Source organism: Larkinella sp. VNQ87 (assembly GCF_049445795.1).
GTDB lineage: Bacteria > Bacteroidota > Bacteroidia > Cytophagales > Spirosomataceae > Larkinella.
Window position 1 is genome coordinate 115,344 of sequence record NZ_JBMSDT010000011.1, and the last position, 57,671, is coordinate 173,014.

48 protein-coding genes and 1 tRNA gene (2 of these 49 cut by a window edge) are annotated in these 57,671 nt (G+C 52.8%); 33 read left to right on the forward strand and 16 right to left on the reverse strand.

From position 1 onward, the window contains the following. Together ACO2Q8_RS19755 and ACO2Q8_RS19760 are read right to left on the reverse strand one after the other, a co-directional pair. On the reverse strand, positions 1-1,254 hold the 5' portion of the coding sequence (locus ACO2Q8_RS19755) for a hypothetical protein (RefSeq protein ID WP_423346571.1). The gene continues 675 nt to the left of window position 1, outside the view; the window shows 1,254 of its 1,929 coding nt (coding positions 1-1,254); its start codon is at positions 1,252-1,254; the stop codon falls past the left edge of the window. 6 nt (positions 1,255-1,260) lie between these two features. Next, a complete protein-coding gene (locus ACO2Q8_RS19760) occupies positions 1,261-1,911 on the reverse strand; it encodes an oxidoreductase (RefSeq protein ID WP_423346572.1) in 651 nt (216 codons plus the stop codon). An 82-nt stretch (positions 1,912-1,993) separates the two neighbouring features. Here ACO2Q8_RS19760 and ACO2Q8_RS19765 point away from each other — a divergent pair, with 82 nt between their 5' ends. From ACO2Q8_RS19765 to rodA, 4 genes are all read left to right on the forward strand, one after another. Further along, on the forward strand, positions 1,994-4,462 hold the full coding sequence (locus ACO2Q8_RS19765; RefSeq protein WP_423346573.1) for a TonB-dependent receptor plug domain-containing protein: 2,469 nt from the start codon (positions 1,994-1,996) through the stop codon (positions 4,460-4,462). 110 nt (positions 4,463-4,572) lie between these two features. Beyond that, on the forward strand, positions 4,573-5,610 hold the full coding sequence (locus tag ACO2Q8_RS19770) for an SMP-30/gluconolactonase/LRE family protein (RefSeq protein ID WP_423346574.1): 1,038 nt from the start codon (positions 4,573-4,575) through the stop codon (positions 5,608-5,610). A 354-nt stretch (positions 5,611-5,964) separates the two neighbouring features. Beyond that, on the forward strand, positions 5,965-7,941 hold the full coding sequence (mrdA, locus tag ACO2Q8_RS19775) for a penicillin-binding protein 2 (protein WP_423346575.1): 1,977 nt from the start codon (positions 5,965-5,967) through the stop codon (positions 7,939-7,941). A 33-nt stretch (positions 7,942-7,974) separates the two neighbouring features. Beyond that, positions 7,975-9,255: a rod shape-determining protein RodA gene (gene rodA, locus ACO2Q8_RS19780; protein WP_423346576.1), complete on the forward strand. Its 1,281-nt coding sequence runs from the start codon at positions 7,975-7,977 to the stop codon at positions 9,253-9,255. 83 nt (positions 9,256-9,338) lie between these two features. On the opposite strand, the gene ACO2Q8_RS19785 is transcribed toward rodA, so the two are convergent. The 6 genes from ACO2Q8_RS19785 to ACO2Q8_RS19810 form a co-directional block, all read right to left on the reverse strand. Beyond that, positions 9,339-10,568 carry a sulfite oxidase gene (locus ACO2Q8_RS19785; protein WP_423346577.1) on the reverse strand — a complete coding sequence of 410 codons (1,230 nt, stop codon included), beginning with the start codon at positions 10,566-10,568 and terminating at the stop codon, positions 9,339-9,341. 107 nt (positions 10,569-10,675) lie between these two features. Continuing rightward, on the reverse strand, positions 10,676-11,959 hold the full coding sequence (locus tag ACO2Q8_RS19790) for an adenylosuccinate synthase (RefSeq protein ID WP_423346578.1): 1,284 nt from the start codon (positions 11,957-11,959) through the stop codon (positions 10,676-10,678). Between the two features lie 9 nt (positions 11,960-11,968). Continuing rightward, positions 11,969-12,367, reverse strand: a complete 399-nt coding sequence (locus tag ACO2Q8_RS19795; protein ID WP_423346579.1) for an HNH endonuclease — start codon at positions 12,365-12,367, stop codon at positions 11,969-11,971. Continuing rightward, positions 12,354-12,584, reverse strand: a complete 231-nt coding sequence (locus tag ACO2Q8_RS19800) for a hypothetical protein (RefSeq protein WP_423346580.1) — start codon at positions 12,582-12,584, stop codon at positions 12,354-12,356. Before ACO2Q8_RS19800 ends, ACO2Q8_RS19795 begins: the two co-directional genes overlap by 14 nt. Before the next feature lie 24 nt (positions 12,585-12,608). Further along, positions 12,609-13,127, reverse strand: a complete 519-nt coding sequence (locus ACO2Q8_RS19805; RefSeq protein WP_423346581.1) for a Fur family transcriptional regulator — start codon at positions 13,125-13,127, stop codon at positions 12,609-12,611. A gap of 117 nt (positions 13,128-13,244) precedes the next feature. Further along, positions 13,245-15,491: a RelA/SpoT family protein gene (locus tag ACO2Q8_RS19810; RefSeq protein WP_423346582.1), complete on the reverse strand. Its 2,247-nt coding sequence runs from the start codon at positions 15,489-15,491 to the stop codon at positions 13,245-13,247. Between the two features lie 241 nt (positions 15,492-15,732). On the opposite strand from ACO2Q8_RS19810, the gene ACO2Q8_RS19815 reads away from it, so the two are divergent. Together ACO2Q8_RS19815 and tig are read left to right on the forward strand one after the other, a co-directional pair. Next, positions 15,733-15,814, forward strand: a tRNA-Leu gene (locus ACO2Q8_RS19815). Positions 15,815-15,920: 106 nt separating this feature from the next. Beyond that, positions 15,921-17,288 carry a trigger factor gene (gene tig, locus ACO2Q8_RS19820; protein ID WP_423346583.1) on the forward strand — a complete coding sequence of 456 codons (1,368 nt, stop codon included), beginning with the start codon at positions 15,921-15,923 and terminating at the stop codon, positions 17,286-17,288. An 84-nt stretch (positions 17,289-17,372) separates the two neighbouring features. Here tig and ACO2Q8_RS19825 read toward each other — a convergent pair whose 3' ends face one another. Then, entirely contained in the window at positions 17,373-17,771 is a 399-nt protein-coding gene (locus ACO2Q8_RS19825) for a helix-turn-helix domain-containing protein (RefSeq protein ID WP_423346584.1), read from the reverse strand. 225 nt (positions 17,772-17,996) lie between these two features. On the opposite strand from ACO2Q8_RS19825, the gene ACO2Q8_RS19830 reads away from it, so the two are divergent. From ACO2Q8_RS19830 to argB, 10 genes are all read left to right on the forward strand, one after another. Beyond that, positions 17,997-18,671, forward strand: coding sequence for a ClpP family protease (locus ACO2Q8_RS19830; RefSeq protein ID WP_111629419.1), 675 nt, complete (start codon positions 17,997-17,999; stop codon positions 18,669-18,671). 110 nt (positions 18,672-18,781) lie between these two features. Continuing rightward, positions 18,782-19,246 carry a heme-binding domain-containing protein gene (locus tag ACO2Q8_RS19835; RefSeq protein ID WP_423346585.1) on the forward strand — a complete coding sequence of 155 codons (465 nt, stop codon included), beginning with the start codon at positions 18,782-18,784 and terminating at the stop codon, positions 19,244-19,246. Between the two features lie 265 nt (positions 19,247-19,511). Continuing rightward, the gene (clpX, locus tag ACO2Q8_RS19840) at positions 19,512-20,747 is read left to right on the forward strand and encodes an ATP-dependent Clp protease ATP-binding subunit ClpX (RefSeq protein WP_423346586.1); all 1,236 of its coding nucleotides are present in this window, start codon (positions 19,512-19,514) and stop codon (positions 20,745-20,747) included. Positions 20,748-20,880: 133 nt separating this feature from the next. Beyond that, positions 20,881-21,501, forward strand: a complete 621-nt coding sequence (locus ACO2Q8_RS19845; RefSeq protein ID WP_423346587.1) for a hypothetical protein — start codon at positions 20,881-20,883, stop codon at positions 21,499-21,501. 214 nt (positions 21,502-21,715) lie between these two features. Next, positions 21,716-22,360 (forward strand): hypothetical protein, encoded by a 645-nt coding sequence (locus tag ACO2Q8_RS19850; protein WP_423346588.1) that lies wholly within the window; start codon positions 21,716-21,718, stop codon positions 22,358-22,360. Between the two features lie 132 nt (positions 22,361-22,492). Next, complete coding sequence (locus tag ACO2Q8_RS19855) at positions 22,493-23,227, forward strand: alpha/beta fold hydrolase (protein ID WP_423346589.1); 735 nt, start codon at positions 22,493-22,495, stop codon at positions 23,225-23,227. A 173-nt stretch (positions 23,228-23,400) separates the two neighbouring features. Then, a complete protein-coding gene (locus tag ACO2Q8_RS19860; RefSeq protein ID WP_423346590.1) occupies positions 23,401-24,600 on the forward strand; it encodes a hypothetical protein in 1,200 nt (399 codons plus the stop codon). A 143-nt stretch (positions 24,601-24,743) separates the two neighbouring features. Further along, a complete protein-coding gene (locus tag ACO2Q8_RS19865; RefSeq protein ID WP_423346591.1) occupies positions 24,744-25,871 on the forward strand; it encodes an aspartate aminotransferase family protein in 1,128 nt (375 codons plus the stop codon). Between the two features lie 27 nt (positions 25,872-25,898). Beyond that, positions 25,899-26,846, forward strand: coding sequence for an N-acetylornithine carbamoyltransferase (locus ACO2Q8_RS19870; RefSeq protein ID WP_423346592.1), 948 nt, complete (start codon positions 25,899-25,901; stop codon positions 26,844-26,846). Continuing rightward, positions 26,843-27,631 carry an acetylglutamate kinase gene (gene argB, locus ACO2Q8_RS19875; RefSeq protein ID WP_423346593.1) on the forward strand — a complete coding sequence of 263 codons (789 nt, stop codon included), beginning with the start codon at positions 26,843-26,845 and terminating at the stop codon, positions 27,629-27,631. Before ACO2Q8_RS19870 ends, argB begins: the two co-directional genes overlap by 4 nt. A 40-nt stretch (positions 27,632-27,671) precedes the next feature. Here the strand turns inward: argB and ACO2Q8_RS19880 are convergent, their stop codons facing one another. From ACO2Q8_RS19880 to ACO2Q8_RS19895, 4 genes are all read right to left on the reverse strand, one after another. Then, complete coding sequence (locus ACO2Q8_RS19880) at positions 27,672-28,217, reverse strand: C40 family peptidase (protein WP_423346594.1); 546 nt, start codon at positions 28,215-28,217, stop codon at positions 27,672-27,674. Positions 28,218-28,446: 229 nt separating this feature from the next. Next, complete coding sequence (locus ACO2Q8_RS19885) at positions 28,447-29,388, reverse strand: esterase-like activity of phytase family protein (protein WP_423346595.1); 942 nt, start codon at positions 29,386-29,388, stop codon at positions 28,447-28,449. A 57-nt stretch (positions 29,389-29,445) separates the two neighbouring features. Then, a complete protein-coding gene (locus tag ACO2Q8_RS19890; RefSeq protein ID WP_423346596.1) occupies positions 29,446-30,237 on the reverse strand; it encodes a hypothetical protein in 792 nt (263 codons plus the stop codon). A 127-nt stretch (positions 30,238-30,364) separates the two neighbouring features. Further along, complete coding sequence (locus tag ACO2Q8_RS19895; protein WP_423346597.1) at positions 30,365-31,639, reverse strand: NAD(P)/FAD-dependent oxidoreductase; 1,275 nt, start codon at positions 31,637-31,639, stop codon at positions 30,365-30,367. 81 nt (positions 31,640-31,720) lie between these two features. Between ACO2Q8_RS19895 and ACO2Q8_RS19900 the strand changes: the two genes are divergently transcribed. The 10 genes from ACO2Q8_RS19900 to ACO2Q8_RS19945 all read left to right on the forward strand — a co-directional run bounded on the left by ACO2Q8_RS19900 (position 31,721) and on the right by ACO2Q8_RS19945 (position 42,607). Further along, positions 31,721-32,296: an anthranilate synthase component II gene (locus tag ACO2Q8_RS19900; protein ID WP_423346598.1), complete on the forward strand. Its 576-nt coding sequence runs from the start codon at positions 31,721-31,723 to the stop codon at positions 32,294-32,296. 52 nt (positions 32,297-32,348) lie between these two features. Next, positions 32,349-33,146 carry an alpha/beta fold hydrolase gene (locus tag ACO2Q8_RS19905; protein WP_423346599.1) on the forward strand — a complete coding sequence of 266 codons (798 nt, stop codon included), beginning with the start codon at positions 32,349-32,351 and terminating at the stop codon, positions 33,144-33,146. Between the two features lie 159 nt (positions 33,147-33,305). After that, entirely contained in the window at positions 33,306-33,974 is a 669-nt protein-coding gene (locus tag ACO2Q8_RS19910; RefSeq protein WP_423346600.1) for a CBS domain-containing protein, read from the forward strand. A 92-nt stretch (positions 33,975-34,066) separates the two neighbouring features. Next, on the forward strand, positions 34,067-34,951 hold the full coding sequence (locus ACO2Q8_RS19915) for an NAD kinase (RefSeq protein ID WP_423346601.1): 885 nt from the start codon (positions 34,067-34,069) through the stop codon (positions 34,949-34,951). 194 nt (positions 34,952-35,145) lie between these two features. Further along, complete coding sequence (locus ACO2Q8_RS19920) at positions 35,146-36,135, forward strand: DUF6089 family protein (RefSeq protein WP_423346602.1); 990 nt, start codon at positions 35,146-35,148, stop codon at positions 36,133-36,135. 14 nt (positions 36,136-36,149) lie between these two features. Next, positions 36,150-36,863 carry a DUF6089 family protein gene (locus ACO2Q8_RS19925; protein ID WP_423346603.1) on the forward strand — a complete coding sequence of 238 codons (714 nt, stop codon included), beginning with the start codon at positions 36,150-36,152 and terminating at the stop codon, positions 36,861-36,863. A gap of 61 nt (positions 36,864-36,924) precedes the next feature. Beyond that, positions 36,925-37,740, forward strand: a complete 816-nt coding sequence (locus tag ACO2Q8_RS19930) for a M23 family metallopeptidase (RefSeq protein WP_423346604.1) — start codon at positions 36,925-36,927, stop codon at positions 37,738-37,740. A 279-nt stretch (positions 37,741-38,019) separates the two neighbouring features. Continuing rightward, complete coding sequence (locus tag ACO2Q8_RS19935) at positions 38,020-38,391, forward strand: hypothetical protein (protein WP_423346605.1); 372 nt, start codon at positions 38,020-38,022, stop codon at positions 38,389-38,391. Between the two features lie 209 nt (positions 38,392-38,600). Further along, positions 38,601-41,732: a two-component regulator propeller domain-containing protein gene (locus tag ACO2Q8_RS19940; RefSeq protein ID WP_423346606.1), complete on the forward strand. Its 3,132-nt coding sequence runs from the start codon at positions 38,601-38,603 to the stop codon at positions 41,730-41,732. 68 nt (positions 41,733-41,800) lie between these two features. Beyond that, positions 41,801-42,607, forward strand: a complete 807-nt coding sequence (locus tag ACO2Q8_RS19945) for a LytR/AlgR family response regulator transcription factor (RefSeq protein WP_423346607.1) — start codon at positions 41,801-41,803, stop codon at positions 42,605-42,607. A 124-nt stretch (positions 42,608-42,731) separates the two neighbouring features. Here ACO2Q8_RS19945 and ACO2Q8_RS19950 read toward each other — a convergent pair whose 3' ends face one another. Further along, positions 42,732-43,352 carry a hypothetical protein gene (locus ACO2Q8_RS19950; RefSeq protein WP_423346608.1) on the reverse strand — a complete coding sequence of 207 codons (621 nt, stop codon included), beginning with the start codon at positions 43,350-43,352 and terminating at the stop codon, positions 42,732-42,734. Between the two features lie 89 nt (positions 43,353-43,441). Continuing rightward, positions 43,442-44,518: a fatty acid desaturase family protein gene (locus ACO2Q8_RS19955; protein ID WP_423346609.1), complete on the reverse strand. Its 1,077-nt coding sequence runs from the start codon at positions 44,516-44,518 to the stop codon at positions 43,442-43,444. Between the two features lie 220 nt (positions 44,519-44,738). Here ACO2Q8_RS19955 and gyrB point away from each other — a divergent pair, with 220 nt between their 5' ends. Together gyrB and ppk1 are read left to right on the forward strand one after the other, a co-directional pair. Next, positions 44,739-46,736, forward strand: coding sequence for a DNA topoisomerase (ATP-hydrolyzing) subunit B (gene gyrB, locus ACO2Q8_RS19960; protein ID WP_423346610.1), 1,998 nt, complete (start codon positions 44,739-44,741; stop codon positions 46,734-46,736). A 164-nt stretch (positions 46,737-46,900) separates the two neighbouring features. Next, positions 46,901-49,231 (forward strand): polyphosphate kinase 1, encoded by a 2,331-nt coding sequence (gene ppk1 / locus ACO2Q8_RS19965; protein ID WP_423346611.1) that lies wholly within the window; start codon positions 46,901-46,903, stop codon positions 49,229-49,231. Positions 49,232-49,361: 130 nt separating this feature from the next. Here the strand turns inward: ppk1 and ACO2Q8_RS19970 are convergent, their stop codons facing one another. Beyond that, positions 49,362-50,537, reverse strand: coding sequence for a hypothetical protein (locus ACO2Q8_RS19970; protein ID WP_423346612.1), 1,176 nt, complete (start codon positions 50,535-50,537; stop codon positions 49,362-49,364). A 282-nt stretch (positions 50,538-50,819) separates the two neighbouring features. Here ACO2Q8_RS19970 and ACO2Q8_RS19975 point away from each other — a divergent pair, with 282 nt between their 5' ends. From ACO2Q8_RS19975 to ACO2Q8_RS19995, 5 genes are all read left to right on the forward strand, one after another. Beyond that, the gene (locus tag ACO2Q8_RS19975) at positions 50,820-52,061 is read left to right on the forward strand and encodes a NupC/NupG family nucleoside CNT transporter (protein WP_423346613.1); all 1,242 of its coding nucleotides are present in this window, start codon (positions 50,820-50,822) and stop codon (positions 52,059-52,061) included. 460 nt (positions 52,062-52,521) lie between these two features. Next, positions 52,522-52,866 (forward strand): hypothetical protein, encoded by a 345-nt coding sequence (locus tag ACO2Q8_RS19980; RefSeq protein ID WP_423346614.1) that lies wholly within the window; start codon positions 52,522-52,524, stop codon positions 52,864-52,866. A gap of 159 nt (positions 52,867-53,025) precedes the next feature. Next, the gene (locus ACO2Q8_RS19985) at positions 53,026-54,180 is read left to right on the forward strand and encodes an efflux RND transporter periplasmic adaptor subunit (protein ID WP_423346615.1); all 1,155 of its coding nucleotides are present in this window, start codon (positions 53,026-53,028) and stop codon (positions 54,178-54,180) included. Between the two features lie 95 nt (positions 54,181-54,275). Then, positions 54,276-57,464, forward strand: a complete 3,189-nt coding sequence (locus ACO2Q8_RS19990) for an efflux RND transporter permease subunit (protein WP_423346616.1) — start codon at positions 54,276-54,278, stop codon at positions 57,462-57,464. Continuing rightward, positions 57,442-57,671, forward strand: the 5' portion of a protein-coding gene (locus tag ACO2Q8_RS19995) for a TolC family protein (protein ID WP_423346617.1). The gene runs 1,225 nt beyond the window's last position; the window shows 230 of its 1,455 coding nt (coding positions 1-230); the start codon lies at positions 57,442-57,444; the stop codon falls past the right edge of the window. The genes ACO2Q8_RS19990 and ACO2Q8_RS19995 overlap by 23 nt, the downstream gene beginning before the upstream one ends.

Here is a 57,671-nt window from a genome sequence, read left to right on the forward strand (position 1 = left end):
CTCGACCAGCGTCAGATTATCGACCGCGTGGGCCTGTGGACTGATGGCATACGCCAGAAAATCGATGGCATCGGTCGGGGGTGTTTCGCGGTTAACCGCCACAAAAAAAGCGTTGGTTCCGGCCCCGATCCGGGCGTTGGGAAACGCCTGACGGAGGGGCGAAACAACCTGATCGAGCAGTGTACCAGGCGTCGATTTGGCAAAGTTGCTGAGAATCAGCACCGAATCGATCAAAGCCGGATCAATGGGTTCCTTTAAAAACGTGTACAGTTCGTAGCTCGATAACTGATTAAACACCAGCGCCAATTCAATCGTTACACCCAACCGGCTGGCATCGTCGACGGTTTTTGCCAGCACGTCGGGCCATTCAGGCTGCTGAAAGTTGATCTCGACGCGCAAGTGGTGGAAGTCGGCGGCTTTCAGCAACTGTACCGTCGATTCCGTCAACGGATTGGTATTGGAGCCGATTCCGATGGCCGGTACAGGAATTGGGGTAGTTTCTGTTGAAATAGCAATTTCATTGGAATTCGTTCGGGGAGCTACCGGGCCGGAGCCGCCATCGACCAGCCGTAGCTCGACCGACTGCTGAATGCGGTCGCCCGGTTTTAGCGTCACCGGGAACGGTTTGGATAAGGGCGTGCAATACGTTTTGTACGAGGCATCAGTCCAGTTGCGCTGGTCTTCGGTTTCGAACACATCGCCCACAAACCACAACACCGCAGCCCCCCCGTTAACCGTCGGCCACTGCATTTCGCGGATATTGAAAAACGGCTGGTGGGGGCTGATGGCTTCCGGGAAGAGAGCTATGGTCTGGTTGCCATCGGGATGGGTGAGGGTACACGGTTTTCCGGCGCATTCGGGGATCGAATGCAGAATGCAAAAACCGGCGCGGTTTCGCCGGAACTCGGCCAGCGATTCGCCGTCGATGGAAAAGTGAATCGTACCGTCGGGGTCGCCGATGATTTCGCATTGCCAGCGTAAATGAATGGTTTCGTTCCGGCACTCGCAGCGGTAGCGAATCCGGAAGGAATCGTCCTGTTGTTCAATAACTTCATCTTCGAGCGTGCGGGTAGCCGTCGCCCAGTTGTGGTCGCGGACGGCGTGGTAGATCATCCGCAGCACTTCATGGTCGCCCAGCCGGATGTACCGCAGAAAACCACGGTCGTAAAGCATCGTCAGCGGGCCAGCCCGGAGCGTACGGGGTTCCGGCAACGGTTCGTTCAGGCCGTAGCGGATCAGGGAAGGTGAGTACATAGGAGGTTAGTAATTCTGCAACTGGTCGGATTCAAAGATATGCGTTCCGCTCAAATCGTCCTGCGCTTTATGACACATCGCGCTGGCCACACTCTCGGCGCGGACGCCCTTGTATTTAGCTGGAATGAGCGGATTGAACAGCTTCATCAATCCTTCACCAATGCGCTCGCCCAGGCGGTATTCCTTGCGGTCGCCGAGCAGCAGGGACGGCCGGAAAATCAAGAGGGCCGGAAAATGCAGGGCCGTCAGGTCGCGTTCGAGTTCGCCCTTGACGCGGTTGTAAAAAATCGACGAACCGGGATTGGCCCCCATTGATGAAACCAATAAAAATTGTCGGGCCTGGTTGACCAAAGCCTGTTTGGCAACGTCTAAGGGATAGTGGTAGTCGACTTTCCGAAAGGCCTCCCGCGAACCGGCTTTTTTCATGGTGGTGCCGAGGCAACAGAAAATGTCATCGGCCCGGATCAGCAAGCTGTTCGGATGGTCGAAATCGTACTGAATTTCCTGTAAGCGAGGATGTTGCCAACCCAGCGAATGCCGCACCAGTACTTTCACTTTTTCGTAAGCGGAGGAGTCCAGCAGGCGGTGCGTTAACGCGTTGCCAATGAGTCCGGTAGCGCCAACGACAAGCGCAGTTTTGGAAGCAGGTTGGGTCATTTTGCGGCTTTTTAGATGATAAATTTGCTAATTTATAGGCGACTATTTATTTAATTACCATACTTTTTTGAAAAACTACCCAATGCATCCACATCCTGGTTCCATTTCACGTTTTGGCTGGCTGCTGGCCCTGCCGGTTTTGCTGGCCTTCGGTTTTGCCGATCCCGACTTTCCGAAGTATCTGCTCGAACGGCTACAGGCGTATAATCTGGCGTATCCCCGGGAAAAAGTATACGTCCAAACCGACCGGCCCTATTACACCGCCGGGGAAACGATCTGGCTCAAAGGCTACCTTTTTGATGGTCCTTTGCACCGGGCCGACTCCGTCAGTAAAGTGCTTTACGTGGACCTGGTGCAACTCGATCAACAGAAAGTTGTGGTTCATCAGGTTTTGCGGGCCGAAAATGGCTACGCGGTCGGGAACATTGCCCTGGGCGATTCGCTGCCGAGCGGGACTTATCTGCTGCGGGCCTACACGGGCTGGATGCGGAATTTTTCGGAAGACTATTATTTCACCAAACCGCTGATGCTGCTGCGCACCGACACGCCCAACGTGCAACCGCTGCAAAACCAGCCGACCAGCACTCGGCCCGAGGTGCAGTTTTTTCCGGAGGGAGGTCAGTTAATTACCGGGCTGGAAGGCCGGATTGCCTTTAAGGCGGTCAGTCCGGCTGGGAAAGGTTTGGAAACCAGCGGTTTTGTCATGAGTTCGGTGGGCGATACGGTAGTCGGTTTTTCGGGAAAACACCTGGGCATGGGCTATTTTACGCTGAAACCGGAACCGGGTCAAACCTATACGGCTTTTGTAAAGCTGGTGGATGGAACCACGCATCAATACCCGCTGCCCCAGGCGCAACCGGAGGGCTACGTGCTGCTGGTCGATAACATTTCCAACCGCGACAATGTCCGGATTTACATCAAAAATAACAAACCGGCTTCCGTACAGGGGCGGTTTACCTTAATTGCTCAATCGCGGGGCAAAGAAATTCAGGTGGCCCAGGGCGATGTCAGCAAGAAAGCAGTGGTCTTGCAGATTCCCCGGGCGTTGTTCCCGGAAGGAATCTCCCAGATCACGTTGTTCGATGAAAAGAACCAGCCGGTCTGCGAGCGACTGGTTTTTGTGGAAAAAAACGACCGGCTGACTATTCAACTCAAACCGTCAAAACCGGCGTTTGGACCCCGTGAAAAAGTGCAGGTGGACGTGACGGTGACGGATGCCGCGGGCGCACCCGTTCGAACCAATCTATCGCTGGCGGCTACCGATGCGGGGCAGGTGCTTGAAAAGGAACCCTACGCGGCTGACCTGGTTTCGTACCTGCTGCTGAATTCAGACCTGAAAGGCTCCATCGAGCAGCCTGGTTATTATTTTGACCCGGCCAATAAGGAGCGACTGCCGCATCTGGACATCCTGATGATGACGCAGGGCTGGCGTCGGTTTGCCTGGAAAGATGTCTTGCAGGACACGTATACGCCGGTGAAGTATCCCGTTGAGCAAGGCCTGACGCTGGCGGGGCAGGTACTCCGCCCGAACCAGAAAACACCCGGCAAGGTGAATCTGACGTTTATGGTGATGCAACCCGACAGTTCGCAGGATATTTTTGTGGGCGAATCCGACGAAACCGGCCGATTTATGGTGCAGGGACTGGACGTGCTGGATTCCACGCGAATGATGATTCAGGCGGTGGCCGGCAAGAGCAACCGCAACGTCGAAATCAAGCTGGATGATTGGTTTAGCCCAACCGTGAAATTGACCCAGATTCCGTATAACCCCTTTGTTTTTCAGCGCGATGAACTGGCCGAATACTTGAAAAGGACCAAAGAATACCTGGATATTGAGCGCCAAATTCGCCAAAACCGGGAGATTTTACTGAAGGAAGTGACGGTTCGGAAAAAACGGGAAGCACCCTCGGATTCGCGTAAAATTTATGGGCAAGCCAGCAATACACTGAAAATTGACCAGACCATGACGGGCGGGGCCATGTCGGTGCTGGACTTGCTGCGGGGCCGGATTGCGGGTGTGTCGGTAACGGGCAGTGCCATGAATCCCACGGTGCAGATTCGCGGGGCTATGAACTTTTCGGGCGTCGTCGAACCGCTCTTTGTCCTGGACGGAATCCCGGTCGACAAGCAAAGCATTATTTCCATCCCAGTTTTTGATGTGGATTACATCGACGTATTGAAAGGCGCGAATGCAGCCATTTTTGGCAGCCGGGCAGGTGGGGGCGTAATTGCCATCTATACCAAACGGGGTTCGCCGAACTATGATTTTAGTCAGGAAAAATCGCCCGGAACCCTGGTGGTACAGGTACCGGGTTATCGGGTGGTTCGCGAATTTTATGCCCCGCGTTACGACGAGCCTAAGCCCGAGCACAACCGTCCGGATTACCGCCCGACGTTGCACTGGGCACCGATGATCCAGACCGGTGCCGATGGCAAAGCGCAAGTCAGCTTTTTTACGTCCGACGCCCGTGGTCCCATCCGGATTGTGGTCGAAGGAGCCGCGACTGATGGTCGGCCGGGCGTGGGGCGGGTAACGTTTGAGGTGAAGTAACCGTCTGTACCCACGGACTTTAGTCCGTGTGAGTTAGTGTGTCCAGAAGTTGGTATTAACTCACACGGACTAAAGTCCGTGGGTACGAAACTCCTAAACCTTTATATTCTATGAAAAAAACTGCTTTATTGGCTTTACTTACCACAAGTTGCTGCCTGGCGCTGGCCCAGACACCGTATCCGACCATCGGTTCCATCGAACGACTGGACCCCAGGCTGGATGCTTTACTTCCCAAAGACGCTAAACTGGAAGTGCTGGCGAGCGGTTTCGACTGGTCGGAGGGGCCGGTATGGGTCAAAGGCGCGGGGAACACGGAAGGCTACCTATTGTTTTCGGATGTCCCGCAAAACACCGTGTACAAATGGTCGGAGAAAGAAGGGTGCAAACCGTTTCTGAAACCGTCGGGCTACACGGGTGTTGCGCCGTATAGTGGCGAACCGGGTAGCAACGGGCTGGCCGTGGACGGAAAAGGCCGCCTGATTTCGGCGGAGCACGGTGACCGGCGGGTGTCGGCGCTCTCGCTGGTGGCCGGAGCCGGTGGAAAAATTACGCTGGCCGATCAATATGGCGGCAAACGGTTTAACAGCCCCAACGACGTCGCGCCCCATTCCAGCGGCAGCGTTTACTTTACGGACCCACCGTACGGGCTGCCAGAACGCGAAAAAGACACGAAAACCCGCGAACTGAATATCCACGGTGTCTACCGGGTGACGCCCGACGGTAAGGTAACGCTGCTTATCGACGACCTAACAAGGCCCAACGGCATTGCCTTTTCGCCCGATGAAAAGACGCTGTATATTGCCCAATCCGACCCTGAAAAACCGTACATCATGGCGTATCCGGTACAGGCCGACGGAACGGTGGGGAAGGGGCGGCTTTTCTATGATGCCACCGAAGGAGTCAAACAGAAATGGCCGGGTTTGCCCGATGGGCTGAAAGTGGACAAAACCGGGAATGTCTGGTCGAGCGGACCGGGCGGGATTTTGATCCTGGCCCCCGACCAGCCTAATGGTCCCGGTAAACTGCTCGGACGCATCCGGACCGGCGTGGCGACCGCCAACTGCGGTTTTGGCGACGACGGTTCCACGCTCTACATCACCGCCGACATGTACCTGATCCGCGTCAAAACCCTCGCCAAAGGCTTCTGAAAAAGCTGGTACCCTGGTAGCCCGCAGGGCTATACATCCTGATAACCCCGGATGCAATCCGGGGCATGTGGCCAGATCCAGTAGCCTCTGGCTCCTGGATCTGATGAGGTAGGAGTTGTATCAGGTTATCCGCTGTTCCGGGCTATGGGGCCGGGCCAGCAAGCCCCGGATTGCATCCGGGGTTATCAATGGAAAGCCCTCAGGGCTTGGGCGGTCAGTTTCTGGGGTGGCTGAATGATAGGATTCTTTTTCGTTGAACTCTCTCTTCATTCCTCAGCACTCTGGATTCTTCTCGTTATATTTGTAACTGAATTGGTAGGAAAAGTGTAGGAAGAGTTTCGGCGTTAATGGGATATGATTGAGAACAGAAAATACATTGTTATCGGCGTTTTCTGTCTGGTTGGGCTGGTTTACCTGTCCCGGTTATTTTATCTGCAAATTCTGGACGATAGTTACTCCCTCGAGTCATCGAGCAACTCCATCAAGCGTGTCATTGAAATTCCGTACCGGGGGCAGATTTACGACCGGAACGGGAAATTGCTGGTCTACAACACCCCGGTTTATGACCTTTACGTGACGCCCAAGAAAGTCTACATCCCTGATACAGCGGCCTTTTGCCGGTTGATGAACCTGGAACGCAGCGAGTTCGACAGCATCATGGAGAACGCCAAGGCCTACTCGCCCCGGAAGCCGTCGCTGTTTCTGCGTCAGTTGTCGAAGGAAGATTTTGCCCGGATTCAGGATGCGCTGGTCGATTACAAAGGCTTCGAGCACGTCACCAGTTCCATGCGTACTTATCCGGCTCACACACTGGCGAACGCGCTGGGTTACGTAGGCGAGGTGAGTAAAAAACAACTTGACGAACAGGAAACCCCCTATTACCGGCAGGGTGATTACATCGGCCGCAGCGGTCTGGAACAGTATTATGAGTCGGTGTTGCGCGGCCAGCGTGGCATCAAGTTCATCATGCAGAACGTGCACGGGGTTCCGAAAGGCTCCTGGAAAAACGGCGCGTTCGATTCGCTGGCCATTGCCGGAAAAAACCTGTACACCGGCATCGATGTTGAAATTCAACAATATGCCGACACGCTGATGCAGAACAAGGTGGGGAGCGTCGTGGCCATCGAACCGTCGACTGGCCAGATTCTGGCGATGGTGTCGGCCCCAACCTACGACCCGAACATTCTGTCGAGCCGGTTTTTCTCTAAAAGCTACGCCCAACTGGCCAAAAATCCGTACAAGCCGCTGATCAATCGACCGGTTTCGGCGAGTTACCGGCCCGGATCGACATTCAAACTGATTCAAAGCCTGGTGGCCTTGCAGGACGGTGCAGTCATGCCGAGTTCAATTTTTAGCCACGCGGGGGTGCCGATGAAATGCCACTGCAACCGTTCGGGACGCCTGAACCTGTCGGGGGCCGTTCAATATTCCTGTAACCCGTATTTCTACCACGTCTTCCGGCGGTTACTTTACAATAATTCGGAGCGGAACACTTTCAAGGCATCGGCGATGGGGCTGCACCATTGGCACGACATGGTAGCGAAATTCGGCATCGGACAGAAGCTGGGGATCGACCTGCCCAGCGAACTGAAGGGAAGTCTGCCCGATGCGGAGTACTACGATAAAATCTACGGGGAAAAACGCTGGAAGTTTTCAACGATTTACTCCCTCAGCATCGGCGAAGGTGAGTTGTTGATCAACCCGCTCAAAATGGCCAATGTAGCCGCAATCATTGCCAACCGGGGCTGGTATTATACCCCGCACCTGGTCGGTGGCATTGGCAAGCCGGGCCAGGGAATTGATCCAAAATACCTTGAAAAACACGAGGTAGGGATTGACCCCCAGTATTTTGAGTTTGTTGCCGAAGGCATGCAGGGCGCCGTCGAACACGGCACCGTAACCTCGGCGGCTGTCATTCGCGATATTGCCATCTGCGGCAAAACCGGTACGTCTCAGAACAAAAAAGGCAAAGATCATTCCATTTTCGTCGCCTTTGCTCCGCGCGAGAACCCTAAAATTGCCATCGCGGTTTTTGTTGAAAATGCCGGATGGGGCGGTATTGCGGCCGCTTCGGTCGCTTCGCTGGTCATTGAAAAATACATCAAACGAAAAGTGGTGAATGTCGCGCTGGACAAAAAGGTCAAAGAAGCCAACTACCTGCCGGGCGTGATCATCCCGAAGAAACAGCCCACTCCGAAGAAGTTCGAACCCCCGAAAGATAGCGCTACGAAACCACTGATTGTCAAGGCGGTTGCGCCCAGAGAAGAGGCTTCTGCTGCGGTGGATGCAAACGCACTGGCATCCCGGCCCGTTTCGGCCAACGGCAATTAACTCATCATTCATCGTTAATCATTCATCATTCCCTTGGTTTCCCGCGAACCACAAATTACGCAAAACATCGATTGGGTAACGCTGATGCTCTACATCGCCTGTGTGTTTATGGGCTGGCTGAACGTGTATGCGGCCGTGTACAGTCCAGAAACTCAAACGAGCCTGTTCGACTTGTCGACCAATGCCGGAAAACAGTTGATGTGGATCGGTACGACGGTTTTGCTGATTATTGCCATTCTGGTAATCAATTACCGGTTTTGGGATACGTTTGCCTTTGTCATTTACGGCCTGACCATTCTGTCGCTGCTGCTGGTTCTGGTGGCCGGATCGAACATCAACGGATCGCGGTCCTGGTTTAAGCTTGGCGCTTTTTCGATCCAGCCCGCCGAATTTGCCAAGCTGGCAACAGCCCTGGCCCTGGCGCGGTACATCGACTACCCAAACGTCAACCTGACCAAGCTGAAAGACCAGCTCTGGTGTGCCGGGATTATTGCATTGCCCGCCGTCTTGATCATTGCCTCGAACGAAACCGGCTCCATGCTGGTCTTTGCGTCGTTCATCATCATGCTGTATCGGGAAGGCTTGCCGGGCATCTATCCGCTGATTGCCGTGGTGGTCATTACGTTGTTTATCCTGACATTGATCGTACCCAAGCTGATTCTTTTTGGGGTCATTTTGGCGCTGGCGGTGCTGGCGGTTTTTCTGACACCCCGTTACCAGCGCTCTTTCCAGAACATGCTGATGATTGGCATTACGGCCTTTACGATGATTGCGGTCGTGGCCGGGGTGGATTTTTTCGTGAACAGCGTCTTGCAGAAGCACCAGCAAAACCGCATCAAGGTGCTCATTAACCCGGCCGCCGATCCGCTGGGCGCCGGCTGGAACGTGACGCAGGCCAAAATTGCCATTGGCTCCGGTCGGTTGCAGGGTAAAGGATTTTTGGAAGGCACGCAAACGAAGTTTGACTTCGTACCCGAGCAGAGTACCGACTTTATTTTCTGTACCATCGGCGAGGAGCACGGTTTTATCGGAAGTGCGCTCGTGATCATGCTGTTCGTATCACTGCTGTGCCGGATTGTTTTATTGGCCGAAAAACAGCGAACGCGGTTTGCGCGGGTATACGGTTACTCGCTGGCCGGCATCATTTTCTTTCACCTCATGATCAATATCGGCATGACCATCGGTCTGATGCCCGTCATCGGCATTCCGCTGCCGTTCTTTAGTTATGGTGGTTCGTCACTCTGGTCGTTTTCGATTTTGCTGTTTATCTTCCTCAAACTGGATTCCCGCCGGGTCGGGATGTTTACACGGTAACAAAATTATGAATGATGAATTATGAGTTATGAATGAGCCACCGCAGTAATTCATCATTCATAACTCATAATTCATCATTCTTTTTACGCCACCTTCACCGCGATCCGGTGGCAGGCGTTGTTGCAGTAGCCTTCGGGGTTCCATTGCGGCATGACCATCGGTTGCGACACACCCGCGTCGTCGACAGCCCGCGCCCAGAGTTCGTAATAGCCTTTTTGCGGAAGTTTCAGGTCCAGCGTCCAGTGTTGCCAGGCCAGGCGGTTTTTGGGGGGCTGAAGTTTACAGGTTTGCCAGGTCGCACCGAAATCGTAGGAAACCTGCATGGCCTTCACGGCCCGGTCGCCCGCCCAGGCGTGGCCACGTAACGGAATCACTTGCCCCAGGTTTACCGTCGCACCGGTTTTGGGAAAGGTGATCAGCGATTTTACCGGCATCGACTCGATGATTTTGAACTGATCTTCCGGCGGATCGACGCCCGGCGGAACCGGGTTGATGGGCACTTTGTAGCTTTTGCCGGTCATCTTGGCCCCGTCGTGGACTTTGTTTCGTACGGCAATTGTATGGAGCCATTTGCCGGACGTGGAAGCGGGCCAGCCGCCCACCACCAGCCGCAGCGGATGGCCGTGCGCGAGCGGGATGTCCTGCCCGTTCATGGCCCAGGCTACCAGCGTTTCGTCTTCCAGCGCTTTTTTGATCGGAACACCCCGCGAGATGACCGGTTTGGTCGGGTCCTGGCTCACGTGCAGGTCTTTGCCGTAATAGCCAATGTACACGGCATCGTCTTTCAGCCCGACATCGGCCAGAATATCTTTCAGCCGCACGCCCGTCCACTCGGCACAGCTTACGGCCCCGTCGGTCCACTGGTTTCCGGCGGTTTGGGGAGCGTAACCCGACCGGCCGTTCCCGGCACATTCGAGCACGAGCTGGTAGGTATGGGTTTTGAATTTTTTCTTTAACTCGCTGAGCGAATAAGTTTTGGGCGCTTTCACCGATTCCCCGTTGATCGTCAGTTTCCAGTTTGCCACGTCGATGCTTTCCGGAATCAAACCGTTGTTGCGGATGAACATCTTATCGGCGGGAGTCACCGGATCGTCCAGCAGGTGAGCGGGGGCTTCAACATTCCAGGGCTTGTCGTTCAAAACCGTCATGTCCTTATGCTTATTCAGCATCGGATTGGGCTCCAGAACGAGCGGCAGATATCCGGCGGGCATCCGGTCGGCGAAGGCAATCCGGGTGCCCAGCAGGCCGGTGAGGGTGGCCAGCGTACTTTTTTTCAGAAAACCCCGACGGTCGAAATGTGGTGATCGGTTCATTCAGGTAAAGCGATAACTGGGTTTACGGCGTCAAAAATAGCAAAAAAGACCTGCCGGAGACGAAAGCCGTGCAGGTCTATAAAATTTGTATTGTAATCCCGCTGGCTTTAGACAACTGCTTCGCGGTGGATGATTGCCTGGCGGTCCGGTCCGGTCGAGATAAAGCTGATCGGCAGACCCAATTCTGCTTCCAGGAAGTCGATGTAAGCGGCCAGTTCGGCCGGTACTTCCTCGTATGTATGGAAATCGGTCAAGGCGGTTTGCCAGCCTTTGAAATCTTTGTAAATCGGCTTCACGGCCGTATCGCAGAGGTCATACGGCAGTTGTTCCGAAACCGTTCCGTCGGGCAGTTGGTAGTGTGTGCAGACCCGGATGGTGTCGAAAATGTTCAGCACATCAACTTTCATCATAATCAGTTGCGACACGCCGTTGATCATGATGGCGTATTTCAGGGCGGGTAGGTCGAGCCAGCCACACCGACGCGGACGACCCGTGGTAGCGCCAAACTCGCGGCCCTCGGCCCGCATCCGTTCGCCGGTTTCATCGAGCAGTTCGGTCGGGAAGGGGCCGCTGCCCACGCGGGTACAGTAAGCTTTGAAAATACCGTAGACCTCACCAATCTGCCGGGGCGCGATGCCCAGACCCGTGCAGGCACCGGCCGTCATGGTGTTCGAACTCGTCACGAAGGGGTACGACCCAAAATCGATGTCGAGCAGGGAACCTTGCGCACCTTCGGCCAGTACTTTCTGTCCGTTTTGCAGCGACCGGTTGACTTCGTATTCGCTCTCCACCAGTTGGAACTGTTTCATGAACTCGACGGCTTCGAAGAAATCGGCTTCGGCCTGGGGCAATACCGACTGGTAATCAAAACCGTGGTGGTCCAGCGTGATTTTGTGCGCGTCCACCAGTTTGGTGTATTTGGCGCGGAAGTTCGGCGAAAGCACATCGCCGACGCGCAAACCCTGGCGGGCTACTTTGTCCTGGTACGTCGGGCCAATACCGCGCAGGGTCGAGCCGATTTTTGAGTCGCCTTTGGCCTGTTCGTAAGCAGCATCCAGCAGGCGGTGGGTCGGAAGGATGATGGAGGCTTTTTTAGAGATAAAAAGGTTCCGGCTCAGGTTCAGGTTGTACTTAGCCAGACCTTCAATTTCTTTCCGGAACACAATCGGGTCGAGCACCACGCCGTTGCCGATGATGTTTTTAATATCCGCCCGGAAAATCCCCGACGGAATCTGGTGCAGCACGTGCTTATAGCCGTCGAATTCGAGCGTATGACCAGCGTTCGGTCCGCCCTGAAACCGGGCAACTACTTCATACTGTGGGGCCAGTACATCCACGATTTTCCCCTTACCTTCGTCGCCCCATTGCAGGCCGAGCAATACATCTACCATAATAAAGTGTTAAAGAAAAAGACTGCGTTCATTCAATCGGTCTTTGTCGTTGAAGCGTAGTATTCGGGCGGTGACGGCCCCGATAACCGTTAACGGTTCAATCCATGCCCCGTTAAATCGAAAATGCTCCGACCATAAATCAGTTCTGGGATTGAAAAACCGAACTAATTGACCGGTTTCCCAATCAATAGAAGCGATATCCGCTCCTTTAAAGCGATTACAGGTCGGGCAAGTGTATGCTAAATTCGTTTCGGCATTTGTTCCGCCATGTTTTAAGCTAATAATGTGATCTATTTCATGGCCGATGAATGAAATATCATCAGGCAATAAACAATATTCGCAAAGATAATTGGCTCGTGCAGCAACCTGTCTGCGAATTCCAGCCGAAAGATAATCATCCCTGGACACGCTTTTTTGCCTTTGCTTTTGCCATGCGAATGATATGCTCTAATTCCATGAAATGATTTAATTCTTTTGTATCGTCTTCTGTTGCCAAGCCCGCTTTTTCTTTGGCGAGCAAGTCATAAAACCGGCTTCGCATTTCGTCCGATGCCTTGAAGGCCAGAATCTGCTCCGGGGTAATACCGGCGGCAATCAAATCTGTAAATTCAGCGTATGCATTCATGGCAGCTAAGTAGCATCTGGCGGTTTACGAAACCAGCGGTTGACCGCCGTGCGCCTGGAGCGATTTTTCGGCTTCGCTTTTCTGCCGGTTTTCGCACGGGTCGCGTTGGCAGCTTCCGTAAAAAATCAGCGAATGGTGCATGACGTTGAATTTCAGCATCTCGCCCACCAGCGACTGAATGTTCTGCACCCTCGGATCGCAGAATTCCATCACGTGATGGCAATCCGTGCAGATGATGTGGTCGTGCTGCTTGTAGCCATACGACTTTTCGTACTGCGCCAGGTTTTTGCCAAACTGGTGCTTGGTGACCAGATCACAATCGACCAGCACGTCGAGCGTGTTATAAACCGTTGCCCGGCTGACCTGGTATTTTTTATTTTTCATCGAGATGTAGAGTTCATCCACATCGAAATGATCCTCGCGGTTGTAAATTTCTTCCAGAATCGCGAACCGTTCCGGGGTTTTCCGGAGCGCTTTGCTTTCTAGATACGCCGTAAAAATCTTTTTTGCGGCCTCAAGGTTGGCTTGTTTCGCTACTGGCATAACTTGCTTGTATTGGGCATAGGGCAGAGGGCAGTGGGTCTTTTTGGCGGTTTCTGGCAAAACTAACCAGAGAACCGACGGCCACTCAAAGCCTGCGTGCGCTGTTAGAGTACAAAATTAATCAAACCGGGCTACTTTCACGACTCCATCGACTTTTTCGAGTTTTTTCATCAACTCGTCGAGGTGGTGGGTGTTGTGAACGTATAACTTCAGGGTGCCTTCAAAAATCCCATCCTTCGAATCGATGGTGATGGAGCGGATGTTGATGTGTAGTTCGTTGCTAATGATTTTCGTGACATCGTTGACCAGCCCGACGCGGTCGGTACCCGTGATCCGCAACCCAGCCAGGAACGCCAGATCGCGCTGCGAGGTCCATTTGGCTTTGATGATCCGGTTGCCGTGGTTCGACATCAGTTCGACGGCGTTGGGACAGGTCGTCCGGTGAATTTTGATGCCTTCGTTGACCGTCACGAAACCGAACACGTCATCGCCCGAAATCGGGTTGCAGCACTTGGCCAAGGTGTAATCGATCCGGTCCATGTCTTCCCCAATCAGCAGCATGTCGGCATCGGCCCGCTCGCCGTGGATTTTCTTCAGTTCTTTTTCAAACTGTTTGCCATCCTGGAGCGTGTCGGTATTGAGCTTGTTCTGACGGTTTTCCTTCGCTTCCTTGTCGGACTTAAACTTCTTCAGTTCCTGCACATCGATGTGCCCTTTGCCGACGCGGTAAAAGAAATCGTTGGTGGTTTTGGAGCCGAAATACGCCCGGAGCTGGTTGAGGATCTCGTTAGTCATTTCGATCCGCAGGATTTTCAGCTTCCGGGCCACCATGTCACGGCCGTCCGTAATGTGCTGCTTGTTTTCCTCTTTAATGAGGTCCTTGATTTTGGTCTTGGCTTTCGAGGTCACCACAAACCGCAGCCAGTCCTCGTTGGGCTTCTGCTTGTTGGACGTGATGATTTCCACCTGATCGCCGTTGTGCAGCACGTGGCTGAGCGGCACGAGCGTTGAATTGACTTTGGCGGCCATGCACCGCGCGCCGATCTGGGTGTGAATGTCGAACGCAAAATCGAGGGCCGTCGCGCCCCGCTGCAACACTTTCAGGTCGCCTTTGGGCGTAAAGACAAAAACCTCCTCGCTGTAGAGGTTGCTCCGGAAATCGTCGAGAAACTCAATGGCAGCGGTTTTTTCATTACTGGCCGATTCGAGCATTTCGCGGACCTGGCTGATCCAGGTTTCGATGCCCTGACCGGTTTGGGTTTCGTTGCCCTTGTACTTCCAGTGGGCCGCGTAGCCTTTTTCGGCAATTTCGTTCATGCGAGAGGTCCGAATCTGGACTTCCACCCACTGCCCGGCTTTGCTCATCACCGTGGTGTGCAGCGACTCGTAGCCATTGGCGCGCGGGGTACTGATCCAGTCTTTCAGCCGGTCAGGATTGGGTTTGTAATGGTCCGTCACGACCGAGTAGGCCTGCCAACAGGCGGCTTTCTCACTTTCGGGCGGCACTTTCAGGATAATCCGGATCGCAAACAGGTCAAAAATCTCCTCGAACGGTTTTTTCTGTTTGCTGAGCTTATTGTAAATGGAATAGATCGACTTCGGGCGTCCTTTGACTATAAAATCGTAGCCCAACTCGTTCAGGTCGGCTTCAATGGGTTCGATGAACCGGGCGATAAACCGGTCCCGCGACGACTTGGTTTCCCGCAACTTCCGGGCAATGTCCTTATAGGCTTCCGGTTCGGCGTATTTCAGATACAAATCCTCCAGTTCCGATTTGATCGTGTACAAACCGAGCCGGTGGGCGAGGGGTGCGTAGATGTAAATCGTTTCGGAAGCAATCTTGAGTTGCTTGTCGCGGGGCATCGAGTCGAGCGTCCGCATGTTGTGCAGCCGGTCGGCCAGTTTGATCAGAATCACCCGCACATCGTCCGACAGCGTCAACAACATCTTCCGGAAATTCTCGGCCTGCTGCGAGGTGCCGTACTCAAATTTGCCCGAAATTTTGGTCAAACCGTCGATGATCCGGGCTACTTTCGGGCCGAACAGCCGGTCGATATCCGCAATCGTCATGTCGGTATCTTCGACCACATCATGCAGCAGCGCGGCTACGATGGATGTGGTTCCCAGGCCGATTTCTTCCACGGCAATCTGGGCGACGGCCAGCGGGTGGTAAATATACGGTTCGCCCGACCGGCGACGCATGCTTTGGTGGGCTTCCAGCGAGGTATTGAACGCCTTCTTGATCAGCTTGGCGTCGTTATCCTTCAACATCGGTTTGGCTTCCCGCAACAACCGGCGGTAGCGCTTCAATATTTCTTTCCGTTCCTGGTCAAGGTCAATGACCGGTTCAGCGGTTACGTCCATAGGAGGGTGTCGTGGTTCTGTTATACGCTGGATTGTATCAGGTAGAGGTAGTTTATTAAATTTAAGGAATCGACCGCAGCAAATCAAAGGAAAACCGGTAAAAAATAATCCTCTTGCAGGAATAGGTTGTAGGATACAGAAAAGCTTTGTACTTTTGCAGGCCAAAATAGTTTGGGAAACGAAAGACAAGCGCCGGTCAGGTGGCTTTCAGACGGTTCAACTTCTCAACCGATTATTTTTCGCGGGCGTGGCGAAATTGGTAGACGTGCCAGACTTAGGATCTGGTGCCGCAAGGCATGGGGGTTCGAGTCCCTCCGCCCGTACCTAAATTTTGAATGAGTGAATGAGTGAATGAGTGAATAACCGAACAGGTCGTTCCGTAAAAGCATTCACTCATTCACTCATTCTCACATTCAAAATTAGCCTATTGTGGAAATTGCATTAGAGAAATCGACGGAAACCAATGCTTCGCTGAAAATCAAGGTGTCGAAAAGTGATTATCAGCCGGAAGTCGATAAAAAACTGAAAGATTACGGCCGTCGCGCCAGTATCAAAGGGTTCCGTCCGGGTAAAGTGCCCCCCTCGTTGATTCAGAAAATGTACGGCCGGAGTGTGCTGGTCGATGAAATCAACGAACTGTTGAAGAACACCGTTAATAATTACATCCGCGACAATAAATTGCAGGTGGTGGGCGACCCGATGCCTGACCGCGAGCAGGCCGATGCCATCGACTGGGATAGCCAGAACGAGTTCGAGTTTCGCTATAACCTGGGTCTGGCGTCTGATTTTGAGGTAGATTTCGATGCACTGCCGCCGATTCCGGCCTACGAAATTCAGGCGGGTGAAACCGAACTGGATAACACCATCGAAGAGCTGAAAACCCGGTTTAGCGGCCATTCGCACGCCGAAGAATCGGCCGAAGGCGACATGATCTACGGCGAGCTGAAGCAACCGGCGAAGGAAGACGGCGAACCGTTCGAAACCAAAACCGCCCTGCCGACCAAACAGATTGCCGCCGACGAACTGCCGAAATTTATCGGTTTGAAAAAAGGCGACACCGTGACGTTCGACATCCGGAAAGCGTTTGCCGACGATAAAAGCCGTGGGTTGGCTACCGGCCTGAAAGCCGAGGAAGCCGCCGACCTGGAAGGGGAGTTTACGTTCACGGTGGATGATATCACCCGCAATGAACCCGCCGAAATGGGTCAGGAGTTTTTCGATAAAGTGCTGGGCAAAGATGCCGTTGAAAACGAAGAACAGTTCCGGGAAAAAGTCCTGGAAGTGATCAAAAGCAACTACGGCCGGGAGTCAGCTTCGCTGCAACGCCTTGATATTGAGCAGGCTTTGCTGGATAATATTGCTATTTCGCTGCCGGATGACTTCCTGAAGCAATGGCTGCTGACGACCAACGAAGGCAACATCACCGAAACCGAAGTAGACGAGCAGTACGATGCCTTCGCCCGGTCGGTGAAATTACAGTTGATCAAAAACAAAATCGCCAGCGCAAACGAAATCAACGTTTCGTACGAAGACGTGCTGAACGCCACGCGCGGCATGGTCCGCGAGCAGTTTGGCTTCTACGGCGACGACGACCAACTGAACCAGACGGTCGATAAAATTGCCCAGCAGTACCTGATGGACGAAAAAGGCAATAACTACATGCAGATGTACAACCGCATGTTCGACGATAAAGTCATTGAGCTGATCAAGAGCAAACTGACGCTGGAACCGCGCAGCATCACCGTCGATGAGTTCAAAGAACTGGTTACTGCCCGTCAGAGCCCTGTGCAAGCCTAATTCAGAGAACCTATTGATGCAGCCCCTGTCTGGTCGGTGACGACGGATAGGGGTTGTGTCGTTTATACTGGCATCTGACGGGTTTCAAAAACCGATGCGTTTCCGCTCGGTGGGCTGGGTAAATTGGCGAACCACGTCGACCAGCGCCAGATCCTCTGCCTTGCGCTTCCAATAGGCCACTTCCAGCCGGAGTTTTTCAATTTCGAGGTCTTTTCGTTCCTGCTCCGATTTTAGCACTTCCACCTGATGCACCACTTCGGCTGGGTAGAGTTCTGGTTGAGCCGAAACCTCCTCAGACAGAATCTGGGCGGCCGTGGTGCCGAGGGCCGTCGCGATCTGGTTCAGGCGCGAGATCGTCAGGTCGGTTTTTCCCCGCTCAATGTCGCCGTATGCCGTCGTCGAAAGCCCGAGCATATCGGCCATGTTTTCCTGTGAATAGCCTTTTTGCTGGCGTAAAAGACGGATTTGGGAGCCTGGTGTCATGGTGTCTCAAGTAATTCCGATAATAAAATAAGTCAGACCGACTATCAAAAACCGGGTCGAACCCGCATTTTTGTACCACAACAACGCCGGAGGGGAAGTTGGTTTCCCGAAAGCGTATCCGGTTTTCCGGCCCGTTCCTAAAAAAAGAGCGACGCCCGATGACCGGATGTGGGAGTGTCCGTTAAGTTTGTAATTTCGTTGCGCTAAACAGAAAGCATGATCAGTATGAATCAAGGAAATGAATTCCGCAAATTTGCCGTTCACCACATGGGTCTGAACGGGCTGACGGTCGATGGTTACATGAACCACACCGTTGAAAACATGACCCGTTCCGTAATTGAAGAACGTCCGATGAACTTCCGCGAAGTAGACGTATTCTCGCGGCTGATGGCCGACCGGATCATCTTCATGGGCATGGGCGTCGATGATAACATTGCCAACATCATTGTGGCGCAATTGCTGTTTCTGGAGTCGGCCGACCCCAAGAAAGATATTCTGATGTACATCAACAGCCCGGGCGGTTCGGTATATGCCGGTTTGGGTATTTATGATACCATGCAGTACGTCCGGCCGGATGTGGCGACGGTTTGTACGAGCCTGGCCGCGTCGATGGGGGCCGTGCTGCTTTGCGGGGGCGCTGCCGGAAAACGTTCCGCCTTGCCACATGCCCGCGTGATGATTCACCAGCCCTCGGGAGGGGCACAGGGTCAGTCGGTCGATATCGAAATCACGGCCCGCGAAATCGTCAAACTCCGGGATGAACTGTACGAAATCATTGCGTCCCATAGCGGAAAAACCAAAGAACAGGTTGAGAAAGATTCGGACCGTGACAAGTGGTTCCGGGCCGAAGAAGCCAAAGAATACGGCCTGATCGACGAAGTGCTGCGTCGGGAAAAATAAAAACCGGTTGACCGGTTTTAGAGGAACGGAAACGGTCGGGAGCCGTTTCCGTTTTTTTGTCGGTAGAAAGTTCTATTTTTAGCCATCTACTTTTCTAAACCCATCGACTTATGAAGCAAAAAGTACTCCTCGGACTTGTCGTTATTTTGATTGCCCTGCAATTCATCCGTCCGGACCGTAACGAAGGTGTTGCGGATACACCCCAGGACATTACGCACGCGGTTCAGGTCCCGGCCTCGGTCATGACCAGCCTGAAAACCGCCTGTTACAACTGCCATTCCAACCGTACCGAGTATCCGTGGTATGCCAACATCAGCCCCGTGAGCCTGTGGCTCGCGAATCATGTCGAGGAGGGAAAAGAAGAACTGAACTTCTCGACATTTGCCCAGTACGACAAAAAACGGATGGATCACAAGCTGGAGGAAGTCGCCGAAGAAGTAGAGGAAGGCCATATGCCGCTGCCCGCCTACACACTGGTCCACCAGGATGCGAAACTGCACGAAAACCAGAAAACGGAACTGATCGAGTGGGTAAAAACCGAGCGGGCGCGGCTGGGCGTTGTTCCTGAAAAATAACCGGAAACTAAAAAAACAACCATGTTGTAGCGAGTAACCAAGGAGGTGTTACGTCGCTTTCTGCGTAAAAAAGGATTCCTTGTGATGAAGTCGCACGAGGGATCGGGAAAAATGCGCCCGTATGCAACCAAATTTCTAGTATATTTGTCGTGACACGATCCCGTTCCCCCAAGCAAACTGCTTTTTTGGTTGCGCCGGAAACCGGTCGCGGCCGTCCAACGTTAAGGCCAATACGCGAGCACCTATACTGTATTAGAATAAAAATATGCCACAAGTGAGCTGTTCGTTCTGCGGACGACGGAAAAACGAGGTGACACTCCTGCTTTCGGGTATCGACGCCCATATTTGTAATTTCTGCATTGAGCAGGGCCACCAGGTTGTGCTGGAAGAAACCCGCCCCAAACGCTCCAATCCGGAAGACCGGCCCAACTTCAACCTCATCAAACCGATGGAGATGAAGCAGTACCTCGACCAATACATCATTGGGCAGGACGAAGCCAAGAAGGTCATGACAGTGGCGGTTTACAACCACTACAAGCGGCTGATGCAACCGCCGTCGGACGATGAAATTCAGATCGAAAAGTCAAACATTGTGATGGTTGGCGATACCGGAACCGGCAAGACGTACCTGGCCCGGACTATTGCCAAGATTTTGCAGGTGCCGTTCTGCATCGCCGACGCGACGGTCATTACCGAAGCCGGGTATGTGGGCGAAGACGTGGAAACCATCCTGACGCGCTTGTTGCAAGCCGCCGATTATAATGTTGAGAATGCCGAACGGGGCATCGTGTATATCGATGAAATCGACAAAATTGCCCGTAAATCCGATAATCCGTCCATTACGCGGGATGTGAGCGGGGAGGGCGTTCAGCAGGCCATGCTTAAACTGCTCGAAGGCTCGATTGTCAATGTTCCCCCGCAAGGTGGCCGCAAACACCCCGATCAGCGGATGATTGCGTTGAATACTGAAAACATCCTATTCATCTGCGGGGGAGCCTTTGATGGCATCGACCGGCACATTGCCAAGCGGGTCAACGCCCGGCCCATTGGTTTTGCGGGAGGTCGTCGCTTGAATGATACCTTTGAACGCGCCCACCTGATGCGCCATGTATCGGCCCAGGACCTGAAATCGTTCGGACTGATTCCGGAGTTGATCGGTCGTTTGCCGGTGTTGACCTACCTCGAACCACTCAGCGCCGAGGCCCTGCGCCGGATTCTGACCGAGCCGAAAAACGCCATTACGAAGCAGTACGCCAAACTGTTTCAAATGGAAGACATTCAGTTGCGATGGGACGATTCGGCGCTCGATTATGTGGTCGATCAGGCGATGGTGTACAACCTCGGTGCCCGGGGTCTGCGGTCGATCTGCGAGTCGATCATTACCGATGCCATGTATGAGTTACCGTCAGCCACGGAGGTCAAAGAATTAACCATTACCGTCGACTACGCCCGGGAGAAATTTGGCAAATCTTCCCTGCACGTTCTGCGGTCGGCTGCCTGATAAACGGCTCTGAACCCGGTGCGCACCGGGTTCAGACTGTCAGATTTTTTGGAAAAAACGAACAAATACGGGTTTGGCAAGTTTTGGATACGAAGCAAGCGTCATGCTTCACTAAAACACCATAACAAACCGTATGAAAACTTTCTCCAGAAACGTGTTTTACGCGTTGATTGCCACCCTGCTTTTCAGCGCCTGCAGCCGCCCCTACGCTACCTACCAGAAAATGCCGGTTGAGCGTTTTGCCAGCCAGAAGCCCAAAGCCGCCCCGGTTTTGCCCGCTGAAACGGTTTCGGCTGACGTACAATCCGAAGAGGCTGTCTCCCTTTCTTCCCCGGCGGTTGCCGCCAGCGTACCGACCACTCCGGTAGCCAATGTACAAAAAGCCATCGATCAGGTGGTGGCCAGCACCGAAAACAAGGCAACAGCCAACAAATTGCAAAAGCGGATGGCGCGTATTCAGTCGATGCTGAGTGCCGAAAACCGCACCAGCACACAGGCCACCGGTCAGACCAAGATTGCTAAGAAGCCCAACCTGGCCGAGCGACTGATGCTGAAAAATGTCGATAAAAAAATCAAACGGGCCCTCGCTCCGAAAAACCCCAATGCACCCAAAGCCGTCAATGTTTTTGTCACGGTCGGAGCGATTGTAGCCCTGGTGGGGTTAATTATCTTCCTGGCGACTGCTTCCAACGGCATCGGGATTACTCTGCTCGTTGTGGGTCTGGTGCTGCTCCTGGTCGGTTTAATCGTCTAGTGAAAACTTCAAAACGCCGTTTCGAAATCGGTCATTTTGCGTCACTGTGGCATAAAATGACCGATTTCTGAGCGCGCTAGATAAAAAACTACTTTTCCCAATAGACTTTTTTGTAAAAAATAGGGCCAAGTTTTGCAGGGATGCCAATCATTCTGCTTTTTTGCCCTCCGTTACAACGAATACACATTATTAATCTAATCTCCATTCCAAATTCATGAGAACACTTTCCAAACTGGCAGTGTATTCACTGCTGACTTCAGCCTTGTTCAGTGCCTGTAGCCGTCCGTATGCCACCTACCAGAAGATGCCGGTCGAGCGCTTTGGAAGCCGACAAGAAGTTTCGGCACCCCAGGTTGCTCCGACGGTTTCGGAAGATGTTGCTGCAGTATCGGTAGCGTCGCCGGCTGTAACGCCTGCCGAACAAGCTACCCCGCTGACCACGGCTGCCGCCCTGAAAAATGTTGAACAGAAGCTTCAGGAAGCTGTCGCTCGGAATGATAACCAACTGGCTGGTAACAAAAAACTGGAAAAGCGCATGGCCCGGGTGCAGGCGATGCTAGCCGAAGCCAGCGCCAAAGCCGCTACAACCCATCAAACGACCGCTTCCGCATCGATCGCCAAACACAAAATGAGCCTGGCCGAGCGGATGATGATGAAGAAAATCGATAAGAAAATTAAAAACTCGCTGGCTCCTGACGAAGCCAAGGCTATGAGTCGGACACTGCGGGCCGGGATTATTGTCGGGGTGATCGGTTTGTTGTTTGCCGTTCTGTTTGGCGGTGTGCTGGGCCTCTTGGGCGTTCTGATGTTAATCGGTGGTCTGGTATTGATCCTGGTCGATGTTCTGAGCAACACCTAGTCCTCCAAAGAAAATAGTCGAACTGAATTTATTTATAGTTGGCGTAGTCACCAGCAAAGTTAAAGCAGGTGGCTACGCCAAACTGTTTTCAGTGAAGCTAGTTAGTAGCATATACCTTCAACCCCTTTCAACATGCGTGATAAACCTGTCATTGTCCTGATTCACGGCCACGGCGTCGATGCCTCTATCTGGAATGGCTTATACGCTGAACTGGCGACGGATTCCCATGTTATAAAACCGGATCTTTCAGAACTGACGCAGCACGAAACGATTGATGCGTACGCAGAAGATATTTTCAGCCGGTTGCAATCGTTTCCTAACCCGTCCGTCGTGCTCGTTGGGCATTCGATGGGCGGGTACATTGCCCTGGCCTTTGCCGAACAACATTCTGATCTCGTCAGCGGACTGGTGTTGCTAAACTCAACGGCTTTTGCCGATACCGAAGAAAAAAAACAGGCCCGGGAGCAGTCGATCATTGCCTTACAGCAACATGGCTCGGGGTATTTTATCGGACAAACCGTTCCCAAAATGTTCGGTAGCAGTTTCAGCAAAAACCGGGCCCAGGAGGTAGAACACCTTGTTCAACAGTTTTCCAATCTGCCCGCCGGGGCGCTGATTGCGGGCATGCGGGCGATGGCCGCTCGCCCAGACCGGGTGCAGGTGCTGCAAAAGGCGGTTTTTCCGGTATTGGTCATGGCCGGAAAGGAAGACCAGATCATACCGTTTGCTAAAAGCCAGGAACTGTTCGATCAGCTTCCGAAGGCGCAAACCGTACCCCTGGAGCAGGCCGGGCATCTGGGTATGATTGAAACACCGGAGGAAGTAACCCAGGCTATCAAACACTTTGTGTCAACAGTAAACGCCTGATTGACAGAATAATGGTAGGATTAGTTGGCGGTGCCCGGATGCTTACGGTACCGCTTCTTTTTAAACGGGTTGCCTGATAAGAAGTTGGAGAAGCGGTCAGCCGGATACTAAATCGATCGGCCGGAGCCGTGCAGTTTCCTGTATTTTTAGTCTTCTATTTTACCGAAGGCATTATGCTGGAAACCATGATCAATCCGATCCGGCTAACCCGACGCATCCCGACGATCGCCGATGTCGAACGGATTTCGGCCGTGAGCGACCCGGTGGTTCGGAACTTACAAATTACCCACTGCTATTACGAATTATCAGCGGCTTTTGGCGAACGGACGGGCGCTGGGGTCAATTGGTGTACATTTGCCACCTGGGCCTCCAAACAGGCCGGGCAGACCATTCGGCAGGAAGATGCGCTGCGGGAATTGGAATCCCGGTTTCGGATTCAGTCGGAAGCCGGAGAGACGATACGGTACCTGGTCGACTTGCTGCGGCAACTTGGGGCGAAACAACACCCGGATACCCTCCGCAAGTTGATCTGGGAGCGGGTGGTGGTGGCCACGCTCAACCGGACGAGTGAAGCCGTCAGCCGGGGAAACCGCAAAGTTTTTGTGGAAATTGGTCGGGAATTCGCCCGGTTTATGGCGATTTGCCTGGCCGATTCGACCTATCAATCCGATCATTTGGAGGAGTTTTTGCGGGGACTCAAACCCGGCAATCCGCCCGAAGGCCAGCACTATCTCCGTCAGGCGTTTACGGCTTTCTATCAATCCTGGTTCGAACAAGACCCAAAATTACAGGCGGAACTCCGGTTGCTGGCGAATCTGGCGATCGGTTTTCACGAACAAACCCGGTTGCAGCCCGAAATCGCCGAATCGCTCAATCTGGTACCGATCGACTCTTCCGAACTAAAGAAGCAATTGGTTGACCTGATTTTTCCGGCCGATGGCTGGTGGGCGAAGAGTCGCCTTTTCTTCTCAAACCTGTTTGGTCAGCTTTCTCCGCTCGACCAGGCCATCGATCAACTGATCGACCGGGTGCAACGGCAGATTCGGCTGGTGGTGACCGAACAATTGATGACGATGAGTTTTCCGCCGGATGTTCGGTTGCGGCTCGGGCAAGATCTGGTCATCGATTTTCCGGCTTCCCTGCGCGTCATAACGCATCCCGATCTGCACGAATTGCTCCGGCAAATTGACCCAACAACTGATAGTCTCTTAAAAACCGGTGCAACCGACTGGGCTGATTTGTCGGAGCGCATTCATTACATTGCCGATCTGTTCCGGTGTTACCACGAATCGATTGCCCTTTTTGAGCCACCCTTTACGCCGATGCAGACGGCTATTTTACGAGCCGGAAAGCGCCCCGACGGACGGCTTTAAGAAGTTGCTACGGTCCAATTTTATGAAAAGCAGGTAGATGAGCCTGCTTTTTGCATTTTTAGGAACGATTTACCGGCAGAATGCGTAAAATTGCAGGCTGAAATCGAGTACCTGAAATTAGTTTCGTTTAATCCTGTTTCAAAATGCTTTTCAACGTCTATCCGCTCTACGACATCGAACCCGTTCGGGCGCAGGGCAGCTATCTGTGGGACACCAAGGGTGACCGTTATCTGGATCTGTATGGTGGGCACGCCGTGATTTCGGTGGGCCATACGCACCCCAGGTACGTCAGGGCATTGACGGAGCAGTTGAACAAGATTTCCTTTTATTCCAATTCGGTTCGGATTCGTCAGCAGGAAGAGTTGTCGGAAAAGCTGGGCACAATGTCGGGCTACCCGGATTACGCCCTGTTTTTGTGCAATTCGGGGGCCGAAGCGAACGAGAATGCCCTGAAGTTGGCTTCGTTTCATACGGGTCGCAAAAAGGTGGTCGCGTTCACCAAGTCCTTCCACGGCCGAACGGCCGGTGCGGTTGCGGCTACGGATAATCCGTCCATCGTAGCACCGATCAATTCCACCGAACACGTCACCTTCTTGCCTTTCAATGATGTAGAAGCGGTTCAGAGAGGCATTACGGACGAAACCTGTGCGGTTATCATTGAAGGGATTCAGGGGGTGGGCGGTATTCAGGTAGCCACGGATGAATTTCTACAAACGCTGCGCCGGAAGTGCGACGAAACCGGGGCCATCCTGATTCTGGACGGGGTGCAGTGCGGGTACGGTCGTTCGGGGAAATTCTTCTCCCACCAGTTCAGTGGGATTACGCCGGACCTGATTTCGATGGCGAAAGGCATGGGCAACGGTTTTCCGATTGGTGGCGTGTTGATTTCGCCCAAATTCAAGGCAACCTACGGGCTGCTCGGCACGACGTTCGGCGGCAATCACCTGGCCTGCACGGCTGGTATTGCGGTTTTGGACATTATGCAGGATGAGAATCTGATCGAGAATGCGGCCCGAATCGGCGATTACATCATGGACGGGATTCGGCAGATCGGCGGCTTCAAAGACCTGCGCGGGCGGGGTCTAATGATCGGAATTGAATACGATTTTCCGGTTGAATCGCTGCGGAACAGCCTGCTGTTCGACCATCACATTTTTACCGGTGTAGCGGGAAAAAATACCATTCGGTTACTGCCTTCGCTGGCGCTGGGCCGCGAAGAGGTGGACGTATTTCTGGAAGCCCTGAGCAAAGAAGTCCGCGTAATTTCGTAACCGCCTAACCCCACCGCACGACCTGAAATGACCCATTTTTTAACGTACGACGACGTACCTGATTTAAATACCCTCATTCAGGAGGGCTTGAATGCCAAACAGAATCCGTTTGCCGATCAGGCGCTGGGGCACAACAAAACCATCGGCCTGATTTTCTTCAATTCCAGTCTGCGCACCCGGTTAAGCACGCAGAAAGCCGCGCAGAACCTCGGCATGAACGTGATCACGATGAATGTGGGTCAGGATAGCTGGGGGCTGGAGATGGAAGAGGGCATCGTGATGAACGGCGACAAGGCTGAACACGTCAAGGAAGCGGCTGCCGTCATCGGAAAATATTGCAATATCATTGCCGTAAGAGCTTTTGCAGGTTTGAAAGACCGGGAACTGGACTATAGCGAGGTGGTGCTGAACCAGTTCAAAAAGTACGCCGGTGTGCCGATCATCAACCTCGAATCGGCCACGCGCCACCCGCTACAATCGCTGGCCGACTGCATCACGATTGAAGAGTTCAAAGTCCGGAAACGTCCCAAAATCGTACTGACCTGGCTGCCGCATTTCAAACCGCTGCCGCAGGCCGTTGCCAATTCGTTCTGCGAATGGATCAACCATACCGAAGCTGAATTTGTCATCACACACCCCGAAGGGTACGAACTGGCTCCGGAGTTCATAGGCAACGCCCGCGTTAGCTACAACCAGGACGAAGCGTTTGAGGGCGCGGATTTTATTTACGGAAAAAACTGGTCGTCGTACCGGCACTACGGCCAGGTGATCACCCAGGACCCGTCATGGATGGTGACGATGGACAAAATGCGGCTGACCGACAACGGAAAATTCATGCACTGCCTGCCCGTTCGGCGCAACATGAAAGTGACGGATGAGGTGCTGGACAGTCCGCAGTCGCTGGTGATCGAGCAGGCTGCCAACCGCGAGTGGTCGGCGCAGGCGGTTTTGAAAGGCGTTTTACAAGGTTTATGAACAGTCTGATCGTCATTAAAATAGGCGGTAACGTCATCGATAACCCCGACGTACTGAAGCAATTTCTGACCTCATTCCGACAAATTCACGGTCATAAAGCACTGATTCACGGGGGCGGAAAAATTGCCACCCAGGTCGCCGAAAAACTCGGAATTCAGACGACGATGGTGGAGGGCCGCCGGATTACGGATCAGCCCATGCTGGATGTCGTTACGATGGTGTACGGTGGCCTGGTCAACAAACAGATCGTAGCCCAGTTGCAGGCCATTGGCGTCGATGCCATCGGCCTGACCGGCGCGGATGCCAACACCGTGCGGTCGAAAAAACGCGCAATCGGCGAAATTGACTACGGTTTTGTGGGCGATATTGAGGATGTGAATTCCGGACAGATTCAGTATTTCATTCGCCAGAATCTGGTGCCGGTATTTGCGCCCCTGACGTACGACCGTACCGGTAGCTTGCTGAATACCAATGCCGATACGATGGCGTCGGCCATTGCGGTCGATATGGCCATCCGGAACGAGGTAACGCTGGTATATTGCTTCGAAAAGAAAGGTGTTTTATCCGATCCGGACAACGACGACAGCGTGATTCCGGAACTGAATCCCGAATCCTATGCGGTTTTTAAAAACCAGGGTGTCATCAACAAAGGCATGATTCCGAAGCTGGACAACGCTTTCCGGGCGTTGGAAAAGGGCGTTAAGCGGGTAATTATCTGCCACGCCAACCAGGTGACGGAAGCAGTCAACGGAATGGGCGTTGGCACGGTTTTGCAAACTAAGTAGCCCTGACAGCGCCGGGCGGTCGCAGACCCTGTCAGGGCGGTTAACCGACAACGCGCCGGATGCCGACAAACCGCCGTTGGTAGTAGCTGGCGTGCAGCCAGTCGTAACGAACCCCGCCGTTCCAGGCCGAGTGAATGAACTTAATGCGGTCGCCGACAATCTCCACAATCATCCCGACATGACCAATCTGGCTGCTGCGTGAGCTGTGGCCTTTGAAGAAAATCAGATCACCCGGCCGGGCGACTTCCTGCTCGACTTCGACGCCGACGTTGCCCTGAGCGGCACTGGAATGAGGGAGGGTAATTCCAAATTTACTGAAACAAAACCGGGTGAAACCCGAACAATCGAAACCCCGGGGCGACGAACCACCGGACCGATACCGCGACGAAAGGTATTTCTTTGCGTACCCGAGCAGGTCGTGAACCAGCGGAATCCGGTCGTAAAAAGCGGATTCCTGACGAGTCGAATCGGGTACAACAGGCTTGTGAGCCGGAAAAGATTTGAGGACTTTTTTGAACGGACGATGGGCTTGAGCCATGCCAAACGAGACAACGCAAAGCGCCGTCAGGAGCACTTTTCTAATCATAAATTAGTAGGTCAAGTCAAGTTTCGATTCTTAAAGCTAGAACCGTTTACTAAAAAGTCCAAACAAATTACTGTTTTTAATATAGTGGTAACAAATAAAAATTGGGCTGGATTTTTAGGAGGGACATTGTAAGGAAGTCTGTAAGCCGCTGGCAGAGAGAAGGTTTTAAGGATGCTTAAGTCGCTTTGGTTGAAGACAAACTCGATGGCGTTTGAAGCCGGTTGCTAAACTAGTTTGGTTGCAGTTCGAGGTAAATGATCTGCGTCCACTGGCTGCGGTTATTATTATCGTCAGAGATGAGCACCAGGATTTTTTTGCCATTTTCGTCTTCGCCCCAGGCCATCGCTTCCAGGTTGTCGGGCTGAAAACCGTTCCGGTAATTGAAATCAAAGGCGGGTTGATCGGTTCGTTTGCAAAGTTGTTTGTTCGCTTCATCAACCAGCGCTTCGTAGAGCTTTGCAGTGACGGTTTTAGTTGTTTTGTCGTAACACCGTTCCAGTACCAGCAGCCGGTTTTCCTCGTCTGGAATGGAAATAATTTCGGAGATGCCGCCAAGGCATTCGTTCGAATCGGACGGGCAAACGTTTCGGGCCATTTCATACTGAAACTCGCCATCCAGTATAACGCCCTCTGCAGTTTTTCGGTAGCGGTAGAAGTGAATGAACGGATTGTCAATACGCGCTTCGGCGACTGACCCGGCTTCGGGCGCTACCCAGAGGTAATTGGGCGTTAATGCCAGCGCTTCGATGCCTTTGTTATGATCGACCGGCAAGGGATGAGGCAGCGGAATTCGCATGAACGACTCCCCGGTTTTGGGCATGGCATGGTCTTTAAAACCCACATACGACTCCTGATCGGTTTCGACGGAAAAATAATACCGATCGGCAGCGGCATCGTACCGAACCGCTTCGAGGTACAGATCGGTCCGAAAACTGGAATCGAGCTGGCAAACCCAGTCGGTAGGTTGCCGGATGTTCCGGAAAATGTGGTATTGTCCACGGTCGTCGGCCAGTTGCCACTCCCGGCGGTCGGAACGGTATTCCAATCCCGAAATCCGGTGAAGGTTGCGAGTATGGGGAAGAATCAAATAATCTTTAAGGAGAAACGAAAGGGCCTGGCTCCGGGCAAAAAGCGGGAAAAGAAAAAGGAATGAAAGCAAAAAGAATTTCATGAAGCCCGGCTGTCGGAAGTATAAACGGTGGTTAGCCTGCAAGATAAGCAATATTTCTTACCTTTTCCCCTGCGCTTCCTGCTCCAGCCGCCGATACGCATCGCCAAATTCCTCGCCCTTCCAAATTGCATCCACCAGCTTTCCCAAGCCCTGCCGCCCGACGACCGATAGCCAGCGCGCCACCTCCCGGCCGGAAGTCATATAAGCCAGCATCACCCGCTCGGACGAACCGGAGAAAAAGTCCCGCAACGATTCGAGTTCTGTTAAGTCCAGTACAATCTGTTGCCCTTTCGATTGCCGCTGCCAGTGGTCGGTAAATTCTTCGAAGCGGTGCAGGCTATCGGTCGTCGTAGTAAATCGCTGGTCGATCATCAGCGCCAGTCCTTCATTGAACCACTGCGGAATTTGCCGTTGTGTTTTGAGCCAGCCCAGGCGGGTAAACAGTTCGTCGTGACACAGTTCATGAGCCAGTACGTCGGGGTTGCGACCGTATGGATTGATGATGACCCAGGAGTCACCCCAGGGCGTTCCGAGGCTGCATCCGGCGCCCTCACCGTCCTGGCAATACCGCCCGTACTGCTCCGGCGTCTGGCAATAAATTACCTCGGCCCGGCTTTGGGCGGGGCTGTTCCAGAGCGCTTCGAGTCGTTTGCGAGCCTCGTGAATTTCAAACAGCAGGTAGACCCGCTGGCGTTCCGGAGTTTGCTTGTCTACCCAGACGCCAGGAGCAAGCCTTTGGAAATCAGCAGCGTGGTCGATCAACTGGCAGCGTAAAATCTGTGGAAAAGCCGCAACTAACGCCAGGGGCACAACCAACAGAAACACCAGGATGCGAACAAACCAACGCATTGGGCAGGGAAAGCAGTTTTGGTAAACGGTTTTGAGTTTACAGTTTATGGTTTTGGGTTTACGGTTTTCGGTATTGAGTATTCGGTGAAACCGGCAAGGACCCGAACTGAAAACCGTATACCGAATACTAGTCGGTTTGCCCACCTATGATCAGCTCGGCTACGTTTCGGCCGGTTTGCATGGCGGCATTCAGCGACGGGTAGGCGGTTTGATCTCCGCATTGGTAAAGCCGTTCGGATCGTCGGAGAGAGGCATGGAGGGTGCCGGGCGGGTAAGCGGGCAGGGCTTCCGGAATATGGTACGTTTTGAGCCAGCGCCACTGGTCAACTTCCGGGCCGAACCAGCCCGCCAGTTCTTTCTGAACCCGCTCGGCCAGGGCTTTTTCGTTTACCACATCGAGGCCCTGCGTACTGACCGAAATGAGCGCGCGGTTGTCGGGCGAATAGGAGGGGGCTACATCACTCAGAATGGCGATGTTATGAACGGCCGATTGTCGGTTGGCATTCAATAGCAGCAGTTTTTCGGCATGTGCTGTGGCGCGGGGTGGTTTTGGAGCCACAAAATAGGTATTGGTGGTATGGTTGAACGCCTGATCCCGGTTTTCCACAGCAAGCAGTCGGTTGGCCGCAGCGGCATCGACGGCGAGTACAACGATTTCCGTCTGCAGCGTTTCGCCGGATTTAAGATAAACCGTTGACTCTGTGATGGCCTGGACGGGCGTATTCAGGCGAATTTGGGACGGGTTCAGCCGGGCGGCTAGTTGTTGTGGAATGGCCGCCATCCCGGTCGCCGGAACGGCCGCATCACCAGAATAAAAATTCTTGAAACCGAACTCGAAAAAATTGCTGGACGTGACCAGCGCATCTTCCAGGTAAATACCGCCGAAAAAAGGCCGGAAAAACAGGTTGATGATCCGGTCTGAAAAACCGAATTCTTCGAGAAACGCTTCGGTGGAAACCGCATTCTGACGGAAAAAATCGTCGGTCGAAATACCGGCTACGTGGCGCATGAGTTCGACCACCCGCAGTTTGTCGCTGAACGTTCCGGCTTCGGACGCCAGCGTCCGGAACAAGCCAGATGGTTCACGGAGCGGGTTGATGAACGGAATCCATTGACCCGAAACCGAATCCGTCGCATGGTGAATCAGGGCACCCGACCGGAACCGTTGAAGTTTCAGAGCGTCGTAATCGAGCAGTCGCCGGGCTTCCGGATAGGCCGTCAGCAGAATTTGAAACCCCCGATCGAGCCGAAAACCGTCGACCACATCCGTACGGACACGGCCTCCGACCGCATCAGACGCTTCCAGCAAAGTAGCTTCAATACCGGCCTGGCGGAGGTAAACGGCGCAGGTCAGGCCGGCCATGCCTGCTCCCACAATAACGACGGAGGGTGTTGACTGCATCGATAACGTTGGTTCTGGTTGTTGCAAAAATACAGCTTACCGGATAGGATGATTACTTTTGCAATGTTAGTTAATTCATTTATGAAATTACTCGTTCTGGACAACATCGATTCGTTCACCTACATGCTGGTTGATTACCTGGAGCAGGCCGGGGCGCAGTGCCGGGTGCTGCGAAACACGGTGTCGCTCGACGAAATCACAGCGGAAGCCTACGAGGGCGTGTTGTTGTCGCCCGGCCCCGGAACGCCCCGGCAGGCCGGTTGTCTGATGGACGTGATTGGCCGGTATCACGAGCAACTTCCGATGCTGGGGGTTTGTTTAGGGCATCAGGCGCTGGGTGAGTATTTTGGCGCACGGCTGGTGAAAGCCCAAAAACCGATGCACGGCAAGCTGTCGGTCGTCGGCAGACAGGCCGACGATGTGTTATGGACGAACGTGCCGGATAAGCTCACGGTGACCCGGTATCATTCGTTGTTGTTGACGGATTTGCCGCCCGAACTGACTCCGCTGGCGGCTACGGATTCGGGCGAAAACATGGCGTTCCGGCACCGAAATTTACCGCTTTGGGGCATCCAGTTTCATCCGGAAGCGGCTTTGACCGAGTACGGTTTAGAAATATTAAAAAATTGGATTACCTTTGTGAAAACGACAGAATAAGGATAGTTTCGTTGTATTTTTCCAATTTTTCTACGACAAAACCAAGACCGCTATGAACTATCGGGTTCGGACAGAGGGTAACTTCCGTTACATCGATGAAGGACAGGGTGATGTGTTGCTTTTACTTCATGGATTATTTGGTGCATTGAGCAACTGGGATGGCGTGATCAACGCTTTCTCGGATCGATACCGGGTCGTTATTCCGGTGATGCCCATTTATGAAATGCCGATCCGGGAAGCCGGACTGGAAGGACTGGTAAAATTCATTGAAGATTTTTTGAGTTTCAAGAAGCTGACCGACCTGACGCTACTTGGCAATTCGCTGGGCGGGCACGTTGGTTTATTGTATACCCTGAAACATCCGGAGGCTGTCAAGCGGCTGGTGCTGACGGGTAGTTCCGGCCTATTTGAAAACTCAATGGGCGGTTCTTATCCGAAACGGGGGAGCTACGAATACATAGCGGAGCGCGTGGCCTACACGTTTTACGATCCGAAAGTAGCTACCAAAGAACTCATCGACGAGGTCTTCGAAATTACCAACAGCATTCCGAAATGCCTGCGGATTGTGGCCATCGCCAAGTCGGCCCAGCGCAATAACGTAGCCAAGGAGTTGCACCGGATTACGGTACCGACCTTGCTGATCTGGGGGCTGAACGATACGATCACTCCTCCGGAAGTAGCGCATGAGTTTAATCGCCTGATTGTAAACTCTGAATTGCACTTTATTGATAAATGTTGTCACGCACCGATGATGGAACACCCGGATCGTTTCAACAGTTTGCTGAGTGCCTGGTTGTTAAAACAGCCGCTGACCACCACCAGCCGGAGAAGCGATCTGACCGTTGCCTGAGGATTCAGAAGAATTTTCCCGAAAGATTTTGAAACTCTAGGGGAATTTTCTTAGTTTTCAGGTATGCTGTTGGGCTACGGCCGGTTACGAATTGTTCGATTTGCGACGGGTCCGGAATTGCCGGAAGAACAGCCGTGGGAAAGTAAACAACCTGAAACAATGCTGGCTTCTGAACTCATAGACCCGATGATACCGGCCCTGAAGCCCACGGATACCGTCGGGCAGGCCCTCGACTGGATGCAGGAACACCGCGTCGGGCAGCTAGTCGTTGTCGATCAGGGGCAATACAAGGGTCTGGTAAATGAAGATTTGCTGATGGACGTTCCCGATGATTCGCACCAGCTCAGCGAAGTCATGCGGTTGTTCGAACACCTGTCGGTTCACGAAAACCAACACCTGTACGAAATCCTCAGTCTGATTACCGAACACCGGCTTCAGGTCATTGCCGTCGTCAACGAAGACCAGGAGTTTATGGGTACGGTTTCCTCCGGCGAACTGCTCAAACAATTCGCGCAGTTGCTGGGCATCCAGGAAGCCGGCGCCATTCTGATTCTTTCCATTCATGAACGGGATTATTCAATGGCCGAAATCAGCCGTCTGGTGGAATCCAACAACGTTCGGATTATCAGCAGTTACTTTGCCGGAGCCGCTTACGGCATGCCCGACAAATCGCGTCTGACTCTTAAGCTTAACCGCAAAGACATCACGCCGGTGGTGGCAACGCTCGAGCGATTCGGGTACACCATTGAAGCCGCCTTTGCCAATACACCCATCGAAACCATCGATCAGGACCGGCTCGACCTCCTGCTGCGGTACCTGGATTCGTAAGTCAATTGCCAATCTGTTCGCTGTCGATGTCAGAATCTTGGACTTTTCTCCCATCTTTGTCATTCTGACGCACGAACCGACGGCCCCTCTTTATGAAAATTGCTATTCACGGACGCAATGTTGTCGAACTAGCTACGCCCTTCATCCAATCGATGTTTGACGAACTGGCCCGGCGGCAAATCGAAGTGCAGTTATCGGAAGTTTACCGATCATTCCTTGACTCAGCGGGGATCGCTCACCACTCGACGCAGACCTACACCTCTCATCTGGATATTTGCGATGCAGACTTTGCCTTCAGTTTGGGGGGCGACGGAACGCTGCTTGATGTGTTGACGCACGCCGGTCCGCGCAACATTCCCATTGTCGGGATCAACATCGGGCGGCTGGGCTTTCTGACCACCATTTCGCCCCAGAATCCGGATGCCCTGCAACAACTCCTGCAGGCGTTAACCATCGGCGCTTACCGGCTTGACGAACGGACGCTGGTCAACCTGCAATCGGAGGAGGATCTTTTCGACGGGGTCCCGTTTGGCCTCAATGATGTGACGATCACCAAGACCGAAACCTCGTCGATGATCACGGTTCATACGTACCTCAACGGGGATTTCCTGAACTCCTATTGGGCCGATGGGCTAATTATTTCAACGGCTACCGGTTCGACGGGCTATTCCCTAAGCTGTGGAGGACCGCTTTTGCTGCCTCATAACAGCAATTTTATCGTTACGCCCATCAGTCCGCACAACCTGAACGTTCGGCCGATGGTGGTACCCGATTCAGCCCAATTGACGTTCGATGTCGAAAGCCGGAGCAAAACCTTTCTGGTGTCGGTCGACTCCCGGTTTCGTACCGTCGATACCGGTACCCGGCTGGGGGTTCGGAAAGAGAAGTTTACCGCCCGACTCGTCAAAATGAGCGATGATACGTTTTTAAACACGCTTCGGAGCAAGCTCAACTGGGGATTTGATATCCGAAATTAGGAAACCAGAGCGGTGAAAGCGAACAGCAGGTGGAAAACGGCCGTTTTAGAACCGAATACCGAACAGTTTTACTCAATGACCCAATAAAATACCAAACCAACACGTTTCAGAGGAGGAACCGGTCGGAGAAACCGGAGTTCTCAACCAATGAAATCAGGGGCCCGGTTTTCGGGTGAGGTAGTAAGCAAAGAAACATGAAGAATAACCTACTGATTACCAGCGTAATTGCTGCTGCGTGCCTGGCGTTGCAGCCGGTGGATGGACAGGCGCAGAACCGGCGAAATCCGTTTGTGCCGTATTCGGAGGTGGGGATCGGGCTGGGAACCTCCAGCTATTACGGCGATCTTTCCGGGTACGCCAAACCCATTAAAGCAACCTTTTCGATGATGCGCTGGAGTGCCGGGGCCATGTATACCCGCCACTTTACGCCCCGGTTGGCCGCCCGTGCCTCTTTTACCTGGGCCCGGATTGCAGGCGACGATTACAAGTTCAATAAGAATGATTTAAACTCTGGTATCGTACAATACGTGCGCAACCTGCATTTCCGAAACGACCTGAAAGAGTTTGCGCTGACCGGTATTTACCAGTTTGTGCCCGACGGTCGCAACCCGAATTTCCGGGCGAAGCTGACCCCTTATTTATTTCTGGGTCTTGCGGCCGTGGCCCACAGCCCCGAAGCCCGGACCCCGGTCGGCTTTGGGACGACGCCGGATGATACCGAACAACGGTGGGTGAAATTGCAACCGCTCGGAACCGAAGGCCAGGGTCAGAATGGGGTAAAACCGTATTCGCTGGTGACGCTGGCTATTCCGGTCGGCTTTGGGGTTCGGTATAAGCTGAATGACCGGTTTAATGTAGCCGGTGAGATTGGTTTCCGGTACACAACGACTGATTACCTGGACGATGCGGGTGGCCCGTATCCGGATCCGACGATTCTGAAAGATGACCTGGCCCGGGTGATGGCCGACCGGCGTCAGGAAGCGGTGGCCGCCCGGAAAGGGGGCGACCGGCTGGGTCAGTTACAAAATTATCTCAATACCAATGACCCGTTCTCATTGATTGTCAACGATCAAAATTACACGACGCGCGGGGCCGACGGACGTCTGAACGACGGCTATTTAATTGTGAATTTTCAGATCAGCTACGTACTGGAGCCCCGAATCAAGTGCCCACCGATCAAATAAGTAAACCGTTGTTCGTGTTTCGTTTCGTATTCAGTCCTACGTGGAGGCAACATTGTTCTCTTTGCTGGCTGCTCGTCGGTTTGCTGAGTGGTGCGGTTGCCCATGCGCAGATTACGCCAAACTGGGAGGTTGGCGCCGGGCTGGGGGGGATGCTTTACAAGGGTGATCTGGCACCGGGCCTGGCACCCGGCAACATCCGGCCCGCGGGCAATTTGCTGGTTCGCTACAACGTCAGCCAACCGTTTACCGTACGCATTAACCTTGGGTTGGGTCAGATTGCGGGGCGCGACAGCCGGTTTGATGATCCATTTCAGCAAGCCCGGAATTTGGCATTTAAAACCAACATTCGGGAAGTGAACGTGCTGATGGAGTACAACTTCCTGAATTTTTCGAGTCTGCGAAAGGTGAAAAACTGGACACCGTATGCGTTCGGGGGGCTGGGTTTGTTTACGTTTAAGACCAATCCTCAAAATCCGGGATACCAGCGGAAGTCTCTGTTCAACTTCCCGCTTGGGGTTGGGATTAAATACGAATTCAAACGTCCCTGGAGTGTCGGGCTGGAATACGGAACCCGGTTTTCCGGCTCCGATTACCTCGACAACTTCGGCCCAAATACGTTCGGAGGTACCAATAAACTGCTGAACGGCAATCCCGATTCGAAAGATACCTACACCTACATCGGCCTGACGCTGACCTACCGGTTTTACCGCATTACCTGTCCTGAATAGCCTTATTCGGGACTTTTTCGTATTTTTCGATCTGAAAAACAGATTGCATACACCTGTCAACGTGAAATCAGGATTTTGGGAATTTATGCGGTGGATCGGCCTCCTAAGCGCTTTGTGGATTGGATTGACTCATTCAGCTTCGTCGCAAAACCAGGTGTGGGCCGGAACCGATGTTCCCCGCGTCGATTCGATGTGCCAGCAGTTTCAACAACTCTATATCCAGATTCGGGAAGAGAGTGTCTTGCCCGACACCGCCCGGAAGCTTTTCAGTACTATCATGATCGGGTTGCGAACCAAGTTTCGTACGGCCGAACCCTTCCGCATCGACAGCATCCGGCGCGACAGTTTACTTCGAGCTGCCTATTTCTCTTTTCCGCTTCGTCATTACTCGCCCGATGCCATCGGAGGTCGCCGGGGCGAAGGGTACCGGGCCAAAGGTTTCGACTTGTTCGACTACAATGTCCGGGGAAGTCATCCGGCCCAGGACATCTTCATCACCGACCGCAACCAGGACTGTATTGACGACAATACCGACCAGCCTGCCGATGTGCTTGCCATGACCAGTGGGGTGGTGCTGGCTATCGAGACCGCCTGGACACCCGGGCAGGAATACCGGGGCGGTAACTGGATCTGGATCTATGATCCCATGCTGGATGGACTTTGGTATTACGCCCACAACAATGCCGTGCTGGTGCGACCCGGGGATTGGGTGCAATCGGGTCAGAAAATCAGCGAAGTAGGCCGAACTGGCTACAACGCCTACGCAGCCCGCTCCCCAACCCACCTGCACCTCATGTACCTCCAGATTCAGCCCGACGGCCTTCCCATTCCCCGCAACACCTACGAATGGCTCCTCACCGCCCGGAATTACAATTGAGAATTAGGAGTTAAGAATTAAGACGGGGCCGCCCGTGCGGTTATGAGTTGCGCTGCTGAATAGAATGCGTCAGCCAACTCATTAACTCATAACCGCACGGGCGGCCCCGTCTTAACTCTTAACTCATCACTCCTTTTCCGTTTAATAATACATCGGTCTGTTCCCCGGTTTCATCGGCTGAGGGTAGTAATTCGTCAGGTTGACGGACGCGGGTCCGGCCCCCGGCGGTGTTGTGATTACTTTTGAAACATCAATCACAAACAACAACTACTTATTGCCATGAAAAAATTTGTTTTAGCACTCGCCACGATCCTCGCTGTCGTTAGTTGTAAAGATCAAGACGACGTCAAACCGGAAAACCTGGGAACATTCCTCATCTACACCAGCCTGAACGGCGCTAAATTCGATCAGATCGAAATTAAATTGGACGGCAAAACCGTTGGTACCCTTTCGCAGCCTTATCTGTTGACGCTTTCTCCTCCCTGTGACACAAAAGCATCTAGTTCTGTATTCAGCATCAGTCGTCCCGAAGGAAGTTACTCATTCGACGCTATTGCCACCCTGAAAGGAAAAGAAGTAACTAAATGGTCGACCGCCCTGCGGTTTGAAGTTGGTGAATGCAACCGGCGTCGGTTAACCTCTGATTTATAAGTCAACCGGTTCCAACTCGATTCGTTCCAAAAGCCACACGGTCGGTGTGGCTTTTGGTTTTGGAGATTTCGTGGAATTACAGGAATCCATTCGCCAGTTACGGCTGCTCAGGTGTGCTTTTCATCGGTTCAGGGAGAAGGCCTTTGGGATACCGCTTCCTGCTTCGTACCTTACCTGTCAAGACTAATGGACCACCCGGACAACCGTACATGCTTACCCGATTGCGCCTTCAGTTGCCGTTTTTTCAAATCCGATTCTGGCTCGGATTGATAAGCTGTTGCTGGACTTTCAACAGTTGGGCGCAGCAATTTTCCGATCGAACTTTCGGGGTTTACGACGGCCTGTCCTACGTTTATGTCTCCGGTTTGTACCAGGATCACGTCGGTCGAATCTGGATCGGGACCTATTTTGGTCTGAATTACTTCAACGGCGTGCCGCCCATCATCAATCAGAAGCAAATTCCGGAATTGCCCGATGGCGGGGATAACCTGACGGATTCGCCCGACGGAACAGTCTGGGCTTGTGCTGCCAACCGGTTATTCCGGATCAGAAACGTTACATCTACCAGCGTCGATGTAAAAGAGTATTCGGTTCATTACGGCCGGAAAGAACCGCAGCAGCAGGTTATTTTTATGACGGCCGACCACCAAAACCGGCTCTGGTTTGCGGCCCGAACCGGCCAGCCGGGCGTTGGGCAGCGGTTGTACCACTGGGAAGCCGACCAGATGCGGGATGTCACCAGGCAGTATTTCCCGAACCCCGAACAACGCTTTCGGGGAATCCTGACCGACTGGCCCAACCAGCGAGTGCTGTTACTGACCGACGAAGGGCGCTTGTGGGAAGTCAAACGCAACAGACTGGCGTTGATTGCCGACCGCTTGCCGTTAGACCAGTTGCTGGCCGATCCGGCAGGGCGGTTTTATGCACTGGCCGGATCGACCTTGTACCGGATCGAAGACCAAACCGTCAGCCGGGTCTACGAGGTCCCGGTTCCGGCGAAAGAACTGACGGTTTGTGCGATCGGACTGAACGGCGAGCTCGCTTTTCAGAAAAAACAGGGCGATCTGGACATTTGCTGGTACGACGGCAAAACCCTGACCAATTCACACATCAGCTCCTCGCCGGCCAATCGGCTGCTTTTCGACCGGCGTGGTGACCTCTGGATCGGCACCTCGCACCACGGGCTGGTGCAGATCATGATGAGCGGCTGGCAGTATTTCGATCCCTCGGAAGGCTGGCTGGAAGAAACCAACAATGTGGCCGAGGACCGCAACGGAACAATCTGGTTTGCATCCTGGGGAAATGGCATCAGTCGCCTGGCCCGGAACGGGATTGTCGCCGATTCTTCCTACCGAAAAATGATGCCTGCCAACAACTTTCATCCCACCAGCCGCTCGGATGCCGACGGAAATATCTTCTGGGTGGCGGAGCCGCAAAAAGGCGTCTATCGGTTCGATGGACAGCAGTATCGCCAGTTACCCGGCTCCGACACGCTTACGCTGGCGCTGGGTTTTTACGACGATGTATCCCGCAACCGCTACCTAATCACTTCGAACTACAATCTGCTGATTTACAACCGTCGGACGTTGGCGCTTGAGGAGATGATTTCGCTTCCGCCGGATCAGTACGAGAATATTGAAACCGATCCCTTCGGACGATACTGGATCTGCGGGCTCGAACGGACACTGTTGTGGGACGGCAAAAACCGGTCGTTCCAGCAGCTAACGAAGCAAAACAAAGGGATACCGGCTAAAAATGTATCAGAAGTTCGGCGGGACAAGCGCGGGAATCTCTGGATGGCCACGGAAAACGGCCTTTGGTTTTATGATTATAAACAATTTCGACCCATTGCGGCTGAGTACATCAAACGAACACTGACCTATTGCCGTCCGCTGGGGCGTTATTTGATGGTCGGAACACTGGAAGGGCTGTTTGTACTCGATATGGAGCGGTTTTACGAAACCGGTGAGGAGTGGATTGCTTATTTTGATCGGGAAAACGGTTTTCGCGGGAGTCAGTGCATTTTCAATGGCATTCTGCTCGACTCCCACGGTCGTCTGTGGGTAGCTACCCGGGACCGAATGATGATGATTCCGGAAAAAAGGCTTTTTCAATGGTTGAAACCGGTTCCGGCCGGAATTCTGGCGTTCCAGGATATGCGCTCCGGGCAGCTTTTTGAACCGGGAGCGGGCCGTTTGCAGTTCAAATCGAGCGAGAATGATCTGGAGGTGCAACTCAAGGAAAGCCATACGCACAACGTTCTGACCAACACGACCTACCAATACCGGCTGGAACGGCTGGACGGCAATCCGACGGCACCGGAGTGGTCGGAGCCGATCCGGGATCATTTTTTTACGCTGCAAAATCTGAGCGATGGCTCCTACAAGCTGACGGTGCGGGTGGCCCGGGCGGAAGGGTTATGGAATGCGCAACCCATCGTACAGGAGTTTCAGATTGCTCCACCCTGGTATGCCACCGGGTGGTTTCGGTCCCTGCTGATTATCGGCATCGTCGCCGGGTTGTTCTATGGTCGGCTGCGTCAGGTACGGATGCTGGCGCAACGACGGCTGAATCAACTCCAGATTCAGCGCCGGGTTTCGCAACTTGAACTGGAAGCGGCCAATCGCGAGAAACAGGAATCGGAAATCCGGCGCGAGTTGGCTGAAGCTAGCCGAAAACGAGCCTTACTGGAAGTAAAAGCGATTACAAACCAAATCGACCCGCATTTTGTGGCCAACTTTCTGACGGCGATTCAGTCGGTAGCCTACGAATCCGACCCGGATACAGTGGTGGGCTACCTGGCCAAATTTGGCTCCATTTTCCGGAATCAGTTGATGAGCCGCAGCCGGGTTTTCTGGATGTTGCGGGAAGAACTGGAGTTCGTGCAGAACTATCTTGATCTGGAACGGTTACGGTTTGGCGACCGGATTAAGTTTCTGGTCAAGGTGTGTCCGGGCGTTCCGATGGATACTCAATTGCCGAAAATGCTGATTCAGGGGTATGTTTCGAATGCCATCAAACACGGGCTGGAACATACGGCCGAGGGCGGTACGGTCCGCATTGCGGTTTGTCAATCCGACGGCTACCTCCGGATTGAAGTCGAGGACGATGGCGTAGGGCTGGAAAAGGCCAAACTGTACCGACGCCGGGCTAGTACGGGTCGGGGGCTGGTTATCAATCAGGCTGTTTTTGAGCAGCTCAATCAGTACAACGAACTGAAAAGTTCACAGGAAATAGTTGATTTAACAAACCTGGAAACCGGTGTTTCCGGCGTTCGGCTGAAAGCGATTTTGCCGTTGTACCCGGTTTTGCCCCCGGAAGAAATAACCGTAGAAGTCTGAACAGACCGGTTGCCGGGTAAAGGAAAAAGCCCGTAAATAGAGAAGGATACCTTTAAACCGTCAATACAATGAATCCATTGATTGTACGCTCTGTCATTATCGATGACGAACTGCCGGTTCGCCGGACGCTGCGCAGCATGTTGACGTCTGTGCCGGAAGTGAGCGTGGTTGGTGAAGCCGGCAATGTCACGGAAGGGCTTGACCTGATTGCCGGGCAGAAACCGGACCTGATTTTTCTGGATATCAAAATGCCTATCCGCAGCGGCTTCGAACTCCTCGATGAGCTAACCGCTCAGGAGCAGTTTTACGGGGTCATCTTTGTCTCCGGCTACCCCGACGATGCGCTGACTGCCGTTCAGAAAGCCGCTCCCCATCTTCATTCCGATTTCGTGGTCAAACCCATCGACCCCAATATCCTGAAAGAGAAATTCCGCTTGTTTTACTCCAAATGGAAAGCCGATAAAGAACACGAAAGCGAGTTGACTGCCCAGTTGGAAAAAGCGTTCGGGCAACAGACGGAGTCGGCGACCTTGACGGGCCCCCGCTACCTGACGTTTCAGAACTCCGTGGCGCTGCACCGCATTGAGGTCGCCGACATTATGTACTGCGAATCGGCCAACAAACAGATCAATATTTACTGCTCAAAACAGGAACACCTGAACGTTCCGAATCTGACGCTTGATTCACTCGAAAGGATGCTGCCCGCCGATCATTTCGTCCGCATTGGCAAAAGCCACATCCTGAACAAGGAAGCCATCAGTTACCTCGAAAAAGGTGCCCGGCCCAAATGCCGGCTCGTCCTGGGCAACCGCGTCCGCGAACTGCTCATCTACGCCAGCAACGTCTGGAAAGTGGAAGAAAGCTACACTGCGTGAGTTAAGAGTTATGAGTTAAGAATTAAGACGGGGCCGCCCGGCGGTTGGCTGACGCATTCTATTCAGCAGCGCAACTCATAACCGCACGGGCGGCCCCGTCTTAATTCTTAACTCATAATTCTTTTTATTGTCCCAGAAGGATCTTGTTCGTCACTTCCTGGTCGATGGTGATGTAACCGGGATAATCAACTTTTTTGTTGCCGAGGGCCAGCGTCGGTTTGATCTTGATCGTCAGTTTCGACGGTTTGGATTTGTCGGAGCCGCTCATATTGCGCATCAGGTCCGTGAAGGCGTCGCGGGTTTTATCGTCGGTCATGAGCTGGTAGGCATTAGCGTTCAGTTTGACCGGCACGCGGACGGTGCCACCCCCCGGGGCCACTTCAATGCGCTGATTGACAAAACCGTTGAACAACTCCTGATTAGCCAGCAGAATTTTGTATTCCAACTGATCAATCCCGGCCGTTTTATTTGTCGGGTTCGTGATGTCGACGTTAATTCGGGCGCTCAGCGGGATGCTTTTGGAAAGCAAGCCTGCAGCCAGTTGCGGATACCGCATCGGGTTCAGGTCTTCCAGGTTTTTAAGTTTCCGGACATCAATGCCCGACAGGTAAATGCTGTCGGCCGACGTGATATTGAATTTACAATCGCCCAACGCTTTGGCCTGGGCGATCTGGCGGTTGACACTGCATTGGCTGAACGTCAGTGCAACGACTGACAAAGCTGCAAAAAACAACAAAGATCTCATGGAAAGGCTATTCTTGATGAATGTTGACCTTAGATAGACGAAATTCCGGATGGTTTAGTTTTAAGAAAATTAATAACCGCCCGGAAAGGTCAAACCGGCCGCAGCCTCGGGGCTGGCTCCATTACGGTAACGGGAATGCGCCGGGTGCGGTGTTTCAGAAGTGTAATCACCTCAGCTTCATCGTTGAACGTATTGTCGACGTTCACGATGTGTTGCGCCAGCTTGTCGTAGCGTTTGTTCATGAGGTAAAAAAAGATTTGCAGGTAATCCAGGCCGTCAAAAATAAGGGCTTTCTGCTCGGCGTATTTGGGAAGCGATTTCCGAAAAAAAACCGGGTGCTCGGTCCAGTGCAGCGCTGGGCGGATGTGATGGCCCGTATGGTAACCGTCGTTCCAGCATTTGTGATTGTACTTTACATTGACACAGGTAATGCTGTTTTTGTACGGGTTTTCGGGGTCTTCGGGGTCGACAAACGAATGCTGTGTCCAATTGCCGAGCATGGAGACAATGCGCGAGATTACAAACGGGAGGATGAACACGATAACCGTGGCTGCCGGGTTGACAAAACAAAGCCCGATGCAGAGCGCGAAGTAACTCATTTCGCCCCAAAACGCCCGAGTCGCCAGTTTGTGCCGTTTTTTCCGTTTCAGATACGCCATCAAGTCATTCAGCCCGCAGGTGATGAATTCCAGCACATACCGCAAAAACCCCCGCAAACTGTCGCGCTGATACATCATGGTCGAGCTGTCATCTTCCATCGAGTTGTTTTCCGCGTGGTGCATCCCGATATGGTGGCTGTAATACGTCTCGGGCGTTTGTCCGAAAAAAGGCCCGATTACCCACGGAATGTACTGGTTCAGAAGCTTGTATTCGGGTTTAAACAGCGGCCGGTGGCTCGTGCAATGCAGCATCAGTCCGAAAGGTCCTTTGAAGCGGAATGTGGTGAAATAAAAGTGAGCCAGGACAACTCCCCACCAGAACCAGCCCGTCACAAACGGCAGGTAAAGCAGCACACTCAGGGGAATAATGCTGACCGTTATCTTCAGAATGGTGTGGACAAAAGGCAGGTCCCGTTCATCTTTGATAAGGCTTAGTAAAAACCGGTCGAACCGGTGGTAGGTCCGGGGCGAAAAGGTAGGGTCGTGAAGAAGTCCGAGTTCTCTCATGCAGATCAATTTTTGCGAAAATGCGAATTCTTCGCCATTTTTCCCTTTGTTGCTTAACGTAAAATTTGGCCATCCATTGTTTTGTTGGTATATTTATACGATTCGCTGCCCTTCGTTAGGAAATGGTCCAAAAAATTTGTATTTTTACTATCTCGAAACGTCTTTTTAACCGTATTTCTTATAACAATTCCGTCAAGCGGAACCATACTGGTTGCATTCTATGACAAACGAAGTGATTGAAACCGACATCACACCAGAAGAGCACGTACAAGGTGATTACGGAGCCAGTAACATCCAGGTTTTGGAAGGGCTTGAAGCCGTTCGGAAACGACCGGCGATGTACATTGGGGATGTGGGAATCAAGGGTTTACACCATCTGATCTGGGAAGTGGTCGATAACTCCATCGACGAAGCACTTGCCGGTTACTGCGACACCATCCAGGTAACAATCAACGAAGATAACTCTATAACCGTTCGCGATAACGGACGCGGTATCCCGACGGGCATGCACAAAACCGGTCGGTCGGCGCTGGAAGTCGTCATGACCGTGCTGCACGCCGGTGGGAAGTTCGATAAAGATACCTACAAAGTGTCCGGCGGGTTGCACGGCGTCGGGGTTTCCTGCGTGAACGCCCTCTCAACCCACTTGCGGGTGGAAGTACACCGCGAAGGCAAAGTATTTGAACAGGAATACAGCACCGGGCACCCGCTTTACGACGTTCGGGAAATCGGCACCGCCGACGATACCGGTACGACGGTGCATTTCAAGCCCGATGATACCATTTTCACCGAAACCATTTACAAGTACGATACCGTTGCCGGCCGGCTGCGCGAACTCGCGTACCTCAACAAAGGCATCCGAATCATTTTGACCGACCTGCGCGACAAAAACGAGCAGGGCGAACCGCTGCAAACCGAGTTTTACTCGCAAGGCGGTTTGATCGAGTTTGTGAAGTACCTGGACGAAAACCGGCCGTCGCTCGAAGGCATGCAGCCGATTTACATGGAACGCGAAACCGGCGTGACCCCCGTGCAGGTGTCGATGGTCTACAACCTCGAAGCGGGCGAGAATATCTCCTCGTACGTCAACAACATCAACACCATCGAAGGCGGTACGCACGTCCAGGGCTTCCGGACGGCGTTGACCCGGATTCTGAAAAACTACGCGGAACGTAACGCGAACGTGTTGGGCAAAACCGCCGGTAAAATCACGTTCGACGGTAGCGACTTCCGGAAAGGGCTGACTGCCGTCATCTCGGTAAAGGTGGCCGAACCGCAGTTTGAAGGCCAGACTAAGACCAAACTCGGCAACAGCGATGTGGTCGGGGCCGTTAGTTCAACGGTGGCCGAAATGCTCGAAATGTGGCTGGAAGAGCACCCGAAAGAAGCGCAGGCCATCATCCGGAAAGTGTTGATTTCGGCCCAGGCTCGGATTGCGGCCGATCAGGCGTACAAACGCATCATGACCGACCGCAAAGACTTTATGGGCGGCATGGGCCTGCCGGGGAAACTGGCCGACTGCTCGGATACTAATCCGGAAAACTGCGAAATCTACCTCGTGGAAGGGGATTCGGCCGGTGGGTCGGCCAAGCAGGGCCGGAACCGGGCGTTCCAGGCAATTCTGCCGTTGCGGGGTAAGATTCTGAACGTCGAGAAGGCGCTCGAACATAAAATTTACGAAAACGAAGAAATCAAGAACATCATCACCGCGCTGGGTATCCGTTTTGAGCGGGTCAACGGCGAAACCGTGATGAATCTGGAGCGGTTGCGGTACCACAAAGTCATTATCATGACCGATGCCGACGTCGATGGTAGCCACATCCGGACGCTGATTCTGACGCTGTTTTTCCGGCACATGCGGACCTTGATTGAGAACGGTTTTGTCTACATCGCCCAGCCGCCCCTGTATCTGATCAAAAAAGGCAAGGAAGAGCGGTATTGCTGGACTGAACTCCAGCGCGAGGCCACTGTCCGGGAACTGGCCGGAGCCGGTCGGGAGGAAAACGTACACGTCCAACGCTACAAAGGATTGGGGGAAATGAACCCCGAGCAGTTGTGGAACACCACGATGGACCCCAACCGAAGGAGTTTGAAGCAGGTGACCATCGAGTCGGCCGCCGAAGCTGACCACGTCTTTTCGACCCTGATGGGCGACGAAGTGGCCCCCCGCCGGGAATTCATCGAACGAAACGCGAAATATGCACGCGTAGATGTGTAAATGAAAGCGGGCCCCGAGCCCGCTTTTTTTTAATATTTTTTTAACTAAGCTGTTGTTCGGTTGTAAAAACAAGTCAGAACAACCGATAAATCGCAGCGAAAACTAAAAATCCCGCACGAAGTTGTATTCTTAAACGTTTACGGGATAAACCATCCACCCTACCTATGATTAACAACAATTCTTCACAAAAAGATAATATAGAAAGAAAAGGTACTTTCGGGAACATTTTCTCGTTTTTTTCGGGTCGCAAAGTAACTTTACCAGCGGAATCGGAAGAAGGTAAAGCCATGAAGATGAACGAAAAGCTGGCGAATGTAATCGGCCAGAGCAACTACATCAGCCGCGATCTGAGCTGGCTTAAATTCAACGCCCGGGTACTGGATCAGGCCTGTAATCCCGAACGGCATATTCTGGACCGGCTGAAGTTCCTGGCCATCACTGCGTCGAACCTCGATGAGTTTTTTACAATCCGCGTCGGAAGCCTGTACAACTACCTCGATTATGGGAAAGAACGCGTTGATTATTCCGGGCTGCGCGAGATTCCATTCCGGAAGGCGCTGATGACGGCCGCTCAGCAGTTCAGCAAGGATCAGCTTGAGGTGTTTTCGGAACTAAAGAAATCGTTTGATGACATTGATTTTCGCCTTGTCGGCCTGGATGATCTGACCGAGGAAGAACGCGAGAAAGCCGTCGATTACTTTGATCGGACTATCTACCCGATGCTGACGCCGATGGTGTATGACTATACTCATACGTTTCCGGTTCTGCTCGCCAAAGTGTTGATTTTCTGCGTCGTAACCCACGATCCGAACCGGCCCGTTAAAGCTGGTGAAGATGATGAAAACCAACGGATGTCGTTCGTTCAGATTCCAGCTAATTTGCCGCGTTTCATGCCGTTCGAACGCAAAGACGAAACCTGCTTTCTGCCGATTGAAGAGATTATCCGTCAGGAAATCAAGAAGTTGTATCGCAACGTCGACATTGTAGCCGTCAATCTGTTGCGGATTACCCGCAACGGTGACTTTACGTTAGAGGAAAGCGACGATATTGAGAATGATTTCATCGACGAAATCAAGCAGAAGATCAAAAACCGTCGGCTGGGCCGGGTGGTCCGGGTCGAAATCGAACCGGCGGCTTCGGAATGGATGATCAATCTGCTGAAAAAGAAGTGGGAAATTGACGATTACAACCTGTTTGAAAACGGTCAACTCATCGACTACACCAGCCTCTGGCAGGTCATCCGGCATCCGGAGTTTCGCGACGAATTGCCTACGCCACCCGCGCCGGTTCCGGCGCTGGGTATCCGTCGGGAGAAAAATACCGATATTTTCGAGTTGATGAAGGAGCGCGACATTCTGTTGCACCATCCTTACAACAATTTCGAGCCGGTGCTGTCGCTGCTCGAACAGGCCGCCGAAGATCCGAATGTACTGGCAATCAAACTGACAATCTACCGGTTGGCGAAGCGATCGCGCGTGACGGAAGCCCTGCTGAAAGCCGCTGAAAACGGCAAGCACGTTTCGGTGTTGTTCGAGGTAAAAGCCCGGTTTGACGAAGAAAACAACATTCGGGAAGCCCAACGGCTGCAAAAAGCCGGTTGCTTCGTCATCTACGGCATCAGCAGTTTCAAAACGCACACGAAGCTGTTGCTGGTCGTTCGAAACGAAGGCTCTCGGGTGGTGCGGTATGCGCACTTATCGAGCGGGAACTATAACGAAGAAACCTCCAAACTGTACACCGATATCGGTTTGCTGACAACGGATGAGGTTTACACCCACGATATTTCCGAGTTCTTCAACGTCATCACGGGCCATTCACGGCCGAACGACTACGAGTACCTGATCACGGCCCCACGCGACATGCGGAAACAGTTGATCAACCTGATTCGGACCGAAGCCGAAAATGCGAAGCAGGGGCTGCCGAGCGGTATTTGCATTAAAATCAACTCTCTCGAGGACCAGGCAATCATCGACGAGCTTTATAAAGCATCGCAGGCTGGGGTCCCGATCCGGCTTGTCGTGCGCGGCATTTGCTGTCTGCGGCCACACCGGCAAGGGCTGAGCGAGAACATCACCGTCCGCTCGATTGTCGGTGATTTTCTGGAACATACGCGGCTATTTTATTTCCACAATAATGACGATCCAAAGATCTACGGCGGCAGTGCCGACATTATGGTGCGCAGTTTTGACCGGCGGATCGAGTCCTTGTTTTTGCTAGTCGACAAGCGGGTGAAACAGCAGGCGATCCAGATTCTGGATTATAACCTCCGCGATAACGTCAATGCGTACGAGTTGCAGGAGGACGGTAATTACGTTAAATGCACCGTCAACGAAGAGACGGACGAGCCGTTTAACATCCAGAAGAAGTTCTTTGAAGTGACCCAGAAAGAAGTCATGCTGGCCAGGCTGTTCGTCAATGAAATACCGGCTGAACCGGAAACAGAACCGGAGCTATCGCCGAAGCAGCCCGAACCCGCTGAGGAGGTTCATAAGTAAACCGAAAAAGCCGCTTACAAGCGGCTTTTTCGGTGTTGGCTCTCTTATAAAGAATGTCCTGGTTTTTAAAATCAATCTTGCTTGTGTTACTAAAAAACCGGTTCGGAAACCTTTATTGAAGACCAAATTATCAGGGATTGAACAACCGATTGATTAAATACATTTTAGGAAGGGCGTGAACGATTGAAAGTAGGAAAAGGCTACAGACGAGTGGTTTGAGACGTTGATACAGCATACGGTTAGCGGGTTGCGTCAGGTTGGAGAGCAGACCCATTGTAAGGAGAAGGGTAGCCGGGGCCAGTCGGCGGAACCGAAGATCTTCAAGGGATGAATCGGTAAAATAAAGCACAACCGTTGTTGTCAAATAAACCGCACCGGTCAGGAGAAAAGCCAGGCTGTGGGCATCGATAAGAAGGTGGACCGCTAACCTTTTTCGATGGTTCAGAAGCACCCTGCCAATTCGACCTAATTGAATGACCTGAAAGGCAGAAGTCAGGAGGATGATGCCCAGTACAATTTGGCCATTTGGCCTATGGATGGCCAAGCCTTTTAGATCCCAATCCCGAAATAGAAAAGCGGTTTCTTCAACCAGATTTTTGATGGCTACCCATATGCGTTGGGTGAGCGGTTCGGTTGGCAGAAAACCGTGCCCTCCTGAAAACGTACCAGTCTGGTGGTAATTGAACCCAAAATAGGTGCCAGCAAGGAGTAGCATGGTGATGGCTGCGATTACTTCTCGCTGTACAGGTTTTTGTTGCCGGAACCGCTGCCAACTGTCGATGAGCAGGACCAGGACGAGAAAACCGCCCACATACCGAACCAGAAAGGCAAAAACTCCCCAGAATGAAAGCATGAGACAGGAAGATTGACGATCTGCCAGCGAAAGGCAAAATCCAATGAGAGGAAAGACAAACAAGGTTTCTGACCAGGTATTGGCGTAGAGCTGGATCAGTGACGGTGTGCAGAAGGCCAGCATAACGAACAGCCAGTCATTCTGATACCGTTTGTGCAACAGCAGAAACGAACCGCCGATGGCGAGCAGATTGACTACTTTGGAAGATGCGACTAGCGAAAGTGGACTTATCAGAGCCGAGAGCGCGATGGCGGCTGAGTAACCGATCGGCCAGATTGCACAGTGCATGGTTTTTCCCTGAAAGAGAATGGTAAAACCATCACCGGCTAACAGGTTTCGGGCACCTTGCAGGTAATAGTAGGAGTCAGGAGTCAGGAAATAAGCTGGGTTGGCCGAAACTTTTAGCCAGACTATCAGGCTAAGACCAGCCAGATAAAACAGGACAGACTTCATAAACGGAAGACGATGGTATAATGATGAGACGGCAAAAGGGGCACTCGGTCACGAGTTCATGACGGTAGAGAAGGGCAGCGGTGGTACATGTAAGTCTCTCATCAAGCCGGAAGGCGCCGGTTATGAGCGGCAGTCCTGAAAGCCGGTTTTGGGCATTTGATGACCGTGTAACTCAAGATGATAAAAACTGTACTTTTCTCATTCGGGAGCGGGCAAAGCTTCGTATCTTCACAAGTTTTTTGTAAACTACCGTACACTTACTTCAACTAATCAATTTCCTGAATGAGCCGTTTTACCGGACTGATCGGCATCGTACTGATTTTGGGCATCGCCTATGCCATGTCAAATAACCGCAAGGCAATCAATTACCGAACCGTTGGGGTGGGGCTGTTGCTCCAGTTTGGCCTGGCGGTTTTTATTTTGAAAACCGACATTGGTCAGCAGATTTTTCAGACACTAGGGCAGTGGGTCGACCGGTTGCTGCAAAAGTCCGTTAAAGGCGCTGAGTTTGTGTTTGCCCCCCTGGTAAACCGGGAAGCACTTACCCGGGCATTCGGGCCCGAAAATGGCTTTATTTTCTTCTTTCAGGTCATTCCGACCATTATTTTTGTCGCGGTATTGGTCAATATTTTTTACCATTTGGGCGTCATGCAACGGGTAGTAGCCGTGTTGGCGCGGTTCATGAAATGGCTGATGGGTGTGAGCGGAGCCGAGGCTTTATCGAACGTTTCGAGCACATTTGTCGGACAGGTAGAAGCGCAGATTATGATCAAACCCTACCTGAAAACCATGACCAACTCCGAACTGCTGGCATCGATGACGGGTAGCTTTGCTTGCATTGCTGGTGGGGTAATGGCGGTGTATATATCATTGGGCGTTCCGGCACCCTATCTGCTGGCCGCCAGCCTGATGGCGGCTCCGGGAGCGCTGGTGATCAGTAAGATTGTTTTCCCGGAAACGGAAGTGTCGGAGACCCAGGGCGTTGTTAAACTGGAGATCAAGAAAATCTACGCCAATTTACTCGATGCGATTGCTGCCGGGGCCAGCGAAGGTTTGAAAGTCGGTTTTAACGTGGTGGCCATGCTGATCGGGTTCATTGCCCTGATTGCCCTAATCGATAGTATATTGTTTCGGATCGGTTTTTACATTTTTGGCATGCCGAATCTGAGCCTGAACTTTTTGCTGGGCAATGTCTTCTCAGTCTTTGCCTGGGCCATGGGTGTACCGACGAAGGACATCCAAACCGCCGGAGCGTTGATGGGAACCAAGATGGTCGTCAACGAATTTGTGGCTTACCTTGAACTCGTCAAAGTAAAACCGGAACTGGACCCGAAAACCATCGCCATCACCAGCTTTGCGCTTTGCGGGTTTGCCAATTTTTCCTCCATCGCCATCCAGGTGGGTGGTATTGGTGAACTCGTGCCCTCGCGCCGGAGTGATCTTGCCAAACTGGGTTTCAAAGCCCTCATTTGCGGAACGCTGGCGTCGTACATGTCGGCCACGCTGGCGGGTTTGCTGTTGTAGGGGAACTGCTTCGCGGAGATGAGCGGAGTAAATTCAATTCTTCGCTTAACTCTTTTTTACTCCGCGTAGCTCCGCGAAATATCTTTTTACCCTTCTGCCCAGGCATCTTTGCCGAAAATCAAAAACCAAGCCGCTGATTTACACCAAATCAGAACTCTTTTTCGTTATCTGCGTTTTTATATAAAAGACAGTTTGGATTTGCCTTCCGGTCAACAACCGCTTAAGGGGCAACGCAAGACTCGGTTTTTGCTCATATCTACTTCACAGGAGGCTTGAACTGGGCGTATAAATTGTAATGATCGAGGAAAAAGCAGTAACTATTTGCAAATTTGGCTTGTTTTTGAAAGATTATTTGCATATTTCCGATATAAGCGCTTAATTTTGAAAAATGTAAAGTATTCCAATTCAAATGAGTAAACGGAGAAAAAACCTCTTTCTGCACCGCTTATTCTGTTGGCTGATGGCGCTGCACATCATCAACATTAGTGTTGATGTGCCCGAGCGTTATTCCTCCAGGTTGCAGCATGGTGCCCAGAAAGCCGATTTATCCGTCAACAAAATTGAAAGCATCGGGGAACTTGTGCTTGAAGAATGGCTAGGTATTTTCGACGCTGTTCCTGAGCAGGACGAATCGGACGAAGAATCCGATCTTGCCAATATTGAACACGATTATTTTTCTGCTCCTCTTTTCTCTTTTCTCCTAAAGCCTGCCAGTTGGCATCTGATTTCCCGGCCTGTCGGCCTCACTTTCATACCTGTGTTTTCGCATGTGCAGGAGATTATGTCTCCTCCACCCCAGTCGTGAACGCCCTTTCGCTTTTGCGAAGCCTGTAGTGTTCCAGCGTACGACAAAACCATAGTAGCCATCTCTAGCTGATCTTTTCGTGACGGATTTCCGCATGGATTTATCCCGTCATGGCTATTCTTATCCGTTAGTCGCATCCATTGAAAATACACACATTTTATGAAAGGATTAACCCTTATTGGTGCTCTGTTGATCAGCGGTATTATCGCTGGTTGCGCGAGCCAGGCCGAAGAAAAAACCAGTGAAGCCGAAAAACCGGCTTTACCCATATTTGAAGTTACCCGCCAATCAACCACGCTGAAGCGTGAATACGCCGGAAACGTCGAAGCTGTTCGCAACGTGGAGATTCGCGCCCGGGTTGGCGGTTATCTCGATAAAATTCATGTCGATGAAGGGCAACAGGTTCGGAAAGGACAACTACTCTTTCAGATTCACCAGGCCGAGTACCAGGCTGAACTTGCCAAAGCCAAAGCCAACCTGAAAAGTGCGATGGCCGAAGCTAAAACCGCCGAAGTCGAAATGGGGCGGGTCAAGCTCCTGGTCGATAAAAAAGTAATCTCCGGCTCCGAGCTTGAATTGTCCAAATCCAAGCTGGAAGCCGCCCGGGCCGCCATTGAAGAGGCCCAGTCGGCCCAACAGAATGCCAGTCTGCGGTTGTCACAGGCCAGCATTCGGGCTCCGTTCGATGGGGTCATCAACCGGATTCCGTTTAAGATGGGAAGTCTGATTGAAGAAGGAACGCTGTTGACGACGGTTTCGGACATTCATGAAGTCTATGCTTATTTCCACGTTTCGGAGAAAGAATACCTCGAATACATCAAGAAAGGTCGCAAAAGCCCAAATGGCCAGGAGGTTACGCTGTTGCTGGCCGACGATACGCCCTACAAGCAGCCTGGTAAAATTGAAACGATGGAGAGCGTATTCGACGACGGATCGGGGACTATCGCCTTCCGGGCCCGTTTTCCAAATCCCGACCGCGTCCTGAAACACGGCGCTACCGGTAAAATCCGGCTGGAAAACGAGGTAGATAACGTCGTGCTGGTGCCGCAAAAGGCGGTTTTCGAAATCCAGGATAAGAACTATGTCTACGTGGTCGATGCGGCCAATAAGGTAAAAATGCGTAGCATTGTACCCCAGAGCCGCCTGTCGCAGTTCTATCTCCTTAAGTCGGGTCTGGAACCCGGCGAGAAAGTGGTTTACGAAGGAATTCAAAACCTTCGGGAGGGGATGCAGATTGTTCCGCAAGCCCTGTCGGCTGAAAAATTGCTGACCTTAAATCCGGCCGGTTCGGAAAATTCAGTAGCCGCCAACTAAGCTGTTACCGAAACCTTTCAACATCCTCAAGCTGCGGGCAACCTCTCCATCCAAGAGGTTGCCTATGGCCGCATTGGGGCCTTATCACCTGAAATATGTTTGATACCTTCATAAAACGGCCGTTACTCTCCGCTGTCATCTCAGTATTGATTACACTGCTGGGTTTACTGGCCTTAATGAACCTGCCCGTTACCCAGTTTCCCGACATCGTGCCGCCTTCGGTGACCGTGACGGCCATGTATACCGGCGCAAATGCGCAAGTTAGTACCAAAGCCGTGGCTATGCCCATCGAGCGGGCCATCAACGGGGTGCCGAACATGACGTACATGACGTCTATTTCGGGCAACGACGGGACGACGCTGATTCAGGTCTTTTTCGAGGTCGGCACCGACCCGGATTTGGCCGCCGTGAACGTCCAGAACCGGGTGACAACCGTGCTGGATGAATTGCCTGAAGAGGTCATTAAAGCCGGGGTAACGACGGAAAAGGAAGTGAACAGTATGTTGCTGTACCTCAACCTGATCAGCAGCGACACGACGGTCGATGAGAAGTTTATTTACAACTTCGCCGACATCAATATTTTTCCAGAATTAAAGCGGATCGACGGCGTCGGTTTTGTCGATATTCTGGGTGCGCGGGAATACTCCATGCGGATCTGGCTGAAACCGGACCGGATGACGGCCTACGCGGTGTCGCCCGACGATGTGATTGGCGCCATCCGGAAACAGAATGTGGAAGCCGCACCGGGGAAAGCCGGGGAAAGCTCCGACCGCGATGCGCAGGTGTTGCAGTACGTTTTGCGGTATTCCGGGAAGTTTTTCGATCCGGCCCAGTACGAAAACCTGGTCATCAAAACCGAAGAGGACGGTTCGCTGCTGCGGTTGAAGGATATTGCCGATGTCGAATTCGGCTCACTCGATTACAGTATTCTGTCTAAAAACGACGGAAAACCGTCGGCGGCTATCATGCTGAAACAGCGGCCGGGTTCGAACGCCCAGGAGGTCATCAACAACGTGAAGGCAAAAATGGCCGAACTGAAGGAAACCACCTTCCCGCCTGGCATGACCTACAACTTCGCCTACGACGTGTCGCGTTTCCTCGATGCCTCGATTCACGAAGTAGTCCGGACGTTGTTTGAAGCGTTTATCCTCGTCTTTATTGTCGTCTTCCTGTTTTTGCAAGACTGGCGGTCGACGCTGATCTGTGCGCTGGCGGTTCCAGTGGCGCTGGTCGGGACGTTTGCGTTCATGCAGACCATCGGTTTTTCGATCAACCTGCTCACCTTGTTCGCGCTGGTACTGGCGATCGGGATTGTGGTCGATAATGCCATTGTGGTCGTGGAGGCCGTTCACGCCAAAATGGAAGAGGACCATCTGTCGCCCCGGGCGGCTACGTTTGCCGCCATGAAAGAAATCAGCGGGGCCATTGTCGCCATCACGCTCGTAATGTCGGCGGTATTCATTCCGGTGGCCTTTCTGTCGGGACCGGTCGGGATCTTCTACCGCCAATTCTCGCTGACGCTGGCTATTTCCATCGTGATTTCCGGGATTAACGCCGTCACGCTGACTCCGGCTTTGTGCGCCCTACTGCTGCGTCCGGTTCACGGCGAGAAAACCGGGTTGCTCGGGCGGTTTTTTACCAAATTCAATAATGGCTACGAAGCGCTGGCGCAGAAATACCTGGGCGGCTTGCGGCCGTTCGTAAATCGGGGTGTCGTTACCTGGGGCGTTCTGCTGCTGTTTATCGCGGCTACCTGGGGCATCAACACCGTGCTGCCGTCCGGTTTTATTCCGACGGAAGACCAGGGGATGATTTACGTGAACGTAACGACGCCCGTTGGTGCGACGGTGGAACGGACCGAAGAAGTCATGGACCGCGTCCAGGAAGCGGCTTCGAAGCTGGAATCGGTCGAAAACGTGTCGACGCTGGCGGGTTTGAGCCTGATGACCGACGGGGCCGGGGCTTCGTACGGGATGGGCATGATCAACCTCAAAAGCTGGGATGAACGGACGGTGACCGTCGACGATGTGATTGCTCAACTGGCCGAAAAAACGAAGAACATCAACGACGCCAGTATTCAGTTTTTCTCTCCGCCGACCGTACCCGGTTTTGGAAACTCCAGCGGTTTTGAAATCCGGTTGTTGGACAAAACCCGGAGTGACGATCTGCAAAAGACGAAACAGGTTGCTGATCAATTCATTGCCGAACTGGAAAAACGGCCGGAAATCAGCCGGGTCTTCACCAGTTTCGACCCCAGTTTCCCGCAGTATTTGCTTCACGTTGATCAGGACAAAGCCGCTCAGAAAGGCGTTTCCATCGACAACGCAATGAGCACGCTCCAGACCCTGATGGGGAGTTACTATGCCTCGAACTTCATCCGGTTCAACCAGATGTACAAGGTGATGGTGCAGGCGGCTCCGAGTTACCGGGCCAAACCGGAAGACGTCCTGAACATGCGGGTGAAAAACGATCAGGGCGAGATGGTACCGTACTCCAACTTTGTCACGCTGGAGCGTGTGTATGGGCCGGAGCAATTGACGCGCTACAACATGTTTACCTCAGCCATGATTAACGGAGAGTCGGCTCCGGGATACAGTAGTGGGGACGCCATCCGGGCGATTCAGGAAGTGGCCAAAGAAAAACTGCCGCGCGGTTTCTCGTTCGAATGGTCTGGCATGACGCGTGAAGAGGTGCTGTCGGGCGACCAGGCCATCTGGATTTTTGTCATCTGTCTGGTGTTCGTATATCTGTTGCTGGTGGCGCAATACGAAAGCTTGTTTCTGCCGCTGGCCGTGTTGTTGTCGTTGCCCGCCGGGATTTTTGGGTCGTTCCTGTGCCTGAAACTGGCCGGTTTGCAGAACAATATCTACGCGCAGGTGTCGCTGGTCATGCTGATCGGTTTGCTGGGGAAAAACGCCATTCTGATCGTGGAGTTTGCCAACCAGAAACAACAGGAAGGCCTATCGATTCTGAAAGCGGCTATGGAAGGGGCCATGTCGCGGTTGAGGCCGATTCTGATGACTTCGTTTGCCTTCATCGCGGGCTTGATTCCACTCTGTATTGCATCGGGTGCCGGGGCATTAGGAAACCGTTCCATCGGAACGGCGGCTGCGGGCGGGATGTTCATCGGCACGCTGTTCGGGCTCTTTCTAATTCCCGGCCTGTATGTGGCTTTTGCCAAACTGGCGCAGATGCTAAAAGCCAAACCGCCGAGGGACGACGCGCCCGATCAGGTTCCGGTTCTCACACAAACTCACGAAAATGGTACGACCGTTCATTCATAAATCAACACAAATCAAGTTTCTCTGGTATTGTATTCCACTTTTGTTGCTCAGTAGTTGCCGGGTATCCGAACCGGTACGTATGCCGCCCGCCCGCCCGGTTCCGACGACATTTGCGGGCAGTACCGATTCAACCAGCATTGGTAACCTGGATTGGAAGGCGTTCTTTTCGGATGCCGATCTGGAAAGCCTGATCGACACGGCCCTGGC

Coding starts and splice junctions, on each gene's coding strand:
- ACO2Q8_RS19950 (WP_423346608.1), bottom strand. CDS start 43,352: ATGAGATCTTTGTTGTTTTTTGCAGCTTTGTCAGTCGTTGCACTGACG.
- ACO2Q8_RS19900 (WP_423346598.1), top strand. CDS start 31,721: ATGAAATTACTCGTTCTGGACAACATCGATTCGTTCACCTACATGCTG.
- mrdA (WP_423346575.1), top strand. CDS start 5,965: ATGATTGAGAACAGAAAATACATTGTTATCGGCGTTTTCTGTCTGGTT.
- ACO2Q8_RS19940 (WP_423346606.1), top strand. CDS start 38,601: ATGCTTACCCGATTGCGCCTTCAGTTGCCGTTTTTTCAAATCCGATTC.
- ACO2Q8_RS19910 (WP_423346600.1), top strand. CDS start 33,306: ATGCTGGCTTCTGAACTCATAGACCCGATGATACCGGCCCTGAAGCCC.
- ACO2Q8_RS19870 (WP_423346592.1), top strand. CDS start 25,899: ATGACCCATTTTTTAACGTACGACGACGTACCTGATTTAAATACCCTC.
- ACO2Q8_RS19810 (WP_423346582.1), bottom strand. CDS start 15,491: ATGGACGTAACCGCTGAACCGGTCATTGACCTTGACCAGGAACGGAAA.
- ACO2Q8_RS19770 (WP_423346574.1), top strand. CDS start 4,573: ATGAAAAAAACTGCTTTATTGGCTTTACTTACCACAAGTTGCTGCCTG.
- ACO2Q8_RS19835 (WP_423346585.1), top strand. CDS start 18,782: ATGAAGCAAAAAGTACTCCTCGGACTTGTCGTTATTTTGATTGCCCTG.
- ACO2Q8_RS19955 (WP_423346609.1), bottom strand. CDS start 44,518: ATGAGAGAACTCGGACTTCTTCACGACCCTACCTTTTCGCCCCGGACC.
- ACO2Q8_RS19985 (WP_423346615.1), top strand. CDS start 53,026: ATGAAAGGATTAACCCTTATTGGTGCTCTGTTGATCAGCGGTATTATC.
- ACO2Q8_RS19785 (WP_423346577.1), bottom strand. CDS start 10,568: ATGAACCGATCACCACATTTCGACCGTCGGGGTTTTCTGAAAAAAAGT.
- ACO2Q8_RS19830 (WP_111629419.1), top strand. CDS start 17,997: ATGAATCAAGGAAATGAATTCCGCAAATTTGCCGTTCACCACATGGGT.
- ACO2Q8_RS19885 (WP_423346595.1), bottom strand. CDS start 29,388: ATGAAATTCTTTTTGCTTTCATTCCTTTTTCTTTTCCCGCTTTTTGCC.
- ACO2Q8_RS19895 (WP_423346597.1), bottom strand. CDS start 31,639: ATGCAGTCAACACCCTCCGTCGTTATTGTGGGAGCAGGCATGGCCGGC.
- ACO2Q8_RS19880 (WP_423346594.1), bottom strand. CDS start 28,217: ATGATTAGAAAAGTGCTCCTGACGGCGCTTTGCGTTGTCTCGTTTGGC.
- argB (WP_423346593.1), top strand. CDS start 26,843: ATGAACAGTCTGATCGTCATTAAAATAGGCGGTAACGTCATCGATAAC.
- ACO2Q8_RS19945 (WP_423346607.1), top strand. CDS start 41,801: ATGAATCCATTGATTGTACGCTCTGTCATTATCGATGACGAACTGCCG.
- ACO2Q8_RS19845 (WP_423346587.1), top strand. CDS start 20,881: ATGAAAACTTTCTCCAGAAACGTGTTTTACGCGTTGATTGCCACCCTG.
- ACO2Q8_RS19860 (WP_423346590.1), top strand. CDS start 23,401: ATGCTGGAAACCATGATCAATCCGATCCGGCTAACCCGACGCATCCCG.
- ACO2Q8_RS19920 (WP_423346602.1), top strand. CDS start 35,146: ATGAAGAATAACCTACTGATTACCAGCGTAATTGCTGCTGCGTGCCTG.
- ACO2Q8_RS19765 (WP_423346573.1), top strand. CDS start 1,994: ATGCATCCACATCCTGGTTCCATTTCACGTTTTGGCTGGCTGCTGGCC.
- ACO2Q8_RS19760 (WP_423346572.1), bottom strand. CDS start 1,911: ATGACCCAACCTGCTTCCAAAACTGCGCTTGTCGTTGGCGCTACCGGA.
- clpX (WP_423346586.1), top strand. CDS start 19,512: ATGCCACAAGTGAGCTGTTCGTTCTGCGGACGACGGAAAAACGAGGTG.
- gyrB (WP_423346610.1), top strand. CDS start 44,739: ATGACAAACGAAGTGATTGAAACCGACATCACACCAGAAGAGCACGTA.
- ACO2Q8_RS19855 (WP_423346589.1), top strand. CDS start 22,493: ATGCGTGATAAACCTGTCATTGTCCTGATTCACGGCCACGGCGTCGAT.
- ACO2Q8_RS19805 (WP_423346581.1), bottom strand. CDS start 13,127: ATGCCAGTAGCGAAACAAGCCAACCTTGAGGCCGCAAAAAAGATTTTT.
- ACO2Q8_RS19800 (WP_423346580.1), bottom strand. CDS start 12,584: ATGAATGCATACGCTGAATTTACAGATTTGATTGCCGCCGGTATTACC.
- ACO2Q8_RS19865 (WP_423346591.1), top strand. CDS start 24,744: ATGCTTTTCAACGTCTATCCGCTCTACGACATCGAACCCGTTCGGGCG.
- ACO2Q8_RS19975 (WP_423346613.1), top strand. CDS start 50,820: ATGAGCCGTTTTACCGGACTGATCGGCATCGTACTGATTTTGGGCATC.
- ACO2Q8_RS19890 (WP_423346596.1), bottom strand. CDS start 30,237: ATGCGTTGGTTTGTTCGCATCCTGGTGTTTCTGTTGGTTGTGCCCCTG.
- ACO2Q8_RS19980 (WP_423346614.1), top strand. CDS start 52,522: ATGGCGCTGCACATCATCAACATTAGTGTTGATGTGCCCGAGCGTTAT.
- ACO2Q8_RS19970 (WP_423346612.1), bottom strand. CDS start 50,537: ATGAAGTCTGTCCTGTTTTATCTGGCTGGTCTTAGCCTGATAGTCTGG.
- ACO2Q8_RS19790 (WP_423346578.1), bottom strand. CDS start 11,959: ATGGTAGATGTATTGCTCGGCCTGCAATGGGGCGACGAAGGTAAGGGG.
- ACO2Q8_RS19990 (WP_423346616.1), top strand. CDS start 54,276: ATGTTTGATACCTTCATAAAACGGCCGTTACTCTCCGCTGTCATCTCA.
- ACO2Q8_RS19905 (WP_423346599.1), top strand. CDS start 32,349: ATGAACTATCGGGTTCGGACAGAGGGTAACTTCCGTTACATCGATGAA.
- ACO2Q8_RS19825 (WP_423346584.1), bottom strand. CDS start 17,771: ATGACACCAGGCTCCCAAATCCGTCTTTTACGCCAGCAAAAAGGCTAT.
- ACO2Q8_RS19935 (WP_423346605.1), top strand. CDS start 38,020: ATGAAAAAATTTGTTTTAGCACTCGCCACGATCCTCGCTGTCGTTAGT.
- ACO2Q8_RS19915 (WP_423346601.1), top strand. CDS start 34,067: ATGAAAATTGCTATTCACGGACGCAATGTTGTCGAACTAGCTACGCCC.
- ppk1 (WP_423346611.1), top strand. CDS start 46,901: ATGATTAACAACAATTCTTCACAAAAAGATAATATAGAAAGAAAAGGT.
- ACO2Q8_RS19850 (WP_423346588.1), top strand. CDS start 21,716: ATGAGAACACTTTCCAAACTGGCAGTGTATTCACTGCTGACTTCAGCC.